The organism is Rubricoccus marinus (assembly GCF_002257665.1).
GTDB classification, from domain to species: domain Bacteria; phylum Bacteroidota; class Rhodothermia; order Rhodothermales; family Rubricoccaceae; genus Rubricoccus; species Rubricoccus marinus.
Genome location: NZ_MQWB01000001.1, coordinates 2,156,712 through 2,211,014, shown reverse-complemented (window position 1 = coordinate 2,211,014; position 54,303 = coordinate 2,156,712). Strand labels below are relative to the sequence as shown.

General features: G+C 68.2%; 60 protein-coding genes (1 of these 60 cut by a window edge). 21 read left to right on the top strand and 39 right to left on the bottom strand.

Annotation, left to right across the window (positions count from 1 at the left end; translation table 11 throughout):
- Positions 1-152 precede the first annotated feature (152 nt).
- Complete coding sequence (locus BSZ36_RS19710) at positions 153-941, bottom strand: PspC domain-containing protein (protein WP_218827625.1); 789 nt, start codon at positions 939-941, stop codon at positions 153-155.
- Between the two features lie 57 nt (positions 942-998).
- The gene (locus BSZ36_RS09385; protein WP_094548255.1) at positions 999-1,598 is read right to left on the bottom strand and encodes a 5-formyltetrahydrofolate cyclo-ligase; all 600 of its coding nucleotides are present in this window, start codon (positions 1,596-1,598) and stop codon (positions 999-1,001) included.
- Between BSZ36_RS09385 and BSZ36_RS09380 the strand changes: the two genes are divergently transcribed.
- Together BSZ36_RS09380 and BSZ36_RS09375 are read left to right on the top strand one after the other, a co-directional pair.
- Complete coding sequence (locus tag BSZ36_RS09380; protein ID WP_094548253.1) at positions 1,597-1,980, top strand: carboxymuconolactone decarboxylase family protein; 384 nt, start codon at positions 1,597-1,599, stop codon at positions 1,978-1,980. The genes BSZ36_RS09385 and BSZ36_RS09380 overlap by 2 nt on opposite strands.
- A 20-nt stretch (positions 1,981-2,000) precedes the next feature.
- Positions 2,001-2,414, top strand: a complete 414-nt coding sequence (locus BSZ36_RS09375; RefSeq protein ID WP_094548251.1) for a hypothetical protein — start codon at positions 2,001-2,003, stop codon at positions 2,412-2,414.
- A gap of 19 nt (positions 2,415-2,433) precedes the next feature.
- Here BSZ36_RS09375 and BSZ36_RS09370 read toward each other — a convergent pair whose 3' ends face one another.
- Both BSZ36_RS09370 and BSZ36_RS09365 read right to left on the bottom strand, forming a co-directional pair.
- A complete protein-coding gene (locus BSZ36_RS09370) occupies positions 2,434-3,678 on the bottom strand; it encodes a tryptophan 2,3-dioxygenase (protein ID WP_094548249.1) in 1,245 nt (414 codons plus the stop codon).
- Positions 3,679-3,721: 43 nt separating this feature from the next.
- Positions 3,722-5,392 (bottom strand): hypothetical protein, encoded by a 1,671-nt coding sequence (locus BSZ36_RS09365; RefSeq protein WP_143536832.1) that lies wholly within the window; start codon positions 5,390-5,392, stop codon positions 3,722-3,724.
- A 387-nt stretch (positions 5,393-5,779) separates the two neighbouring features.
- Between BSZ36_RS09365 and ffh the strand changes: the two genes are divergently transcribed.
- The 8 genes from ffh (at position 5,780) to BSZ36_RS09325 (ending at position 12,570) form a co-directional block, all read left to right on the top strand.
- Positions 5,780-7,141, top strand: coding sequence for a signal recognition particle protein (ffh, locus tag BSZ36_RS09360; RefSeq protein WP_094548245.1), 1,362 nt, complete (start codon positions 5,780-5,782; stop codon positions 7,139-7,141).
- 116 nt (positions 7,142-7,257) lie between these two features.
- Positions 7,258-8,079: a 30S ribosomal protein S16 gene (gene rpsP, locus BSZ36_RS20090; RefSeq protein WP_179271112.1), complete on the top strand. Its 822-nt coding sequence runs from the start codon at positions 7,258-7,260 to the stop codon at positions 8,077-8,079.
- 68 nt (positions 8,080-8,147) lie between these two features.
- Positions 8,148-8,717, top strand: coding sequence for a ribosome maturation factor RimM (rimM, locus tag BSZ36_RS09350; protein ID WP_094548243.1), 570 nt, complete (start codon positions 8,148-8,150; stop codon positions 8,715-8,717).
- A gap of 34 nt (positions 8,718-8,751) precedes the next feature.
- Positions 8,752-9,438, top strand: coding sequence for a tRNA (guanosine(37)-N1)-methyltransferase TrmD (trmD, locus tag BSZ36_RS09345; RefSeq protein WP_094548241.1), 687 nt, complete (start codon positions 8,752-8,754; stop codon positions 9,436-9,438).
- 121 nt (positions 9,439-9,559) lie between these two features.
- Positions 9,560-9,922 carry a 50S ribosomal protein L19 gene (gene rplS, locus BSZ36_RS09340; RefSeq protein WP_094548239.1) on the top strand — a complete coding sequence of 121 codons (363 nt, stop codon included), beginning with the start codon at positions 9,560-9,562 and terminating at the stop codon, positions 9,920-9,922.
- A gap of 60 nt (positions 9,923-9,982) precedes the next feature.
- Positions 9,983-10,762, top strand: a complete 780-nt coding sequence (locus BSZ36_RS09335) for an MqnA/MqnD/SBP family protein (protein ID WP_179271111.1) — start codon at positions 9,983-9,985, stop codon at positions 10,760-10,762.
- A 26-nt stretch (positions 10,763-10,788) separates the two neighbouring features.
- Complete coding sequence (smpB, locus tag BSZ36_RS09330) at positions 10,789-11,244, top strand: SsrA-binding protein SmpB (RefSeq protein ID WP_094548235.1); 456 nt, start codon at positions 10,789-10,791, stop codon at positions 11,242-11,244.
- An 81-nt stretch (positions 11,245-11,325) separates the two neighbouring features.
- A complete protein-coding gene (locus BSZ36_RS09325) occupies positions 11,326-12,570 on the top strand; it encodes a patatin-like phospholipase family protein (RefSeq protein ID WP_094548233.1) in 1,245 nt (414 codons plus the stop codon).
- An 83-nt stretch (positions 12,571-12,653) separates the two neighbouring features.
- On the opposite strand, the gene BSZ36_RS18925 is transcribed toward BSZ36_RS09325, so the two are convergent.
- The 5 genes from BSZ36_RS18925 to BSZ36_RS09300 form a co-directional block, all read right to left on the bottom strand.
- Entirely contained in the window at positions 12,654-12,971 is a 318-nt protein-coding gene (locus tag BSZ36_RS18925) for a hypothetical protein (protein WP_143536831.1), read from the bottom strand.
- A 330-nt stretch (positions 12,972-13,301) separates the two neighbouring features.
- The gene (locus BSZ36_RS09315; RefSeq protein ID WP_094548229.1) at positions 13,302-14,324 is read right to left on the bottom strand and encodes a threonine aldolase family protein; all 1,023 of its coding nucleotides are present in this window, start codon (positions 14,322-14,324) and stop codon (positions 13,302-13,304) included.
- Positions 14,325-14,402: 78 nt separating this feature from the next.
- Complete coding sequence (gene mtgA / locus BSZ36_RS09310) at positions 14,403-15,110, bottom strand: monofunctional biosynthetic peptidoglycan transglycosylase (RefSeq protein ID WP_218827624.1); 708 nt, start codon at positions 15,108-15,110, stop codon at positions 14,403-14,405.
- Positions 15,111-15,114: 4 nt separating this feature from the next.
- Positions 15,115-15,588: a transcription elongation factor GreA gene (greA, locus tag BSZ36_RS09305; protein ID WP_094548227.1), complete on the bottom strand. Its 474-nt coding sequence runs from the start codon at positions 15,586-15,588 to the stop codon at positions 15,115-15,117.
- A gap of 133 nt (positions 15,589-15,721) precedes the next feature.
- Complete coding sequence (locus BSZ36_RS09300) at positions 15,722-16,384, bottom strand: C40 family peptidase (protein ID WP_218827623.1); 663 nt, start codon at positions 16,382-16,384, stop codon at positions 15,722-15,724.
- 248 nt (positions 16,385-16,632) lie between these two features.
- Here BSZ36_RS09300 and BSZ36_RS09295 point away from each other — a divergent pair, with 248 nt between their 5' ends.
- Positions 16,633-16,941, top strand: coding sequence for a YtxH domain-containing protein (locus tag BSZ36_RS09295; RefSeq protein ID WP_094548225.1), 309 nt, complete (start codon positions 16,633-16,635; stop codon positions 16,939-16,941).
- Positions 16,942-17,033: 92 nt separating this feature from the next.
- Entirely contained in the window at positions 17,034-17,552 is a 519-nt protein-coding gene (locus BSZ36_RS09290) for a BrxA/BrxB family bacilliredoxin (RefSeq protein WP_094548223.1), read from the top strand.
- A 10-nt stretch (positions 17,553-17,562) separates the two neighbouring features.
- Here the strand turns inward: BSZ36_RS09290 and BSZ36_RS09285 are convergent, their stop codons facing one another.
- From BSZ36_RS09285 to hslV, 7 genes are all read right to left on the bottom strand, one after another.
- Positions 17,563-19,005, bottom strand: coding sequence for a lipopolysaccharide biosynthesis protein (locus BSZ36_RS09285; protein ID WP_094548221.1), 1,443 nt, complete (start codon positions 19,003-19,005; stop codon positions 17,563-17,565).
- Positions 19,006-19,010: 5 nt separating this feature from the next.
- Entirely contained in the window at positions 19,011-20,654 is a 1,644-nt protein-coding gene (locus BSZ36_RS09280; RefSeq protein ID WP_094548219.1) for a DUF6798 domain-containing protein, read from the bottom strand.
- Positions 20,655-20,679: 25 nt separating this feature from the next.
- Positions 20,680-21,450, bottom strand: coding sequence for a carbohydrate deacetylase (locus BSZ36_RS09275; RefSeq protein WP_179271110.1), 771 nt, complete (start codon positions 21,448-21,450; stop codon positions 20,680-20,682).
- Positions 21,447-22,379 (bottom strand): GNAT family N-acetyltransferase, encoded by a 933-nt coding sequence (locus BSZ36_RS09270; RefSeq protein ID WP_094548215.1) that lies wholly within the window; start codon positions 22,377-22,379, stop codon positions 21,447-21,449. The genes BSZ36_RS09275 and BSZ36_RS09270 overlap by 4 nt, the downstream gene beginning before the upstream one ends.
- Before the next feature lie 96 nt (positions 22,380-22,475).
- On the bottom strand, positions 22,476-23,900 hold the full coding sequence (gene hslU / locus BSZ36_RS09265) for an ATP-dependent protease ATPase subunit HslU (protein ID WP_094548213.1): 1,425 nt from the start codon (positions 23,898-23,900) through the stop codon (positions 22,476-22,478).
- A gap of 94 nt (positions 23,901-23,994) precedes the next feature.
- A complete protein-coding gene (locus tag BSZ36_RS09260) occupies positions 23,995-24,921 on the bottom strand; it encodes an NYN domain-containing protein (protein ID WP_094548211.1) in 927 nt (308 codons plus the stop codon).
- Between the two features lie 78 nt (positions 24,922-24,999).
- Positions 25,000-25,545: an ATP-dependent protease subunit HslV gene (gene hslV, locus BSZ36_RS09255; protein ID WP_094548209.1), complete on the bottom strand. Its 546-nt coding sequence runs from the start codon at positions 25,543-25,545 to the stop codon at positions 25,000-25,002.
- 437 nt (positions 25,546-25,982) lie between these two features.
- Between hslV and BSZ36_RS09250 the strand changes: the two genes are divergently transcribed.
- The gene (locus tag BSZ36_RS09250) at positions 25,983-26,390 is read left to right on the top strand and encodes a RidA family protein (protein ID WP_094548207.1); all 408 of its coding nucleotides are present in this window, start codon (positions 25,983-25,985) and stop codon (positions 26,388-26,390) included.
- A 67-nt stretch (positions 26,391-26,457) separates the two neighbouring features.
- Positions 26,458-26,823 carry a hypothetical protein gene (locus BSZ36_RS09245; protein WP_143536829.1) on the top strand — a complete coding sequence of 122 codons (366 nt, stop codon included), beginning with the start codon at positions 26,458-26,460 and terminating at the stop codon, positions 26,821-26,823.
- A gap of 16 nt (positions 26,824-26,839) precedes the next feature.
- Here BSZ36_RS09245 and dacB read toward each other — a convergent pair whose 3' ends face one another.
- From dacB to BSZ36_RS09165, 16 genes are all read right to left on the bottom strand, one after another.
- Positions 26,840-28,363, bottom strand: a complete 1,524-nt coding sequence (gene dacB / locus BSZ36_RS09240) for a D-alanyl-D-alanine carboxypeptidase/D-alanyl-D-alanine endopeptidase (RefSeq protein ID WP_094548203.1) — start codon at positions 28,361-28,363, stop codon at positions 26,840-26,842.
- 147 nt (positions 28,364-28,510) lie between these two features.
- On the bottom strand, positions 28,511-29,371 hold the full coding sequence (mreC, locus tag BSZ36_RS09235) for a rod shape-determining protein MreC (RefSeq protein WP_094548201.1): 861 nt from the start codon (positions 29,369-29,371) through the stop codon (positions 28,511-28,513).
- Between the two features lie 161 nt (positions 29,372-29,532).
- Complete coding sequence (locus BSZ36_RS09230) at positions 29,533-30,543, bottom strand: rod shape-determining protein (RefSeq protein ID WP_094548199.1); 1,011 nt, start codon at positions 30,541-30,543, stop codon at positions 29,533-29,535.
- A 300-nt stretch (positions 30,544-30,843) separates the two neighbouring features.
- On the bottom strand, positions 30,844-32,460 hold the full coding sequence (purH, locus tag BSZ36_RS09225) for a bifunctional phosphoribosylaminoimidazolecarboxamide formyltransferase/IMP cyclohydrolase (RefSeq protein WP_094548197.1): 1,617 nt from the start codon (positions 32,458-32,460) through the stop codon (positions 30,844-30,846).
- A gap of 161 nt (positions 32,461-32,621) precedes the next feature.
- Positions 32,622-33,302, bottom strand: coding sequence for a phosphoribosylglycinamide formyltransferase (gene purN, locus BSZ36_RS09220; RefSeq protein WP_218827622.1), 681 nt, complete (start codon positions 33,300-33,302; stop codon positions 32,622-32,624).
- Positions 33,299-34,237 carry a S66 peptidase family protein gene (locus BSZ36_RS09215; RefSeq protein ID WP_094548193.1) on the bottom strand — a complete coding sequence of 313 codons (939 nt, stop codon included), beginning with the start codon at positions 34,235-34,237 and terminating at the stop codon, positions 33,299-33,301. Before BSZ36_RS09215 ends, purN begins: the two co-directional genes overlap by 4 nt.
- 188 nt (positions 34,238-34,425) lie before the next feature.
- Positions 34,426-35,112 carry a 1-acyl-sn-glycerol-3-phosphate acyltransferase gene (locus BSZ36_RS09210; protein WP_094548191.1) on the bottom strand — a complete coding sequence of 229 codons (687 nt, stop codon included), beginning with the start codon at positions 35,110-35,112 and terminating at the stop codon, positions 34,426-34,428.
- A 1-nt stretch (position 35,113) separates the two neighbouring features.
- Positions 35,114-36,604, bottom strand: coding sequence for an alpha/beta hydrolase (locus tag BSZ36_RS09205; RefSeq protein ID WP_094548189.1), 1,491 nt, complete (start codon positions 36,602-36,604; stop codon positions 35,114-35,116).
- A 313-nt stretch (positions 36,605-36,917) separates the two neighbouring features.
- A complete protein-coding gene (locus tag BSZ36_RS09200; protein ID WP_094548187.1) occupies positions 36,918-37,670 on the bottom strand; it encodes a sigma-70 family RNA polymerase sigma factor in 753 nt (250 codons plus the stop codon).
- 9 nt (positions 37,671-37,679) lie between these two features.
- Complete coding sequence (locus BSZ36_RS09195; protein ID WP_094548185.1) at positions 37,680-37,865, bottom strand: hypothetical protein; 186 nt, start codon at positions 37,863-37,865, stop codon at positions 37,680-37,682.
- A gap of 366 nt (positions 37,866-38,231) precedes the next feature.
- A complete protein-coding gene (locus BSZ36_RS09190) occupies positions 38,232-39,587 on the bottom strand; it encodes an aminotransferase class V-fold PLP-dependent enzyme (protein ID WP_094548183.1) in 1,356 nt (451 codons plus the stop codon).
- A 150-nt stretch (positions 39,588-39,737) separates the two neighbouring features.
- Positions 39,738-40,016: a 50S ribosomal protein L27 gene (gene rpmA, locus BSZ36_RS09185; protein WP_094548181.1), complete on the bottom strand. Its 279-nt coding sequence runs from the start codon at positions 40,014-40,016 to the stop codon at positions 39,738-39,740.
- Between the two features lie 73 nt (positions 40,017-40,089).
- Entirely contained in the window at positions 40,090-40,404 is a 315-nt protein-coding gene (gene rplU / locus BSZ36_RS09180; protein ID WP_094548179.1) for a 50S ribosomal protein L21, read from the bottom strand.
- A gap of 226 nt (positions 40,405-40,630) precedes the next feature.
- Positions 40,631-41,536: an acetyl-CoA carboxylase, carboxyltransferase subunit beta gene (accD, locus tag BSZ36_RS09175; RefSeq protein ID WP_094548177.1), complete on the bottom strand. Its 906-nt coding sequence runs from the start codon at positions 41,534-41,536 to the stop codon at positions 40,631-40,633.
- 51 nt (positions 41,537-41,587) lie between these two features.
- Positions 41,588-42,283: a tRNA (adenosine(37)-N6)-threonylcarbamoyltransferase complex dimerization subunit type 1 TsaB gene (gene tsaB / locus BSZ36_RS09170; RefSeq protein WP_094548175.1), complete on the bottom strand. Its 696-nt coding sequence runs from the start codon at positions 42,281-42,283 to the stop codon at positions 41,588-41,590.
- A gap of 6 nt (positions 42,284-42,289) precedes the next feature.
- The gene (locus tag BSZ36_RS09165) at positions 42,290-43,060 is read right to left on the bottom strand and encodes a glycogen/starch synthase (RefSeq protein WP_179271109.1); all 771 of its coding nucleotides are present in this window, start codon (positions 43,058-43,060) and stop codon (positions 42,290-42,292) included.
- Positions 43,061-43,187: 127 nt separating this feature from the next.
- On the opposite strand from BSZ36_RS09165, the gene BSZ36_RS09160 reads away from it, so the two are divergent.
- The 6 genes from BSZ36_RS09160 to BSZ36_RS09135 are packed head-to-tail and all read left to right on the top strand — an operon-like array spanning position 43,188 to position 47,510.
- Complete coding sequence (locus BSZ36_RS09160) at positions 43,188-43,472, top strand: HU family DNA-binding protein (RefSeq protein ID WP_094548171.1); 285 nt, start codon at positions 43,188-43,190, stop codon at positions 43,470-43,472.
- 4 nt (positions 43,473-43,476) lie between these two features.
- Positions 43,477-44,469, top strand: coding sequence for a zinc ribbon domain-containing protein (locus BSZ36_RS09155; protein ID WP_143536827.1), 993 nt, complete (start codon positions 43,477-43,479; stop codon positions 44,467-44,469).
- Entirely contained in the window at positions 44,447-45,208 is a 762-nt protein-coding gene (gene modA / locus BSZ36_RS09150) for a molybdate ABC transporter substrate-binding protein (protein ID WP_179271108.1), read from the top strand. The genes BSZ36_RS09155 and modA overlap by 23 nt, the downstream gene beginning before the upstream one ends.
- Positions 45,205-45,837: a molybdate ABC transporter permease subunit gene (locus tag BSZ36_RS09145; protein ID WP_094548166.1), complete on the top strand. Its 633-nt coding sequence runs from the start codon at positions 45,205-45,207 to the stop codon at positions 45,835-45,837. The genes modA and BSZ36_RS09145 overlap by 4 nt, the downstream gene beginning before the upstream one ends.
- Before the next feature lie 45 nt (positions 45,838-45,882).
- Positions 45,883-46,542 carry a TPM domain-containing protein gene (locus tag BSZ36_RS09140; protein WP_094548164.1) on the top strand — a complete coding sequence of 220 codons (660 nt, stop codon included), beginning with the start codon at positions 45,883-45,885 and terminating at the stop codon, positions 46,540-46,542.
- Positions 46,539-47,510: a TPM domain-containing protein gene (locus BSZ36_RS09135; RefSeq protein ID WP_094548162.1), complete on the top strand. Its 972-nt coding sequence runs from the start codon at positions 46,539-46,541 to the stop codon at positions 47,508-47,510. The genes BSZ36_RS09140 and BSZ36_RS09135 overlap by 4 nt, the downstream gene beginning before the upstream one ends.
- Before the next feature lie 160 nt (positions 47,511-47,670).
- Here the strand turns inward: BSZ36_RS09135 and BSZ36_RS09130 are convergent, their stop codons facing one another.
- From BSZ36_RS09130 to sufB, 5 genes are all read right to left on the bottom strand, one after another.
- Entirely contained in the window at positions 47,671-48,108 is a 438-nt protein-coding gene (locus BSZ36_RS09130; protein WP_094548160.1) for a VOC family protein, read from the bottom strand.
- Between the two features lie 270 nt (positions 48,109-48,378).
- Positions 48,379-48,816 carry an iron-sulfur cluster assembly protein gene (locus tag BSZ36_RS09125; protein ID WP_094548158.1) on the bottom strand — a complete coding sequence of 146 codons (438 nt, stop codon included), beginning with the start codon at positions 48,814-48,816 and terminating at the stop codon, positions 48,379-48,381.
- 28 nt (positions 48,817-48,844) lie between these two features.
- On the bottom strand, positions 48,845-50,164 hold the full coding sequence (gene sufD, locus BSZ36_RS09120) for a Fe-S cluster assembly protein SufD (RefSeq protein ID WP_094548156.1): 1,320 nt from the start codon (positions 50,162-50,164) through the stop codon (positions 48,845-48,847).
- A gap of 85 nt (positions 50,165-50,249) precedes the next feature.
- Positions 50,250-51,017 carry a Fe-S cluster assembly ATPase SufC gene (gene sufC / locus BSZ36_RS09115; RefSeq protein WP_094548154.1) on the bottom strand — a complete coding sequence of 256 codons (768 nt, stop codon included), beginning with the start codon at positions 51,015-51,017 and terminating at the stop codon, positions 50,250-50,252.
- Positions 51,018-51,104: 87 nt separating this feature from the next.
- Complete coding sequence (sufB, locus tag BSZ36_RS09110) at positions 51,105-52,568, bottom strand: Fe-S cluster assembly protein SufB (protein WP_094548151.1); 1,464 nt, start codon at positions 52,566-52,568, stop codon at positions 51,105-51,107.
- Between the two features lie 170 nt (positions 52,569-52,738).
- Between sufB and BSZ36_RS09105 the strand changes: the two genes are divergently transcribed.
- The gene (locus BSZ36_RS09105; protein ID WP_094548149.1) at positions 52,739-53,092 is read left to right on the top strand and encodes a HesB/IscA family protein; all 354 of its coding nucleotides are present in this window, start codon (positions 52,739-52,741) and stop codon (positions 53,090-53,092) included.
- A gap of 242 nt (positions 53,093-53,334) precedes the next feature.
- Here the strand turns inward: BSZ36_RS09105 and BSZ36_RS09100 are convergent, their stop codons facing one another.
- A complete protein-coding gene (locus tag BSZ36_RS09100; RefSeq protein ID WP_094548147.1) occupies positions 53,335-53,853 on the bottom strand; it encodes a DUF192 domain-containing protein in 519 nt (172 codons plus the stop codon).
- 60 nt (positions 53,854-53,913) lie between these two features.
- Positions 53,914-54,303: the final stretch of a radical SAM family heme chaperone HemW gene (gene hemW, locus BSZ36_RS09095; RefSeq protein ID WP_218827620.1), read on the bottom strand. Its footprint extends 783 nt past the window's final position; only the last 390 of its 1,173 coding nucleotides appear in the window; the start codon falls outside the window, past its right edge; its stop codon occupies positions 53,914-53,916.

Below are 54,303 nucleotides of genomic sequence, written 5' to 3'. Positions count from 1 at the left end.
GCCTCTGGCGCCAGAGGCCGTCATCGCGGCAGGCAGGGTTGTGCTCTGCCTAGCAAACCCTCTGTGGCGACGGGGAGGGTAGCAGTATGGCGGTCTGGCGCCTCAATACTTAGCGAGGCGCCTACGCTCGCACCGACGCGAGTTCAGGACGCTTAGTCCCGGATGTTCAGCACGTACGGGTCATCGTCGTCGCCAGAGGCCTCCCCGTTGGGCAGCACGAACGAGAGGATGAGGTAGATGATGAGCCCGGCGCCCTGGCCGAAGATGGACGCCAGGACAAACGCGATCCGCACGACCGTCGGGTCGATGCCGAAGTAGGCCGCGATACCGCTGGCGACGCCCGAGATCTTTTTGTCCTTGCGGTTTTTCGCCAGGCGCCGACCCACGGAACGGCCTGCGGTCATGGACCGAGTGCGCTCGCGAGAGGCGTCGATGGCGCGGCGCGCGGTGCGGCCGGCGGTAGCCGAGGCCCGCGCGGCCTGCTCGAACGCGCTGCGGGCGCGGCGCCCGGCGGCGTCCGTCGGGGCGCTCCGCCTCTGGCGGCCCATGGTCTTCTGCTTGCGTCGGCGCGCGGCGCGGACGGCACGCTCCCGGGCTTTGCGGCGCCGCCGGGCCGCGGGGCTCCACGAGAGCACGCCGAAACCCGTCAGCATGATGAGGATGCCCGCGACCCACGGCATTACGGCGACAAGCGTGGCGAGCGAAGCCCCGAGCGGGAGAAAGCCCAACAGCTGCATCGTGTACAGCCCTCCAAGCCCGATCAGTCCGAGCCCGGCGCCGGTTTGGAGGTTGAGAAAGCCCGGGTCCGGTTTTTCCTCTTCCTCCTCGTCCTCTACCTCGGCGAGGTACGCCTGGATGTCCTCCTCGGAGATGCTCGCGAACTCGTCGTCGAGGGCTTCGTCGGAATCGGAGCGAGAAGAACGGCGCTGGCGCGTTGCCATCGGAGAGAAGGAGAGGGGGCCTCCCGAAACTACGCTGCCCGTCCCGAGGGGTTGCGCTCAGGTGGCCGCCCTCGCGGCCTCTGGCGTGACGGTCCAGTCCACGCGCGCGTCGTGCGGCTCCGCCGGGAGGCGCGCCGCTACGCCAGAGGCGAAGACGACCGCGACCCGCATGGCCTCGGTCTGCGCGAGGAACGCGTCGTAGAACCCGCCGCCGTAGCCCAGCCGCACGCCTCGGGCGTCGACGGCGAGCGCGGGCACGAGGGCGACCTCCACGTCTCTCGGAGCGACGAGCGGCGCCGTCGCCAGAGGCTCCATCACGCCGAACCGGCCTCTGGCGAGCGCGGCGTCTCCTTGAAAGGCGCGGTGTACCAGGCGCGGTCGGTCTCCGCGCTCACTCACGACGACGGGGAGCGCGACCGTGACGCCAGAGGCGGCGAGGCCTCGCAGAAGCGGGCGGAGGTCCACCTCTTCCGCCAGGGGCCAGAAGGCGCTGAGCGTGCGCATCCGCCTCTCGTGAAGAAAGGGGAGGAGTTGGGAGCAGATGGCGACGCTCTGCGCCTGCCGGGCCTCTGGCGCAAGCGCGGCGCGGCGGGCGCGGAACAGCTTGCGCGCCCGCGCTTTCTCCGCCGCCACATTCCCGGTTTCCATCGCGTCCATGTCAGAGCCTACCACCAACCGCCTCGATGCGTTCGACGCCTACCGCGCGAAGATGAACGCCCGCATCCTCGATGAGGGCGACCATCGCGGCATCAAGCGCTTTTTCAACTTGGATACGGCCGCGTACCGCGACGGCGCGCTGGACGGCAAGACCAAGGAACTCCTCGGCCTCGTCGCCAGCATGGTGCTCCGCTGCAACGACTGCATCGACTACCACATCGAGCAGTGCATGGCTGAGGGGTGGACGGAGGCTGAGCTTGAGGACGCTATGAACGTGGCGCTCGTTGTCGGCGGAAGCATCGTGATTCCACATTTGCGCCACGCGGTGGAAACTGTGGACTTGGTCAAGCGGCGGGAGGGGGCGGCAGACGATCTTGGCTAAGCCACAGCCTACTCCTTCCGATGGACGCCTCTTCTGCCCCTCCTCCCTTCGAAGCGCGCGTTGACCCAGAGGAAGGCCTCGGAACCGTCCGGTTCGCCGGGCGCGTGACGGGGGCGGACATGCGGGCCGGGGCCGCCACCCTTTTCGCCCTCCCCGAGTGGGAGGACTCGTTCGACGTGATCTGGGACTGCTCGCGCGTGGAAGCGCACATCATGGGCCCCGAGGAGATGCAGCCGCTCGTGGACGAGGTGACGGAGCACGGGCGGGGGCACGACGCGCTGGTAGAAAGCCAAGTGGCCGCCGAGGACATGGTAGGCGACCTCCTGGTCCGCTTTATCCGGCGCCGCGGCAAATCGGCGAGTTCGCACGCCAACATGGAGGGCGCCCTGCGGTCTCTCAACCGGGAGTCGCTTCCGCCGTCGCTGGTCTGGTGACGCCTCTGGCGCCAGAGGCCTACCAGCGCTCGCGGTCGGCGTCTTCGGACATGCCGAGGTCGGCGTAGGCGACGAGCGCCGGGAAAAGAGGGAGGAGGTAGCGCTGACTCGTGACGAGGTAAGGCATTCCGCCGCCGCCCGTCCCGCTGTCGCCTGCCACGTGGCGGCGGACGGCTTTGCGGTGAACGCTCAGGAAGGAGTCTGCATCCGGCGCGTGGAGCGCGAGGTCCGTCGCCACGAGGCGGTCTAGAATGAAGGCGAGGCAGGTGCCCCGGAGCGGTCCGTGAAGCGCGACGGCCCCCCGCCGCGCGTCGCCGAGCCTTTGGCGGCGATCGTTCTCCGCATCGGCCGCCGCAGCGAGCGCGAACCGGAACGCCTCTGTCGCCTCCTCGGCCTCTGGCGCCCCGCCGAGGGTTTGCCGGAACCGGGCGACGCTTCGCTCGACCTCGTCCGGGTACAGCGTCCGCACGCGCGGCGCCGCGTGCTCGCCAGAGGCGTGACCGGCCAGCCGCGCGAGGACGCGGTGCGCCAGAGGGTCCAGCGTGGCGACGATGGCCTCTGGCGAGTCGTCGGCCGGGAACGCGCGCGAGTGCCCGCCCCGGAGCACAAGCGGATCTCCCAGTGCGACGTGCCCCACGGGACAGCCCGCGTAGGCCTGGCCGAACGACCCGCCGGGGAAAACGGGGAGGTCTAGGAGCGGGCCCTTTGCGAGCGCGCGCTGAATAAGGCGGAGCTGCGCCGTCTGGAAGCCGCTCGATGGCGCGAGCGCATCCCGGAAGAGAGCGAACTCGATGGAAGAGAACAGCACGTCGTCATCGTCTCCCTTGCCGACGTACGGCATGATGGCGGGGAGCACGCGGCGCGCGCTGTGCCGCAGCCGCGCCGCCGCGGTCAACGCCGGGCGCCAGAACGCGCTCGGCCCGCCGCGCTCGTCTGGGCTGGGCTCGGTCGCCAGAGGCTCGAACGTGGCCTCTGGCGCATCGGCGAGGTGGGCCAGCGTGCCGGCCACGACGCCGAGGTCGACGAGCATCAGCCGGAAGGTGACCTCGCACAACTGGTGGATGGCGAGAAAAGCCCGCTCGTCCGGGACCGTCGAGGCGGGGTCTCCGGCAGAGAGCAGGGCATCCAGCCCGAGGTAAGAGCCGTAGTCCAGGCTCGGGCGCTCCGCGTCACCAGAGGCACGGCGGGCGGAAGCGGGCGTGGCGCGGGCGTCGGGGTCGAGGGCGAGGTCCCACCAGGGATCGCGAGGGGAGAGGTCGGCCATGCGGGATGGTACGGGCGGGAGGGGCCTCTGGCGCCTGAGGCTCTTACTTCACCACCGTCACCCGCACGTTCTGCACCTCACCCTGGCCTCTGGCGAGCACGGTATAGATCCCTGGCGCGAGAGAGGCAGGCAGCGCCCACGACCCCGCTCCCGCCAGAGGCCCCGCGTGGAGAGTTGCCACCTCACGGCCAAGCGCGTCCACGACCGTCACGCGCACAGCCCCGCCAGAGGCATCCGCTTCTGGCGTCAGCGTTACCCGTGCCCCCCCGCGCGAGGGGTTCGGCGTTATCGATAACACGCTTCCAGCCCCCTCCGGCGGAGCGGCTTCCGTCTCTACGGGCACGAGAGCGCCCACGTTGTAGTGGTACGCCGCCCCCACCTGCGCTACGGGCCACACGGTCTCCTCCTCACATGAGATTAGCGCGAACCCGTCTGCCGTCAATGCCGCTCCATCGCTTCCTACGTACTTGAACTGCCCCGGCCGCGAGGTCCGAAGCCGCGCCAGAGGCCGCCACGGGCCGCGCGCGTCACGGTAGAGCACTTCGGCTGCACCCGCCGCGCTGAAGCCGTCTACCGTCGCAAATGGGCTTGTCACGAGCACCATCGCGCCGCCATCCTCTTGCTCGGCCACGTCGAGCGACCACCCGAACCGGTTGTTGCCCGAGCCGTCGGCCGAGGTGAGAGTCTCGGCGAGACTCCACACTCCGGCCTCGTCTCGCTCGTAGGCGAACACGTAACCCCCGCCGTTGAGGAACGGCGCGCCGACGAGAACGACGGGGCGCCCGGCGGCGTGGACGACGGCCACGTCTTTCCCGTAGAACGTGCGGACGCCGGGGATGACGAGTCCGGGCGGGGGGAGGAGCCGGGTAGCCTCTGACCAAATCCCTGTCGCCGGATCCCGCTCGAAGACATATGCCGCGCCGATTGTCTCGAATACGGAAGTGTCCGAAGGGGCAAGAAAGTCGGAAACAACAGCGACATCGCTGGAGAGACCTGCTGCTGCGCCGAACTCGGACTGCCGCCGGGTGTCGATCGGCGGAAGGGTCTGAGGCGTGAGCGTGCCCGCGTGCACCCAAAGCTCGCCTGCTCCACGCTCGTAGATGAACCCTTTGCCCGTGAGCGGGGAGCCGCCGCTTCTGGAGATGAGCACTCGCGCGCTGCCTCTGGCGTCGGGGGCAATGGCCTTACCGAACCTCTCGTAGTCGTTTATGTAGCCCGGAGCGGTGAGCGTCTGGCGGATCGTCCATTCACCGTCCGCGTCGGCCTCGTAGGCGTGGACGAAGCCACCTTCTCGGGCGTAGGTGCCATCTGGACGTTGGGGGTCGTCGGTACTGGAGCCGACCCAGAGCGTCGTCCGAACAGGCCCTCCAGTCTCTGATGGCTCCTCCACCGCGGCGACAGCGTGGCCGTAGTCGGCGAAGAAGCGGTCGAGCGGGGGGATGAGCTTCTGCCTTTGTGCGAGCGCACCGGTCTCGGGTTCACGCTCGAAAACATAGACAGCTCCGCGCTGATTTCCAGGAAAGGAAATGTCGCCGTAAGCGCCAAAGAAGGCGTAGCGGGATGTAGCGGCGAGATCGCTGCCGAAGCGGAGTCGGTTCGTGGTGTCTGCGGGAGTGATGCGGGCGTCCTCCCGCAATTCCATGACGGTCTGCGCTACAGCCCCGTTCGCCACGAGCAGAGCAACAACTAAGCCGGCCAATCGGACAAGGGGCATCGCGTGTGAGCGCATATCCCGGAAGCTACCGACCGGGAGGTCGAGTGCCCGTGACTCCAGAGGCGGGCGTTGTCGCGGGTAGGCCAACTCGCCTTCCTCGCGCTCATTCCATTCCTGCCTCTGGCGCCAGAGGCTTAGATGGGTTTGATTCCCAGAACCCAGAACCCAGAACCCAGAACCCAGAACAGGATTCTCCCTCCCTTCGCCAGAGGCCCCTGGCGGGATCCGTAGATTCGCGCTCCGCCGTTCGGACCCCCGCGTCCGGGCTACGGCCGCCCCTCGCGGATTGCCCGCACAGGTCTTTCGGCCCCGCCCGACGCCGCGCTGGCATCTCGCCCGCGTGCTCACCCCGTCCCACGAGCCGCTCGCCCAGCGAGCCCACACGATTTGTTCGAGTCGCTCTCCGACAAGCTCGACGCCGCCCTCAAAAACGTCAAGGGGGAAGGCCGCATCAACGACCTGAACATCGCCGAGACGATGCGCGAGATTCGCCGCGCGCTTCTCGACGCCGACGTCAACTACGACGTCGCCCGCGAGTTCACCAACAAGGTCAAGGAAAAGGTCACCGACGAGTCGGTCCTCAACGCCGTCTCCCCGGGCCAGCAGTTTGTCAAAGCCGTCTACGACGAGCTCGTCTTTCTGCTCGGCGATGTTCACATCGACCTGAACACGCCAAAGAAGCCCCCGATGGTGATCCTCATCGCGGGATTGCAGGGCTCCGGCAAGACGACCTTTACCGGCAAGCTCGCGAAGTACCTCAAGAGCAAGGGCCGTTCGCCCATGCTGGCCGCCGCCGACGTGTACCGTCCGGCTGCTGTGGACCAGCTGGAGACGCTCGCCTCGCAGGTGGGCGTGCCGGTCTTCTCCATCCGCGGCGAGGACGGCGTGCCGCTCAAGGACGCTGTCGAGGTCGCGCGCCGCGCCAAGGACGAAGCGCGACGGACCGGCCGCGATACGCTCATCATCGACACCGCGGGCCGCCTCCACGTGGACGAGGCGATGATGAAAGAGGTCGTCGAGATCAAGGGCGCCGTCGAGCCCGACGAGATCCTGTTCGTCGTCGACGCGATGACGGGCCAGGACGCCGTCAACACGGCCAAGGCCTTTAACGACCAGCTCAACGTGGACGGCGTCGTCCTGACCAAGCTTGACGGCGACACCCGCGGCGGCGCGGCGCTGAGCATCCGCTCGGTCGTGCAGAAGCCGATCAAGTTCGCCTCGACGGGCGAGAAGCTGGACGCCCTCACCGAGTTCTACCCGGACCGGATGGCGCAGCGCATCCTCGGCATGGGCGACGTGGTCTCCTTTGTCGAGAAGGCGCAGGAGCAGTTCGATGAGGAAGAGGCCGAAAAGCTGCAGCGGAAGTTCCGCACGCAGGACTTTGACCTTCAGGACTTCTACGACCAGCTCCAGAAGATCAAGAACATGGGGTCCATCAAGGACCTCATCGGCATGATCCCCGGCGTCGGGAAGGTCATGAAGGACATCGACGTGGAGGACGATGCGTTCAAGCACATCGAAGCCCTCGTGCAGTCCATGACGCCCTACGAGCGCGCCAACCCGGACCAGATCAACGGCTCCCGCCGCCGCCGCATCGCCGCTGGCGCCGGCATGGAGGTCCAAGACGTCAACGGGCTGCTCAAGCAGTTCCGCGAGATGAAGAAGATGATGAAGACGATGTCTCGCCTCTCTGGAAAGGGACGGCAAGCCTCGCTCTCCGACCTGCAACGCGCCAGAGGCCGTCGCTAGAACCGTTCCGAGTTCCGGTTCCGAGTTCCGAGTTGTGGAGCGCAGGAGGCCGGGCTCGATCCCTTACGTTTTTTCCAACCAGGAACCCGGAACTCAAAACCCGGAACTCAAACAAAATGGCAGTCAAGCTCCGCCTCCGCCGGATGGGCCGCAAAAAGCTCCCCATCTACTCCATCGTCGCCACCGACGCCCGCTCGCCCCGCGACGGCAAGTTCATCGAGGACCTCGGTCGCTACGAGCCGCTCTCCGAGCAGCAGGTCCTCGCGCTCAACGCCGACCGCATCATCTACTGGCTCGGTGAGGGCGCGCAGCCGTCCGGCACGGTCCGCTCCATCCTCTCCAAGGAGGGCATCTTGCTCCGCCGCCACCTCGGCCTGAAGGGCAAGGGCGCTGAGGAGATCGACCAGGCGGTTGCCGCTCACCGCGAGGCAGCGGGCGCCAAGGGCACCGAGAGCACCTCCGCCGCTGACCGCCGCAAGGCTGCCCTCGCCGAGGAGCGCAAAAAGGCTGACGCCGAGGCCAAGCGGATCGCTGAGGAGAAGGCCGCCAAGGAAGCCGAGCTCCAGGCGCAGAAAGAGGCCGAGGAGGCTGAGGCCCGCGCCGCTGCCGAGGCCGAACTCGCTGCCAAGACGGCCGCCGAGGCGCCCGCCGACGCTGCGCCAGAGGCCTCTGGCGACGCAGAGACCGTGCAGGGCGAGACCGCTGAGGTCCCCGCCAAGCAGGCCGAGGTTGAGGCCGCTGGCGACGCCGGTGCCGACGCCGCGACCGAGGAGACGACCTCCGAGGACGTAGCCGAGCCCGCCGCCGACTCCGCCGAGGAGCAGCCCGCCGTTGAGGAGACCACCTCCGACGCCGTGGAGGCCGAGACTGGCGAGGAAGTCGCCGACCAGGCCGACGCCGGTGCCGCCGACGGCAACGACGAGACCAAGGAGGCGTAGCCCTACCCCGGTCGACCTTTACGGCCCCCTCGCGCCTGTGTGAGGGGGCCGCTTCGCATCCCGACGCCATGCCAGAGACCGACTCCGACGCGCTGTTCCTCGTGGGCCGCATCACGCAGCCCCACGGCGTGCGCGGCGAAATGAAGGTCCGTCCCGAAACCGACGACCCCGAGCGGTTCGGCCTGTTCGACCGGCTGTTCATCGGCCCCGACGCCCGGACGGCCGCGCGACGCGAGCAGGACGTGCAGAGCATCCGCTTCCAGCAGATGAAGAACGGCACGACCGCCGTGCTGCTCACGCTCAAAACGGTCACCAGCCGCGAGGACGCGGGCGACCTGCGCAACCAGAACGTCTATGCCCACGAGGACGACCTGCCGCCTCTGGCGGACGGCGAGGTCTTCGTACACGACCTGATTGGCATGACGGTCGTGATCGTGGACGAGGACGACGAACCGACGGGAGAGACCATCGGGACCGTTCGCGACGTGTTCGAAAGCGGGGCCTCGTTCCTCTACAGCGTGACCCGCGACGGCCAGCCGGACCTGCTTATTCCCGACGTGGAGCCCATCGTGCGCAGCGTAGACGGCGAGGCGCGCGAGATCCGCGTGTTCCCGCCCGACGGCCTGCTGGACCTCTAGCCCGACCTGCGGAGCCTCTAGCGCCGCACCCGACATGAGAATCGACCTCATCACCGCCCTCCCCGAGCTCGTCGAGAGCCCGCTGGCGCACTCCATTATTGGACGTGCGCGGGAGAGCGGCGTGGTCGAGATCCACGTCCACGACCTGCGCGAGTGGGGCAAGGGCAAGTACCGCCACATCGACGCGCCGCCCTACGGCGGCGGCGGCGGCATGGTGCTCACGCCTGAGCCTCTGGCGGACTGCCTGGACGCCGTGATCGCTCTCGGCGACGCGCCAGAGGCCGTCGTCTTTCTCACGCCCGATGGCGAGACGCTGGACCAGCCGCTGGCGAACGGGCTCTCCCTCGCGAAGCGGCTCGTGCTCATCGCCGGCCACTACAAGAACATCGATCAGCGCATCCGAGACCTCTACGTCACCCGTGAGGTGAGCATCGGGGACTACGTGCTGAGCGGCGGCGAACTCCCGGCGCTCGTCCTGATCGACGCGCTTGTGCGCATCCTGCCCGGCGCGATCTCCGACGCGCAGAGCGCGCTTTCCGACTCCTTCCAGGACGGGTTGCTCGACGCCCCGGCCTACACGCGCCCGGCCTCGTTCAGAGGCTTGGACGTTCCCGACGTGCTCCGCTCCGGCGACCACGCCGCCATTTCGGACTGGCGCGAAGATCAGCGCGTCGCCAAGACGCGCCAGAGGCGCCCAGACCTGCTTTCAGGCGCCGACTGAGGCGCTCCGGTCGGCCTCTGGCGGACCGGCGAAGAATCATCACAGATGGCCCCCGCGGCCCGCTCTGCCTTTCCCACCCCGTACTTTAGCGGTCTGCACCCCAGCGCGACCGAACCCTGACATGAAGACTGATTTCATGAGCCTCGTGGAGGCCACCCAACTCCGCGACGACCACCCCACCTTCAACCCGGGCGACACCATTCGCGTTCACGTTCGCGTGATCGAGGGTGAGAAGGAGCGTATCCAGATCTTCGAGGGTGTGGTCATCGCGATCCAGAACTCGGGGACCTCCCGCAGCTTCACGGTCCGCAAGCTCTCCAACGGTGTCGGCGTCGAGCGCGTCTTCCCGTTCGCGAGCCCCCGCATCTCCAAGATCGAGCGCATCCGCGAAGGCCGCGTGCGCCGCGCGAAGCTGTACTACCTCCGTGGTCTCCGCGGCAAGGCAGCCCGCATCAAGGAGAAGCGCCGCGACTTCACGCGCTAGATGACAGAGGCGACCCCGCGCACCGACGCACAGCGCCCGCCTCGCATCGCTGTATGGCCCGTGGCCCCAGCCGCCGTGCTGGGCCGCGTGCTTGCCGACGTTCTCGGCGGCGAGGTCGTCGCCGTCGAATCCCATCAAGCCGCTGGCGCGCTCGTCAGCGGCGAGGCGGACCTGGCGTTGATCCCAACGCTGTCCGTACTCCGCACGCCAGAGGCCTTTTCGCTCGTTCCGGGCGTGGGCCTCGTCGGCGAACGCTCCCCCTCGCGCACGCTCGTGCTCGCGGGAGGCTTGGGCGACATCGAAACGGTCGCCTTCGATCCCCGGTGGGGGCAGGAGGCGCTCCTCACGCAGCTGCTCCTCCGCGAGCACTACGACCTCAAGCCGACGTTTAGCCCCGTCCCGGACGGCACGCCTCTGGCGGAGCAACTCGCCGCCCACGGCGCCGCGTTGGTCTCGCCGGATACGCAGATTCCCGACGGGGCCGTCGTGCTGGACCTGGGACAGGAGTGGACCGACCTCACCACCCGCCCGATGGTGTGGGGTCTCGTCGCGTCCGGCCCCGGCGTTCTCACGCCAGAGGCCGCGCTCGCGCTCGCGGAAGCCGTCGCCGATGCCGGCGACCCGACGGGGGAGGGAACCTATCAGCTTTCGCTGACGGGGTTGGGGTACGACGGTCTCGAAGCGCTCTCGGACCACCTGTTTTACACCGGCACGCTTGGCGCCATCCCCGAACTGCCGTTCGTGCCCGTCACCGACGAGGAGCCGGAAGCCGACGCGCTGGACGTGCTGCTGGAGGTCCCCGCGGACCCCGACGCGTCGCCAGAGGCCCGCACGAACTAGCCTCTGGCGCCCCGCCGCCGATCCCTATGCCTGAAGGAGCCAAGACTGTCGTCTCGAATCGCCGCGCGCGCTACGAGTACGCGCTCGAAGCGCCGATCGAGGCGGGGATGGTGCTGGAAGGGAGCGAGGTCAAATCGCTGCGCGCAGGGCAGGCCACGCTGGCGGAATCGTTCGTGGACGTGCGGCCCGAAGGCGTGGATCTCGTCGGCTGCCACATCACGCCGTACGATATGGCGCGCAACGAAGGGTACGTGCCCACGCGCCGCCGCCGCCTGCTGCTCAACAAGAACGAGATCGCGAAGCTCCGTAAAGGCGTCGAGCAAAAGGGCTACACCGTGGTGCCGTTGCAGATCTATTTCAAGAACGGCCGCGCCAAGCTTCAGATCGCGCTCGGCAAGGGCAAAAAGCTCCACGACAAGCGCAATTCCATCGCGGAGCGCGAGTCGCAGCGGCGCATCGACCGCGAGATGCGGGACCGCTAGAGCTTCAGGTGACGGCGTCGGAGGCCTCTGGCGCCAGAGGCCGGTGGTTGGGCGTAGAATCCGGGTCCCCAGACCCTCGCTATGCTCCGTCTCTTCACTCGGTTTTTCGGTTCTGACGACGCTACGCCTGTCCCGAGTGGGGGCGGCGGGGGACTCGCGATCGCGCTGACGGGCGGCGGCGCGCGTGCGGCGTACCAGGCGGGGGTCTTGAAAGGACTTGCCGCGATGTTTCCAGAGCACCGGCCACGAATCCTGACCGGCGTTTCCGCAGGAGGCTTGAACGCGGCGTTTCTCGCGAACAACAGCGAGATGGCATACGGGGACGCGGTCGAGCGGCTGATTCAGATCTGGCGCGAGATCCGAGCCGACGAGGTGTTCGATCTGGGAGGACCTGGCGTCATGAGCAGCATCGCGCAGTTCATGCGCCGGCCTGACGAAATCGAGCCGCCCGCCAGAGGTGGCATCCTCAACACTGCTCCGTTGCACGCCTTCGTGGAGCGACACCTCGGGCCGATTGGGGAGCCCATTCGCGGGATCCAGAATGCCGTGGACTCGGGCGCTCTCCACGCATTCGCGCTCACGACGACCTCCTACACGACGGGACAATCCGTTACCTGGGTGCAGGGCGACGGCTTCGAGCCCTGGGACCGGCCGATGCGAAGGGCGGTCCGCACGCACATCCAACCCGAGCACGTCCTGGCCTCTGCGGCGCTGCCGTTCTTTTTCCCCGCCGTCAAGATCGACGACGCTGGGATGGGACCGGGGTGGTACGGCGATGGAGGCATCCGGCTTACCGCCCCGCTCTCACCCGCCCTCCACCTCGGCGCGGACAAGGTGCTGGTCATCACGACGCGGTACGCCCGCTCGGCGCGAGAGGCTGCGGAGCACGAGGTCGAGGCGTACCCCCCGCCTTCCCAGGTGCTGAGCGTCCTCATGAACGCCGTCTTCCTCGACGTCATCGACCGAGACGCGCAGACGCTGCACCGCATCAACGAGTTGATCCAAGCGATCCCGCCTGAGCACCGCGAGGGGTTCAGACCCGTGGACCTCCACGTGATCCGGCCATCGGAAGACATCGCCAAACTGGCTGCAGGCATCGACCCCAAGTTGCCCCGCCGCATGGAGTTGCTCACGCGGCGGCTCGGCGCTCAAGAATCGCAGAGTCCAGACTGGCTCTCCATGCTGCTGTTCGAGGACGAGTACGTCCACCGCTTGATCGAGATCGGCGAAGCGGACGCGAGGGCACAGCAGGCGGAGATCGCCGCGTTTCTGGGCGAGGAGACCGCTCCACAGCCTCTGGCGGGCGCTGTCGTTCTCGACCCGTAGGCCATCCTCTGGCGTAGCGGAACCCCCTCCGTTGCTAGGCAGCGTGGAGTTCCTGAGCTTGGTTTCGCTCTACGTTGCCCGGGTCATCCAGCGGACCCAGCAGAAAGACCTGGGTGGAGCGCCGAAAGGAGCGCGCGCAGGTCAAGTCGCGCCAGAGGCCGTCCGTCGACCCAGATAGGGCGGCCCCACCGCTCGGCCAACTCGACGAGGTGGTGCGAGACGTCGACGTATGGCCCGAACGATGCCGCAATGCAGAGCCGGACTTCTACGTCGTTCTCACGTCGTGCTACCACGACCAACCCATCGTCCGTTACCTCAACGCGTGTCACAGACCGCCACCCGACCGTCCTCTGGCGCTGCGAGACGTTGAGCAGCGTGAGGTGACGGGCGGAGACAGCCACACGCCAGAGGCGCTGCTGCAGATGCCCTAAGCGTCGGATGGAGCGGACCGCAACAACAGAGAGCAGAACGCACAGGCTGAGGGGAATCCAAGGGTTCGCGCCCAGTGCTAGAACGAGCGGCGCGCCGACTGCGATCACGACTGCGCAGACGGCCGCGTAGGCAAACGCCACGCGCCGCATCTGGTCTCGTGAGCCCACAAGGGCACACGGGTCGTCGTACGTCTTCGGTCCGGAGTACACCACCACCCTGATTGGAATCGGGTGTGTGAGATTCCTGAGAAGGAACGGTGTTCCGGAGACTGACGCTTTACAGGCCTCTGGCGCGCAAGATCATGAAAATGAGGACTCTACGATGTCGATCGCGGTGTCGAGGGCCTCATCGCTGATGTCCCGGTGGAACGTGGCTCGGACCGTGTGCGGTCCGAACGCGACGGTGCGGACGCCTCTGGCGCTGAGCGTGTCGATGACGCCAGAGGCCGCCTCTGGCGTATCCACGAGCACGATGTTGCTCTGGGGCGGAATCACCCGGAAGCCCCGGCGCGTGGCAAGGGCGTCGGCAAAGGCGCGGGCGCGGCGGTGGTCTGCGCGAAGCATGGCGCGCTCGTTGTCCTCGTAGTCGTCTAGAGCGACGAGGGCGGCTGCCGCCAATACGCCGGACTGCCGCATGCCTCCGCCGAACAGCTTCCGCACGCGCCGCGCGTCGCGCATGGCGCCCGCGCTACCGACGAGGACCGATCCGACCGGCGCGCCGAGTCCCTTGGAGAGGCACACGTTGACGGTATCGAAGGGGGCCGCGAGGTCCGCGATGTCGACGTTCAACGCCACCGCTGCATTCCAGAGCCGCGCGCCATCGAGGTGGAGGGCGAGGTTGTGTCGCCGCGCCGTCTCCGCGACCTCACGGAGCGCCTCTGGCGGAATAACGACGCCGCCCGCTTTGTTGACCGTGTTCTCCAGCCACACGAGCGCGGAGCGCGCCTCCCAGTCGTACTCGCCCTGGACGACCGCTTCGACGGCCTCTGGCGTCAGCACGCCAGAGGCGTCCCCAATGGGGCGGAGTTGAACGCCGCTCAGCGCTGCGGCGCCCCCGCCTTCGTAGTGGTACAGGTGCGCCCGCTCGGGCACGATGATCTCGTCGCCGGGTCGCGTGTGCAAACGAACGGCGATCTGGTTGCCCATCACGCCCGAGGGCACGAACACCCCGTGCTCTTTGCCCAGCATGTCCGCGACGCGCTCTTCCAACCGTCGGACCGTCGGGTCCTCTGCGAACACGTCGTCCCCCACTTCGGCTTCGGCCATAGCGCGGCGCATGGCGGCCGTCGGGCGGGTGACGGTGTCGGAGCGGAGGTCGATCATGGGTGCAGACCGGAGCGTTCTGCTCCTAGAAGAGGGGAGAGGCTGGCCGTAGGCCTCTGGCGCCAGAGGCGGTGCTTGCTACCAGCCCATCTGGCGCATGCGCGTGAGGATGCGCGTGCTTGTACGGCCCATCTCCTGCGGGCTCCGGGACAGCGGCGCGGGCAAAACCGCGACGAGCCGTGCCGACTGCTCTCGCGTAAGGGAGGAGGCCGACGTGCCGTAATGGTGGCGCGCGGCGGCGTCGAGCCCGAAGATCCCGGGTCCCCACTCCGCCACGTTGAGATAGAGCGTCAGGATTCGCTCCTTGGGCAAGATCAGCTCCGCGAGGAAGGTCAGGGGGACCTCGAAACCCTTCCGGATCCACGAGCGATGCGTAGTCAGAAACAGGTTCTTGACGAGTTGCTGCGTGAGCGTGCTCGCGCCTCGGGGCGACGTGCCTCTGGCGCGAGCCTGCTCCCGCGCGATCCGGATCTCTTCCAGGTCGAACCCATGGTGGAGGTAGAACCGCGCGTCCTCGCTCGCGACAACCGCGTGCCGGGCGTCGTCGTCTTGAGCGTCCTCCGAAACGGGGGAGTAGCTCAGGCGGTACGGCTCTCCATCGACGGCGTGCTCCGCCAAGCGCTGGAGCTGGACCGTCGTGGTCGGCGGTGGCAGCCAGCGGTAGGCGAGCAGCAGCAGCGAGCAAGCGAGCAGGTACCCGAAGCCGAGAATGGAGACCCACTTAAAGGGGAGCCACAGCCATCTCCAGGGGCTCTTCTCGCCAGAGGCACGTCGCGTCTTCGCCACCGGCCTAGCGGCTGATGTCGACGATTTCCAGCTCGACGAAGCCGGCCGGGACCTTGACGCGAACGGTGTCGCCGAGGGCCTTGCCGAGCAGCGCCTTTCCAATGGGGCTGTCGACGGAGATCTTCTGCTCCTTCAGGTCGGCCTCTTCGGCGGAGACGAGGGTGTACACCATCTCGCGCTTTGCCTTCTTGTTCCGCACCTTCACCTTGGAGAGGATGCGAGCCTTGGACGTGTCGACGGAGCTTTCGTCCACGATGCGGGCGTTCGCCATCGTCTCCTCAAGCTTCGCGATGCGGGCTTCGAGATGGCCCTGCGCTTCCTTGGCCGCGTCGTACTCGGCGTTCTCGGAGAGGTCCCCCTGAGCGCGCGCTTCCGCGATGGCTTCTGCGATGTCGTGGCGTCCCGTAGTACGCGCAGTGTGGAGCTCGTTCTTGAGACGGTCGAGCGCTTCAGCGGTGAGATAGACGGGCTTGTTCATGGCCGATCCGGGGAGAGGGGCGAGAGCCGCAAGGGCAGAAAAAAAGGCGCATCCCGGCGCGAGGCCGGGATGCGAGGATGGCGCAAGATACGACCGCTACGGCCGGATCGCGTGTGGCGCGTGGCGCCAGAGGCTAGTGCCGAACCGCGCGGACCGAGTCCAGGGCGGAGACGGCCGCGCGGGCGCCGTCGTGGTCGCGCCGCGGGGCGGGCGCTACAGGCTCGAACTCCGGGAGGATGCGGCGGGACTGCCAGTAGTACCGGCTCCAGTACCCGCTGTCCATCGTGGAGACGGTGACGCCGCGGCTGGAGGACGCGTGGATGAAGTCCCCTGCGCCGAGGTACACGCCGACATGGCGGACGCCGCGGCGGCGGAAGAAGACGAGGTCGCCCGGGATGAGCTCGTCACGGGAGACGCGCTCGCCGCGGTGGACTTGCGTGGCCGTCGTGCGGGGAAGCTCGATGTCGAACGTGGCGCGGACGAGCTGCTGCACGAACGAAGAGCAGTCAATGCCCCGGCGCGTGGTGCCGCCCCAACGGTAGGGGGTGCCGAGCCAGCCGTTGCCTTCCGCGCGGATCGCCGAGGCGATCATCATGTTGTGCGCGGCGGCGGCGCTGGAGGCGCCACGGCGAGAGCTGACGGCGATGATGGTGTCCCGGGAGACACGGAGGGGCTGCGAGAGCACGAGGGCGGTTTCGGTGGCGTCCGGGGTGGCGGGCGCTGCCGGAACAGCCGGTACGTGCGGTGGAGCGATCGAGAACCCAACGAGTGCGATGGTCGCACCGAGGAACAGCATCGCCCCCGCGGTACGGGAGCCGGAAATCATAGAGAGAACGGTGTGGTAGGCGTGGCGGGAGGCCAAAGATACTCTCAGGTTGAGCCTGCTAAAAATTGATCTGGGAAAGGATCCGTCAAGCTCCGTTCAACCCTAAACCAAGCAGAGGTTTGCGCAGAATGAAAGAGAGGCCCTCCTAGCGGGAACCCTTTGAGTTTCGACTGATCACTCTCCGTTCTTAAGCTGTGCGCCCACCGCTTGCCGTCCCAATGAGAGACTCCACCTTCCTCGACCGCTTCTTGCTCGCCGCCTCGGCCTTCGGGGCAGGACTCGCCTTGGGCCTCCTCCTGGCGCCAGAGGCCGGGCGCGATACGCGGGACCGGATCGCCTCTGGCGCGCGAGAGGCGTCGGCGGCGGCGCAGGAGAAAAGCCGCGAACTCGCCGTCCCCGTGGCCGACCGCGCGCGGGCCACGGCGCAAACGCTCGCGGAGCGTCACCTGCCTCTGGCGGAGGACTGGGAGGTCGTGGACCCGGACACGCTCCGCGACGCGCTCCGCTCCGACCTCACGAGGGGCTAAGCCCGTTGAGGACGAGGATTGGGTGAGGCGACCTGCGCTGGAAACGAAGAGCGCGGGGCGGCGTCTCCTGTGGGAACCCACCCCTGAAGATCATGCCATACCCAGAGCCGCTCGTCCGTCCCATGCGGGAAGAACTCACCCGCCTCGGCGTCACCGAACTGACCACAGCCGATGAGGTGGACCGTGCGATGCAGGCCGCCGAGGAGGGCACCATGCTCGCCATCGTGAACTCCGTCTGCGGCTGTGCCGCTGCAAACGCCCGCCCGGCCGTCGCGATGGTCCGCAATCTGGAGTCGCGCCCCGATCGCGCCGTCACCGTGTTCGCCGGACAGGATCTGGAGGCCACCGCGCGCCTTCGCGAGCACCTGGCTGGCATCCCACCTTCCAGCCCGTTTATGGCGCTGCTGAAGGACGGCGACCCCGTGTTTGTCCTGGAGCGCCGCCACATCGAAGGCCGCTCTGCCAGCGCCATCGCGGGCGATCTCGCGCAGGCGTTTGAGACCTACTGTGGCCCCGACGCGCCAGAGGCCTCTGGCGAGATCCAGACCCCAGACGTGGCGCCCAAGAGCGCGCCTGACGGCGTGCCTTCCACGTTCCGCTCGATCCTCTAGCGCGTCCGCGTTACGCGTCTGAGCGCTCGTCGCTCTCCGCCTCTGGTGATTCGTCGCCAGAGGCGTTTTCATGTTGGAGCGTCCAGGCGACGTACACGAGGCCGCCTGCGACGGCGGCGACAAACGTCCAGAGCGGCGTCGAGACCGCGAACGCGACGAGCGAAGGCGCGATGCACACCGCCGCCCTCGCCAGAGGCCCCGCCGCCGCGCGCCCGAGGCCTCTGGCGCCGACACCCGCGACGGACATCGCGAGCACGAGTTGAACGAAACGGCCGATTGCGCCGCCCAGCCCGAGCGCCAGGAGCGTGGCCTCTGGCGTCCCCAGCGCCGACCCGACCGCCAAGCCGACGACGACGCCCATCGCGACGGCGCCGCCTGCCAGCAGCTCACGGTCTTGGCGCTCGGTGGCGTCGAACGCCCGCGTAAGAGGCGGGACGACGACCGAGAGCGCGAGCCAGGGCGCGAGAAGCCGCGCGTACTCGCCGGCGAGCCGCCAGGGCTCACCGAACACGAACGCGAAAAGGTCCGGCCCGAGAATCGCGACCGCCGCGATGGGGTACAGGACGAGGCCGAGCAGCCGCCGCAGCGTGCGTTCCGCCAGAGGCGCGAGGCTCGCGCTGCGCTGCGCCTCGGCGCCGTGAACGGCGAACACCTGCCCGATGGCGTCGCCCAGAAACGCCAGCGGCACGAGGACCGACGCCGCAGCCAAGCCGAACTGGCCCACGACCGCCGGTCCGAACAGCGCGCCTAGCGCCAGAGGCGGCAGGCGCGAGCCGACCTGGCCCAGGGCAGTCGCGGGGAGCCCGAGACGGGGAAACCGGACGTAGCGCCGCGCGACCTCGGCCAGCGCCTCTGGCGCGACGCCCACGAACACGCGCTCTCGTAGCGCGCTCCCCATGAGCACGAGCGCAAACGCGATAGCGCCCGCCACGCTCCCAAACACGAGCCCCGCCGCTCCGGTCTCCGGCGCGAGCAGCTGAACAGCGACCGTCGAGAGGCTCTGGAGCCCGATCGCGACAGAGATCAGCCGGAACCGGTGCCCCCGCGCGAGCCACGCCTGGGACGCGTTGCCCCACGCGTATAGCAACGCCACCAACGGGACGAGCGGCAGCAGCGGCGCCAGAGGCGGAGACTCGAAAAAAGCCGCGATGCGCTCGCGAGGGCTCACGGCCAGAACGGCAACGCCGCAAACCACCAGCGAGACACCTACGCACAGCGCGAGCAGCGACCGCGCGCGGTCCTCGCGCTCGGGCAGCACGATGGCGTCCTCGTAACGGAGCGTCGCCAGAAGCCCGACAAGCGCGCTCAGCGCCACGAACTCTCCCAGCACGCCGAAGGCCTCTGGCGTGTACAGGCGTGAGAGGACCGGCCGGGCGGCGAACACGACGACCTGCGCCGCCACGCCGCCAGCGGCGAGCGTCAGGACAGAGCGCGCGAAGCGTCCCGCGCGCATCGGAATCACCGGAGGTCCAGAATGGACCAGGCGCCAGAGGTTTCCGCCACGGGCAACGAACTCTCCGTCCCCGCCGGCACGATGGCGTACTCCGCGTTGTACTTCTCAGCCAGCGCCCGCCACTGCTCGTCCGAGTTCGAGGCGTAGGCGACGTCCAACGCCTCCACGAGGCCGCGGCCGCGATCTGGGACGGCGCCCAGCGGCGCGATGTCGGAGATCCGCGCCCACCACCCCGCGCCGAGATCGGCCCGGAAGGGGACGGACTTCCACGTCACGACCACGTTGCGGCGCGACGGAACGCGGAACGTGTCCATCGACGGGGGGACGAGGAAGACCGCGCTCGCGGGCGTCTCGCGCTGCGCCCACCTTGCGACGCCGCGGGTGTCGTACACCTCCGGGGTCCGCACGTCGCGGAAGCCCAGGAAGCAGAGCACGGCGGCGGCGATATAAAGCGGCGCCTTTTTGCGGAGCAGGTCGTCCAGCTTGCGGCGCGCGTCGTTCTGCAGCAGCGAGAGCGCGCCCGCGGCGATCCCGATGCACAGCGCCACGTTGACCAGCACGGTCAACTTGAACACCTGAGCGCGCGCGATGGCGAGCGAGTCGAACTCGTAGATCGCGTACGTCGCCACGATTGCCAGCGCGAGGAAGGTGGCCCCGAGCAAGGTGGGGAAGAGGAGCCTGACCACGCGCCGCTCGCGAGCGGCCAGCACGTACCCGCCCACGCCGATGGCGACTAAAACGAGAAACGAGATCCACTCCACCGCGCCGAATGCGCTCGGCAGGAGGTGGTGCGGGTGCCGGAGTTCCACGTAGAGCTTGAACGCGTTCAGGCCGGCCGGGAAATCCCCGCCGCCAGAGGCCGACTGCCGCAAGATGGCCGGACCCACCACGGGAAGCGCGATCAGGAGCGTGCCCCCGATAAAGGTCGTCGGCGGCCAGCCCTTCCACGCCTTCCGCCTCTGGCGGCCTCGGCCCAGGACGTAGTCCATCTGGTAATCCGCCTCTTGCGCCGCCGTGCGCTTGGGCTTTTCCTGCTCCTCCTTGAACACCTCGTACACCGAGACCACCCCCAGGACGATCAGCGTCAGGAAGCCGACGAGCGGGTGAAACCAGCACGTCACGCCGAGGACGAGCGCGGCGATAAAGACGTGCTCCTTGAGGTAGATCGTGATCGCCGCGAGGGCGCCCACCCACGCGATCCCCTCGGGCGTGAGCATGGAGTACACGAGGTGGTTGCCGCCGAGCGTGAACCGCGGCAACACCAGGCACGCGAGGACTGAGGCCAAGAGCGAGGCCGAGCGGCGCGCGTGCATGGCGCGTGCCAGGGCAAACACCATCGCGCCGGCCCCGATCAGCGTCAACACGTGGAGCAGGGAGACCGCGGCCTCTGGCGAGATAAACCGCCCGAGCCCCGTGAGGACCGCTTGGTAAGCTGCGCGAATGGTCAGGCCGTCCAACTGCCCCTGGACGTAGGCGTCGTTGGAGAACAGGCTCGTGTTGAGCCGCGCGAGAATCGGTGGAATGAGGTCGTCCTGATCCCCACCTCCCCACGAGTATCCGTAGAGGAGAGGGTGGAGAAATGCGACCAGCGCTCCCGCCAGAAATGCGACGGGACGGTCTCGGCGGGGAAAGGGGGGAGTTTTTTGCACGAGTCAGGCGGGGCTCAGCCGGAAGCTACACGGAGGGGCTAGCCCCCGGCGTGCGAACATGTGCAAGAGATCGGAGCTCGCGCAACCGTTGGTAGCCGCCCGGCTCGTCATGCGTGCCGGGATGGGTCATCCACTCGGTGCACCCCTCGCCGCGGGCGGCTTCCATCTCGCGAAGCGACTCTGCGCCCAGCCTGCCGCTCCACCGGTAGCCGTCAAAGTGGTCCGGGGTGGCGACGCCAGAGGCGCGGGCAAGCCGAGCCAGACGGCGCCCCAGTGCGGAGAACACGGCGGTGTCCGCCCGGCCTCTGGCGGGCTCGTCGGGCGCGCGGAGGCGGGGAATCCCGCGCTCGGTGGCGAGCCGCACCGCCAGAGGCCCCAGCCACGGCGCGAGGTGGACGTGCTGGTGGCTATCGAGGTGCGTGGGTGTGCGGCCCCAGGTGCGCTCGAAGGTGTCAGCTTGGGCATTCCATTCGTCCCAGACCGCCTCGCGACGGGCGCGAGTGCGCGCCCACAGGATGGCGGAGAACTGCCGCGGTGGGAACCGCGCCTCTGGCGTGAGCAGTCCCGTCAGAGGCGCGAGCGGTCCAGACGGAAGCGTTTGGGACAGAGCGAGGTGGAGGCCGACGCCCAGCCCCGGTGCCTCTTCTTGGACCAGGGGCGCGGCCTCTTGCGCCGATGCGCCGCCCGCCAACCACGAGGCGTGCGTGACGATGCCCTCGCGGTGCGCGCTCACGATGCCCTCGTCCACGTCGGGCCGTAGGCCGAGGTCATCGGCGGTGACGATGAGAGCCCTCACCGGAGCGCGTCGATCGCGCGCAGCCATCGCGGGCCGACGCGGCGAACCGTGACGGTGGGCGTGAGCACGCCGCCAAGCTGGCGCTTGAACTGCGCCACGCCGGGCACATTGGCTCCGCCGAGGTCGAGATCGGTAACGCCAGAGGCCTTCAGCGCGTCGACGGCATGGAGGAATAGAACGGACATCGCCGGACCCCGTTTGCCCCCGCTTAGCCAGTACGTCGCGTGCGTGCCGTCGACGGTGAACAGGGCAGCAGCCTCTGGCGCCGCGTCTCCTGCTCGCGTGGCGGCGAAGGCGCGGACGAGGCCTCTGGCGTGGAGCGCATTGGCGAGGAGCACGAGCGCGCCAGAGGTGAGGCCAAACGGTACGCTTTTCCGGGCGTATGTCTCGACCTGAAGCCGCGTTGCCACTTCTAAAGCATCTGGCGTCTCGCGAACATCGAAGTCAGCTGCGGACTGGCGGGCTGGTCGCAATGTGCCCTTGCTCCACTGCGTCAACGGGTCGCCACTCAGATCCGCGACGGATGTGTACCGCACCGTGGCGTCCCAGCCCGCGAACGCGAACGTCCGCGGGTCCGTCCACGTCGGGGGAAGCGAGAACGCGGCGAGCGCGAAGCGCGATTCGACGACCCCGCGCACGGCGTCCAAAGGCGTCTCGCAGCCCAGAACCTCGGCCTCTGGCGAGGCCTGAACGCAGATCGGCGAGCAGTACGCGGCTCCTGGCGTCAGCGCGAGGGCGCGAAAGGGCCCGCGCCGCTTTTCCAGGCCGATCACACCTACATCGGCCCCCAGAATCGCCAGAGGCGAGAGCCCGAACGCCTCTCCCGCGGCCTCGACAACGTCCGGGTGGTTAAACGGCGTCCGCACCGCGCTCCGCTCCCAGAGCGCGAGCGCGTCGGCGCGGACGGAGGAGAGGGGGGCGACGGTCACGCGGCGAACCTACGCAAGCGGCGAACCGTCTTCTGGAGCCCCGCAACGCCCGGTCCCCGTCGGGCCTCTGGCGCCAGAGGCCTGACGGGAGCGGACCTAGAGGACGTACATGCTCAGGTCGCGGTCCTCCACGATGCCCTGGAGCGTGTCCCGCACCATGTCGTGCGTGATCTCGACTGTCCCGCCGTGGTCGCCATCCGGCAGGTCGAACAGGAGGTCTTCGAGCAGCGTCGTCAGGATGGTGTGGAGGCGGCGGGCGCCGATGTTCTCCACGTCGGAGTTCACCTTGGCGGCGATGCGCGCGACCTCAGCGACGGCCTCTTGCGTGAACGAGAGGTCTACGCCCTCGCTCGCGAACAGCGCGGCGTACTGCTTGGTGAGCGCGTTTTCCGGCTCGGTCAGGATGCGCACGAAGTCGGCCTCGGTCAGCGACTCCAGCTCGACGCGGATCGGGAAGCGGCCCTGGAGCTCGGGGATGAGGTCGCTCGGCTTGGACACGTGGAACGCGCCAGAGGCGATAAAGAGGATGTGGTCGGTCTTGACTGGCCCGTGCTTGGTCACCACCGTCGAGCCCTCCACGATGGGGAGCAGGTCGCGCTGGACGCCCTCGCGGCTCACGTCAGGGCCGCCACCGCCGCCGGCGCTCTGCCGCCCGGCCACCTTGTCAATCTCGTCGATGAACACGATGCCGGCTTGCTCCACGCGCGCGAGGGCTTCGGCGCGAGCGGCCTCCTGGTCTACGAGCTTTTGCGCCTCGTCCTGCGTGAGCAGGTCCATGGCCTCGGGGACTTTCACGCGGCGCTTCTGGCGCTTTTTGCCCCCGCCGAGCATCTCCTGCAGGTTGATACCCATTTCCTCCATGCCCATCGGGCCAAACATCTGGAGGTTCGTCGTCCGGTCCAGACTCACGTCGACTTCCACCTCGCGGTCGTCCAGGCTCCCGCGGTGGAGCATCTCGCGGAACCGCTCGCGCGTTTTGCCTCCGGGGTCGGCCAGCTCCTCCGCCGCTGGCGAGGGCGTGGTCACGGGAAAGCCGAGGCCGGGCAGGCCTGCCGGCGCTTTGGGCTTAGAAGAGGGGAGGAGAAGGTCCAGCAGGCGGTTCTCCGCGTGGACGCGAGCCTGATCGGTCACGCGTTCCGCCTGTATCTCTTTGGCCTGCGCAAGCGCTAGGTCCACGAGATCGCGGATCATGCTCTCCACGTCGCGGCCAACGTAGCCGACCTCGGTGAATTTGGTGGCTTCGACTTTGACGAATGGCGCGCCGGTCAGCTTGGCCAGGCGCCGCGCGATCTCGGTCTTGCCGACGCCCGTCGGCCCGATCAGGATGATGTTGGCGGGGGTGATCTCGTCGCGCATGTCCTCTGGCGCGCGGAGGCGGCGCCAGCGGTTGCGGAGCGCCACGGCCACGGCCCGCTTGGCCGCGTTCTGTCCAACGACGTACTTGTCGAGCTCGGCGACGATGCGCCGCGGAGTCAGGCCCGCGTCGTCGGCTTGGGTGGGGGAGTCTGTCTTGAGTTCCATGAGTGGGGGCCGCGCAGGCGGCTCTCGCCTCTGGCGCCGCCAGAGGCCGATGGGGAAACGGGGTCAGCCCTCGCCGGAAGGGCGCGCCAGAGGCCTAGTTGGTGACCTCCTCGTCGTCGTAGGAGAAGTCGAGGTCATCCTCGGAGTCGTCGGCCGCGTCGAACGGGAGGCCGTCGTCGGAGTCGCCGTCCACGTCGGGCGCGACGAGCTCTTCGCGGGCCTCGTTGACTTCGGGGTGCTCGGCGTTGATGAGCAGCACGGTGTAGTCGTACGGCATCCCGCGGCGGCGCTCCAGCTTGACGGCGCCGGCCTCCTCCAACTCGGCCACGAGGGCTTTGGGGTCGGAGTCCTGGGGAAGCTCCTCGGAGAGCCTGCGGAGCAACGGGGTGAGGTACACCTCGTCGTACTGCCCGAAGTGGAGAAGCGTGAGTTCGAGGGCTTTGAACGCCTCATCGGTCTCGATCTCGGCGGGCTCGCTAAACTGCGTGGTAACCACGGGCTCGCCGACGGGCGCCTGCGGGGCGAGGGTGGCCTCGGGCAGGAGCGTCGCCGCGTCGATGTACTCACCGTTTCCGGTGTGGCGGACGACGAACGGGGAGAGGTGCTCGCGGAAGCCGACGCAGATCACGCGCTTGCCGGCCCCTATGAGCGCCTGCACAACGGGCACGTAGTCCCGGTCTCCGGTGAGCAGCACGAAGGTGTCGATCTCCGGGCGCTTCTCGCGGATCGTGATCGCATCCACGGCCAGTTGCAGGTCCGAGGTGTTGCGGTGCATCGTGGCCGGCACGTACACCGGCTCGATGCCGTAGAGGTAGAGGCTTCGCTTGACGTGCCGGGTGTGGTCATCGAGACCGCTGAAGTCTGCGTAGGCGCGGCCAATGGTGATGCGCGCGCCCGAGAGGTGGTCCCGAAGAGCGGAGAGGAGATCGGTGCAGATGTCGGCGGGGCTCCCGTCGTCGATCTGGTGCTTGAGGTAGTGGTGGAGGTTCTGGTAGTCGATCAGAACGCAGGCCTGTGTCATGAATACTGGGTCGTAGAGAAAACAGGAAACGGAATAGACGGCGCTTCTGGCGCCAGAGGCCGGAGCCGACTCAGCAGCCTAGCCTTCGGCGTCGAGCTCTAGGATGTTGAAGTTGTGGTTGGTGTACACGCAGATGTCAGCCGCGACCGTGAGGCCTTCCTCGACGATCTCGCGGGCGGAGAGGTTGGGCGCGTGCTTGACGAGCGAGCGGGCGGCCGCGAGGGCGTAGTTCCCACCCGAGCCGATGGCGACGATGTCGTCGTCGGGCTCGATCACGTCGCCGGTCCCGCTGATGAGCAGCAGCCGGTCTGGCGCTGCGATGGCGAGAAGCGCTTCGAGGCGGCGGAGGTACCGATCCGTGCGCCACTCTTTGGCGAGCTCGACGGCGGCGCGGAGCGTGTTGCCGCCGTACTGTTCCAGCTTGGCCTCGTACCGCTCGAAGAGGGTGAAGGCGTCGGCGGTTGAGCCGGCGAACCCGGAAAGCACCTTGCCGCCTCCGAGCGGGCGCACCTTGCGCACCTTGTGCTTCATGACGGTGTCGCCCATGGAGGCCTGCCCATCGGAGCCGAGGGCGACGCGGCCGTTGTGCCGGACGCCGAGAACAGTTGTCGCGTGGATCTTCATAAATAGAGGGAATCGAAATCTGAGCCGAACCAGGGCGCTTCTGGCGCCAGAGGCGAGGGTACCCGACACGGTGTACCGTGTTGCAGGGGCCTCCTCAGTTCACACGGCCTCTGGCGTTCTGCACGCGGATTTGGCGCGCCGCGTTGACCCGCGCTCGCCTGGGCCTCTGGCGCCAGAGGCGGGCGCTGTGGCGCCGTTTGCATCAGACCAGGGGACCGTGTGCAGAGTCGGTCGGCTTTGTGCCGTGCGATCTGCTTGGCTGAGCTCTTACGCAGAGAAGAGCGCAGCGGAGCCGTCCCGCCCACTTCTCGTTGTGCCGCTCCATACAATTGTATTTTGTACACATATGAAGCGGGGGCGTCACGGGTCGCCCCGTTCTTGAACCCACACCCTCACCCTGGCCGCCTCTTGCGGGTGTCCACAACCCTACCAGAACGATGGCAAACGAACGCCAAGTCGCCCGCTTCGGACCATTCAAGGACTTCATCGCCAACGCCGTCAGAGATGGAGACACGATCTACGTCTCCGGCCAGGTCGGTACGGACAGCGAGGGCAACCTTGCAGGTGAAGGAGACCTCGCCGCGCAAACCCGTCAAGCCTACGCGAACGTCGCCGAAGTGCTGGGCCACTTCGGCGCGACCATGGACAACGTCGTAGACGAGACATGGTATGTGACAGACATCGGCGCGACGATGGGCAACGTGGGAGAGTTGTTCGGAATCCGCGCTGAGGCATACGGTAAGAACCCCGAGGTTGCGCAGACGATGATCCAAGTTTCGGGTCTGGTGATGCCAGAACTCCTAATTGAAATCAAGTGCGTGGCACGCATATCTGAGGCTGCCTAACCTGGCGTTGCAGCCAGCGAGGCCGTCGGTGTTTTGGGATCGTCCGGGAGTTGGCGCCGCCATAGTGTTGTGGACACATTCCGCCGTTTACCCCGTGTGGCTTCGCGTCCAACCGCACACGCGCTGTCACCTCTGTGCCAGTGCGGGCGTCGTCAACGCTAGCCCTCCCGCCTTCACTTATGGGGACCGCGCGCTCCCATTCCTCATCCTCCTTGCTGCGCTGGAGTCTCATCCGGCTGCTGCTCAGTACCTCCCTGAAGAGACTGAGCAGTGGTACCCCTGGACTGACGACGGCTGCTTCAGCCACTACGTCGTCGGAGTAGGGACCGCCGGTGCCGTCGGCGATACGGTCGTCGTCCTTCACGGCGGGTGGGAGGCTGACCACAGCTACCTCTTCGGCGCTGTGCTCCCGCTCGCGAGCCACCATCTGTAGCCTCTGGCGCAAGAGGCTAGCCGTCGAAGTCCGCCAGTAGCTCCACGATCGCGTCCTGCGCCTGGTTCACGCGGCTCGTGCGCGTGGAGTAGTGGTTGCACATCAGCGAGAACGCGATAAGGTGCCCGTTGTCGGCCGTCACGTAGCCGGAGAGCGTGCGGGCGCCCGAGATGTAGCCGGTCTTGGCGTGGACGTTGCCTCTGGCGTCGCCCGAGCGGTAGCGGCGCTCCAGCGTGCCGCTCCGGCCGCCGACGGCGAGGGACTCGTAGAACGCCTCGCGGACGCCAGGCTCCGGGTGCTCGTTCATCGCGCGGAGAAGCTGCACCGTCGCCAGAGGCGTGAGGCGGTTGAGCGCCGAGAGGCCCGATCCGTCCGCGATGCGGAGGCTCGCCGGGTCCACGCCGATCCGGTTGAGGAACGGTTCCATCGCGGCCGCGCCCGCCCGCGAAGAGCCGGGGTCGAGCTCGTCGCCGCTGTAGCCGTACACGCCGAGCGTGCGAAGCAAGTGCTCCGCGTACAGGTTGTTGCTCTCCGTGTTGGTCTCAGCAACGATGTGCTTGAGCCGGGGGGACTCGTGGGTCGCGATGCGTTGCATGCCTTCGTAGCGGATGCGTGGGCCGTCCCACTCGTCCACGTCAATGGCGTCGCCGTCGACCTCGATGCCCTCGCGCTGAAGCGTGGCGACGAGCACGCGGATGAAGTACGTCGTGGGGTTGGACACGGCCACGTCCTCGCGCTCCACCTGCCCCGCAGGGACCGACGCGGTCACAAGAAAGCGGTTGGAGGAGAGATCGCGCGAGTAGCCCTCGCGGATGCTCCCGCCGTCGGTCGTCGTTGTGCGGTTGACCACGTCGATGTAGCCCACGTCGGGCGTGACGGCAATGCGAGCACGGTCGCCGGGCGTCGTCCCGCTCACGGCGAGGTTGATCGTCCCCTCGCCGAACTGCAGGCCGGAGATCTCGGCGCCGTAGTACCACACGAGGTCGTCCCAGCTCCAGCCCTCGCCGAGCGCGCGGTCGTCGAACACGTTGTCGTCGCCGATCACGGAGCCGCTGATGCGGCGGACGCCAGAGGCCTTCAAGCTGTCCGCCCACTGACGGAACGTGCGCGTGAGGTCGCCAGAGGTGTAGCGGGCGCCCATCGTGGGATCGCCGGAGCCGCGCACGACGAGCGAGCCGACCAGCGTGCTGCCTCGGATCTGGCCGTCAGCATAGAGCCGCGTCGTGTAGCGGAAGTCCGCGCCCAGCTTATCCAGCACGCCCGCGGTGGAGAACAGCTTCATGTTGCTCGCCGGGATAAAGCGCTTCGCCGCGTTCCGGTCGTACAGAATCCGGTTATCCGTCAGGTCCACGATGTACGCGCCCCAGTAGGCGTCGTTGAACGCGCTCGCGTCCAACTGCGCGTCAATCAGGTCCGCGAGCGCGTTTGTCGCGGCAAAGCCCGATGTGGGCTGAGCGGCGGCCTCTGGCGACAGCGCCAGAGGCGTGGCGAACAAGAGACAAAGGGCGGCGAGACGGGGAAGAAGCTGGCCGCGAGGCATCGGCGTAGAAGGGGTGCGGGGAGTCAACGGAGACGCCTAGAAGGTAGTGCGATCACGCGTGCGAAAAGCAGAATCCGGGCCTCTGGCGGCGGATTCGGGCCCGCCGGAGGCGGACGCGGTGTCGGGCTAGGCGGGAGCGCCAGAGGCTCAGCCGCCGGCGCCCGTGGCGAGGGAGTCGCGCGCGGCGCCCAGAAGCGTCTCGATCTCCACGTCCGGGACCGAGAGCAGCACGTACACATAGCCGACCTGCGAGATCGGGGCGGCGGGCGTGACCTCAATGATGAAGTCGTTTCGGCCCGCGGCGGCGTAGGCCGTGTCCACGCGCCCAACAGGGACGCCGGCAGGGAAAACGCCGCTGTAGGGGCTCGTCGTGACGAGCATCCCGCGTTCGACGGGCTCGGTCTTAGGGACGAACTCCATCGTGAGCGTCCCAGGCTTGCGCCCATCCCAGCTGATGAGGCCGTCCAGCGCGAGGGCGTCCAGCGTGGCCGGGACGGTGAACTGCGTGTTCTGGTGCGGCATCACAACGGAGTAGTTGTCGCCCACGAGGAACACCTTGCCCACGATGCCGCGCTCGTCGATAACGGGCATGCCCACCTGGATGGAGTCGGCTTCGCCTACGTCGATGGTGAGGAAGTTGGCCTGCTCCGTCTGGTCCTTGGTGACGATGCGCGCGACTCGGTAGCTGACGTCAAGGGAGTCCGCGAAGCCCAGCAAGCCACGGAGACGGGCGTTCTCGGCTCGCGCCTCGCGGAGCCGGGCCACCTCGGTGGAGAGGTCCAGGGCCTCGGCCCGCAGCCGCTCGTTCTCGCCGAGCGAGCGGCGGAAGCGGCCCACGCGGGAGAACGTGCCTTCCACGGGGCCCGTCACGGCCAGCGCGACCGAGCGCGCGGCGCGGAGTGCCGGCCGGTTCCGCCCCACGAAGATGGCCGTCGCGATCAGCACCAGGACAGCCAGAAGCACGTAATCGCGGGTGCGGAGCCAGACTTGCGCGGCCGGGTTGCTCATCGAGACGGGAGGGGGAGAGGGGCGGGCTCCTCACGACCGAGGCGCCTTCGCGTTCCCGAACCTACGCCGAGCCGCGAGGGGCGGGCTTGCGGGCCGGGTCTGAAAACGACTCGACCTCTGGCGCCAACGCCAGAGGCCGAGTGCAGGACGCCAGAGGCGCCTTAGCTGGTGAGGACGGCGGCGTAGGCCTCGGGGTCCTCCAGGACGCGGCCCGTCCCGCGCACGACGGCCGTGAGCGGGTCGTCGGCGACGAAGACGGGGAGCTCGGTGCGCTCGCGGAGGTACTCGTCGAGCCCCTTGAGCAGCGCGCCGCCGCCGGTGAGCATGATGCCGCGGTCCAGCACGTCGCCGCCCAACTCGGGCGGGGTGCCTTCAAGGGCGCGGACAACGGCGGCAGCGATCTGGTTGACGCCCTGGCGCAGCGCCTCGCGCACGTCCTCGCTCGTGACGACGCGCGTCTTGGGCACGCCGGTCACGAGGTCGCGGCCCTTGACGCTCAGCTCCAGCTCGGGGTCGAGCTTCTGGGCGCTGCCGATCTCGCACTTGATCCGCTCCGCCGTGCGTGAGCCGATCAGGAGGTTATGGTGCTTCTTGAAGTACTGCACGACCGCCTCGTCCAACTCGTTGCCGCCCACGCGGATGGACTCGTCGATCACGATGCCGTTGAGCGCGATCACGGCGATCTCCGTGGTGCCGCCGCCGATGTCGACGATCATGTTGCCCACGGGCTCGTCCACGCGCAGGCCGATGCCGATGGCCGCCGCCATGGGCTCGTCGATCAGCTTCACGTCCTTGGCGCCCGCGCTCCGCGCGGCGTCGATCACAGCGCGGCGCTCCACCTCGGTGATGCCGCTCGGCACGCAGATCACCATCCGGCCGATGCCGGTAAACCAGTTCGGACGCGCGCCGCGCACGAGGCCCTTGATAAGCTCATCAGCGACGGAGAAGTCCGCGATCACGCCGTCGTTGAGCGGGCGGATGGTCTCGATGTCCTTGTGCGTGCGCTCGTGCATCATCAGCGCTTTCTGCCCGATGGCGACGGACTTGCCCGTGCGCCGGTCGCGAGCCACGATGGACGGCTCGTTCATGATGATGCCCTGGTCGCGGACGTGGACGAGGGTATTGGCGGTGCCGAGGTCGATGGCGACGTCGACGGAGAACGGGTTGCGCACGGGAAGGTGGAGGGATCAGAGGACGCTCGGACAGGGCCCCAGGCCAGAAGCGGTGCCTCTGGCGAGGGCCCGGTCGGAGCGGGAAAAGGCAAGGGAGCCACGAAAGCGGCCGCCTTAGTCACCCCTGTTGGAGCACTAAAACGGCCGAGCGACAAGGTACGCAGCGGGTTAGGCGGTATGTCTTAAGCTCTGCCTTGATTTTTCGAAGAGGTATGCGTTGGGACAGGGTGCCGTTGCCCTCCGCCGCGGCCTCTGGCGCCAGAGGCCACGGCGGGACTGTTGGCCGCGCCCGCCAGAGGCTCAGTGCCGGAAGTGACGGGCGCCGGTAAACACCATTGCCATGCCTCTGGCGTCGGCGGCCTCGATGACCTCGTCGTCCCGGACGCTGCCGCCGGGCTGGATGGCCGCGACGGCCCCCGCGTCCGCAGCCGCCAGAAGCCCATCCGCGAAGGGGAAGAAGGCGTCACTCGCCACGACCGAGCCGGCAAGGTCCAGGCTTTCCTTGCCCGCCTTGCGGACCGCGACCTCGCTGGCGTCGATCCGGCTCATCTGACCCGCGCCAATACCGAGCGTGGCGCCACCTTTCGCGTAGACGATGGCGTTGCTCTTGACGTGCTTGCAGACGCGCCACGCGAAGTCGAGGTCGGCCCACTCACCATCCGAGGGGGCGCGCTGGGTGGCGACTGAGCAGCGCTCGCGGAGCGCGGCGGCCGTCCCGAGCGGCGCGTCCGGCTCCTGCGCCAGGACGCCGCCCGCAACCGACCGCAGCAGGTAGTCCGGGGCCGAGGCCTCTGGCGTGTAGGTCAGCAGCCGCCGGTTCTGCTTCTGCTGGAGGAAGTCCAGCACGCCGTCCTCGTACTCAGGCGCGATAATGAGCTCGGTGAACACCGCGTCGATGGCTTCCGCACTCGCGCGGTCCAATGCCCGGTTAACCACCACGATGCCGCCAAACGGCGAGAGCGTGTCGGTCGTGAACGCCTTGCGGTACGCGTCGGCCAAGCTCTCCGCCTGACCCACGCCGCACGGGTTGGTGTGCTTCAGAATGGCGACCGTCGGCGGCGCGTCGGCGAACTCGCCGATGAGGTCCAGCGCGGCGGTGAGGTCCAGCAGGTTATTGGTGGAAAGCGCCTTGCCGTGGAGCGTCTGGTACGGCGCGCTATCGGAGTAGAAGCCCGCGCGCTGGTGCGGGTTCTCGCCGTAGCGCAGCGGCAGCGCCAGCGGCAGGCTCACCTCCAGCGGATCGGGCAGGGCCTCTGGCGCCACGTCCGTTTCATCGTCAGAGGTGGAGTCGTCGCCAGAGGCCTCGAAAAAGCGCGCGATGGCGTCGTCGTAGTCGGCGGTGTGACGGAAGCCGGTCGTCGCGAGGCGGTGGCGCGTGGCGAGCCCGAGCGTGCCGTCATTCGCGTCGAGTTCGGCCGCGAGCGCGTCGTAGTCGGTGGGGTCCACCACGACGGCGACGGAGCCGAAGTTCTTGGCCGCCGCCCGTAGCATCGTGGGCCCGCCGATGTCGACGTTGTCGGCCGCGAGCGCGTCATCGGCGCCAGAGGCGACCGCCTCGCGGAACGGGTACAGGTTGACGGCCACGAGTTGGATCGCGCCGATGCCGTGCGCCTCCAGCGTTGCCTGGTCCTCCGGGTCCTGGCTCCGCGCGAGGATGCCGCCATGCACGTTGGGGTGCAGGCTCTTGACCCGCCCGTCCAGAATCTCCGGGAAGCCCGTCACGTCGGCCACGTCGATGACCTCCAGGCCTGCCTCGCGAAGCGCCCGCGCCGTCCCCCCAGTGGAGAGCAACTCGACGCCGTGCGCGGCGAGGCGTTGCGCAAACGGCACGAGGCCTGTCTTGTCGCTGACCGAGAGAAGCGCGCGGCGGAGCCTCTGGCGGTCGGCGGGAGGGGGGAGAGTCTTAGCGGAGATCATGGCGGAGGGATGGGGGCAGTGGGGAGTGGCAGAGCGTCACGCTGGCCTCGCGGCGCCAGGGGCCTCTAGCGCGTGGGTACGCGGGATATCGCGCCAGAAGCTTGACGCGGCGCCAGAGGCTGCGCTGATTTGGCTACTGGCTACTGGCTACTGGCTACTGGCTACTGGCTACTGGCTACTGGCAGGATGCGAACGAGGCGGCCGTCCAGGCTCAGACGCCCGTCGGCGAGAAGGGCGAGGGCGCGGGGGAAGACCTGGTGCTCCACGGCCAGCACGCGCGCAGCGAGGGCCTCTGGCGTGTCGTCGGCGTGGACCGGGACGGTGTCCTGGAGCACCACCGGGCCGGTGTCGAATTCGGTGTCGACGAAGTGGACCGTCGCGCCGGAGAACCGGGCGCCGTAGTCCAGGACGGCGCGGTGCACGTGCTTGCCGTACATCCCCGCTCCGCCAAAGGCCGGAAGGAGGCTGGGGTGCACGTTCAGGATCCGGTGCCGGAACGCCGCGACCACCTCGGGCGGAATTCGCTTCAGATACCCCGCGAGCGCGATGGCGTGCGTGTCGTACCGCGCGAGCACGTCCAGCAGCGCATCCGCGAAGCGAGCGCCAGAGGCGTAGTCCTGGGCCTCTGGCGTTACGACCTCGCGCGGGATGCCGCGCGCGGCGGCCCGCTCCAGTGCGCCGATGCCCTCGCGGTCGGTGACCACCACGGCGACCGAAGCCGCGAGCGTTCCGGCGTCGATGGCGTCCAGGATCGCGCCGAGGTTCGAGCCGCCGCCAGAGGCGAAGACCGAGAGCCGCATCGGGCGCGGTACAGAAATGGGCGTCCCGAGGGGTGGCGTCACTGCGGCGGCGCGGTGAGGGGGGAAAGCGTGGTCAGCACCGCGTCGGCGCCGACCGTCAGGCGCGCGTGGACGCCGACCGGCATGGGCGTCTTGCGCGAGAAGTGGCCGTAGACCAGGCCTCTGGCGACGGGGCCGGGTACGAACGCGGCGTAATGCGCGAGGACCTCGTCGAGTTCAAGGCTGGGGCGGTTCTTGGGCGGCTCGGCGCCTGTGAAGGCGCCAAAGACGAGCCCACCGAGCCGCTTGAGCACGCCCGCGAGGTGCAGCCGCGCCAGGAGTCCGTCGATCCGGTACGGCGACTCGCCAACGTCCTCGATAAACAGGATCGCGCCGGTGAGGTCGGGCAAGTACGGCGTGCCGAGTAGCGCTGCGATAAGTGAGAGGTTGCCGCCGATCAGCGTCCCCTCCGACTCGCCAGGGCTCATCGGCGCCAGAGGCTCGCCGCCGGGGCCGACGACTTCCCACGGGTGCGCGCCAGAGGCCACGTCCCACAGCTGCTGCTCGCTGGCGGGGTCCAGGTCTGGCCAGTCCGGTGCCGCCATCGCGGCGGACAGTCCGGGGACGCCGGCCAGTGCCCAGGCGGCGAAGTGGAGCGCGGTGATGTCGGAGTAGCCGACGATCAGCTTGGGGTGGGCCGCCAACGCGTCCCAATCCAGGCGGTCCAGGATGCGGAGCGCGCCGTAGCCGCCACGGAGGCACACAATCGCGTCCAGGTCGTCGCGGCGGAACAGCGCGTTGAGCTCGGCCGTGCGGTCGTCGTCGGTTCCGGCGAGGTAGCCCAGGCGCGGCGCCAGTGCCCGGCCGGATTCCACGGTCAGGCCTCTGGCGCGGAGAGCGTCCAGGCCCGCCTCGGCGTCCTTCCGGTGGAGCGCAGCCGAGGACGGGGCCGCAACGGCGACCCGCGAGAGCGGCGTAAAAGGGGGCGGCAGAGGCACGCCCGAAGGTACCGGAGCCGCGGCCTCTCGCGCTGTGGATTCCACCCCTCTACCAGCGGGTTTTGTCCCGCTGCCTCGCGCCTCGCGCCCGAGTGTCAGAGGCGTGTACTGCTACTCGCGGCGGCACGCCTCCAGCACGGTTGAACGGCGCAAACGCGGTCCTGGCCTCTGGCGTTCTGCGCGCCGGGCTAGAGGCGCGGGGCACGCGTTTCGGTGGGAGGGAGCGCCACGCCAGAGGCCGCAGGCGTCGCTTTTTCGGGGTGGCGCCCGCGCACGTCTACCAGCAGGGCCGAAATGGCCGCGAGGTCTTGGTCGAGATCGCCAGAGGGGACCACGGTGCCCACCACGCCGATCTCTTTGCGGCGGTAGTCGAAGCACAGCACGGCGATGGGCACCCCGGCGCGGACGGCGATCCGGTGGAAGCCGGTTTTCCAGCCCTCGCCGCGTCCGCGCGTGCCCTCGGGCGCCATCGCGAGCACGAGCGTCCCGCCAGAGGCTTCGGCGGCTTCAAACCGCTCGATGGCCTCTTCCACGAGTCCGCCGGGCCGCGTACGCTCCACGGGGATCCCACCGAACGAGCGCAGGATCCAGCCCACCGGTGGGCGGAACAGCGCGCGCTTTGCGAGAACGTTGACGTCGATGCCGCACAGCGCCGCGGCGCCGAGGCCGATGATGCCGTCCCAATTGGAGGTGTGCGGCCACCCGATCAGCACCTGCCGCGGGGCGTTTGTGAACCCTCCCACGTACCGCCATCCGAGCGCCTTGAGGAGCAACCAGCCCAGGACCTTCGCGATGGGATAGCGCCGCCTCGGCACCGCCGGCGGGAGAGCGGGCAGGCGCGCGTCGGTCGGCAGTAGAGTAGGCGAGGCGTCCATCCTAGCGCGCGATGGTGAGCATGCGAGCGGCCCGGACCTCGCCAGATGTCGCCGTGCAGGCGTACACGCCAGAGGCCAGCGCGCGGGTCGGCACGCGGACGGCGTGGCCTCTGGCGGCGGTCCAGACGGCGAGCACCTCGCGGCCGAGCGAATCCGCGCACGCGATGCGTACGGGCGCCGTGGCGCCGGGCACCTCGAACGTCACGAATGCCTGTGCCGGGTTGGGGAACGCTCGGAACGGCAACGCGGCCGCTGGCGCGGATTCGGGAGTTGCCTCGCCCGAGGTGGAGCCGCTCGCGGGCAGGAGCGCGCGCAGCATGTCGTCTAGGAGCGCACGCCAGTTGCCCCACGAGTGGCCTTCGGGGACCTCGCGGTAGGTGAGCGGTACGCCGCGAGCCTCCATCGCGCTCCGCATCCGGCGCGCGCCGCTCTCGGTGTCGTTGATCGTGCCGGTGGTCATGTGCACGTCCCAAGTCTCGCCAGAGGCGGCCATGAGGCTGTAGAGGCTCGGGCCGGTCCACCACTGCGCGCTTTCGCTGACCCAGAACGCGGGCGACTGGATCGCGAGCTTGCCGAACACGCCGGGGTACTGGAGGCCGAGATAGGTGGAGAAGACGCCGCCGAGAGACGTTCCGAGGATCACGCGGCTCTCGCGGTCGGTCCGCGTCGGGTACGCGGCGTCGACGGCCGGCACCAGCTCGGTCGCCACGAAGTCCGCGAAGCCCGCATTCTGCACGTACTGGTCCTGCCGACGGTTCTGTCCGTTCAGCCGCGGGTCGATAAACACGACGATCGCCGGCTCCACGTCGCCTCTGGCGACGAGGTTGTCGAGCACGATGCGGAGCGCGCCCAGGCGGTCGTCGGCGTACTCGTGGCCATCGGTGACGTAGATCACGGGCAAGTCGGAGAGCACGTCCACGTTGGCGGGCGTGTACACGCGGTACACGACGGGCGCGCCGTACGCCACGCTCTGCATCGTGACTGCCGTGGAAAGCGAGCCTCTGGCGACGCCCGGCTCGGGCACGGTTTCCTGCGGGAACTCCCAAGCGGGCATTCGGAGCTCGGAGTTAGGGCCAAACCCGCTCCATTGTTGGTTCGGGTTGTTGGGGTCCAGGATCCAGTTGCTCCCCACGACGAGCTTGTAGTCCAGCCGCGCGTTCGCGGGGAAGCGCTCCAGGCGCGCCCACACGTCGCCGCGTCCGATCCGCGCCAGAGGCGCCGCCGTCGCGTTCCAGCCTGTGTGGTCTCCGGCCACGCTCACGCCCGAGGCGTTCCCGCGCCAGAGGAAGAGGGCGGAATCACCGGAAGCTGCCGGAATCTGGCCCGCCGTCCGGAGACCGCTCCAGATCGCGTCGAGCGCGACGCGACGCTCGGCGTCATCCTCAATCGCCGAGGCGGTCTCGATCTGCTGCAGCGTCTCGCCGACGGTCTGCGGTTGGGCGCTCACGCCAGAGGCGAGGACGAGGGCGAAAAAGACGGAGCGCCAGAGCATGCGAGAGCGGGAGGGTGCGTGCGTAACCTAGCGCGAACGCAACCGCCGATCCGCGAAGGCGCGCCCAGAACGCCGCTAGGGCTCAGGCCTCTTGCGCGGTGTCCTCTCCATTCTGCGCGATGGACTCCAGCCGAGGACCGGTTGCCTCACCCGTCGCATTCCCCCACAGGCGGCCTCTGGCGCCGGGGGCAAAAAAAGCGGCCGAGACCGAGCGTACCCGCTCCGGCCCCGGCCGTCTCCCTCTCTCCCTCAGGAGACTCGTTGCTCAGTATCGGCCTCTCGCCAGAGGCCTAAAGCGTTGTAGCCGTTTTCTTTAGGCGGCGACGCTGTTACGCTGCATGTGCGTGCGCAGGGTGCCGAGCGTCTTGGACAGGATCTGCGAGATCCGGGCCTCGGTGAGCTGGAGGTCGCCCGCGATCTCGCGCAGCGTCCAGCCCTCGTGGAAGTACAGGTTGACGATCTTCTGCTCGCGCTCCGGGAGGCAGTCCACAAGCGTGTCCACGTAGTCGTAGAGCGAGCGGCGCTCGACCGCCTCGTTCTTGCAATCCTCGATGGGGGAAGGGAGCGTGTCGATCGGCACGGGGCGGGACTCGCTCTCGGCGTAGAGGGAGAGCATGAACCGCTGCTGGGCATCCGTGCGGAGGCGGTCGTAGTCCTTGACGCTCACGCCAAGGCGGGTGGCGACCTGGGCGGCGCGGGGCTCGGCGCCGAGCTCCTGCTGAAGCTCCTCGGCGCAGCGCGAAGCCTCAGCCACACGGCGGCGGCGGTCCCGGCTCAGCGTGTCGATGGTGCGCAGGAAGTCGATCAGGGCACCACGGATGCGGCCGTAGGCGAAGCTCGCGAAGCTGGTCCCGCGCTCGGGGTCGTAAGAGTGCAGCGCCTGCACCATGCCCAACATTCCGGCGTTCTCTAGGTCGGCGTAGGTCGCCAGAGGATGGTCGGGGAGGGTTACGCGGCGAACCATGGAGCGGACCAGCGGGAGCGCGGCGACGGCAACGTCTCGGCCGTTCAACTCCGAGGGGTCGTGCGAGAAGCGGACGGCGGCGGCTTGTAGGGGCGTCTTCATAGGAGGCGTCTAGGCGTGGTGGGCGCGACGTGTGCGTCGCAACCGGGGCAGCGTGTCGGCGATGAGCAGGCCACCGAACGCGAGCAGGCACACGCCCAGACTCAAGACGAACGCTTCGCTGGGCGTCTCGGGCAACCGCCCCAAGAGGGCGATGACACCAGCGCTAGCGACGAGTCGGAGAGTCCAGAAAGGCATGAGCACGAGGGAAGGTTGTCGGGCTCTTCTGCAAGGCCCATGCCCACAGCCGCCCGGCCTCCCGCGGCGTCCCCCCGTCTCTTCAACAATGCCCCCATCTCGGAGCCTCTGCGTGCCGTATGCCCCGATTAATGCTTCAGGGGCCTCATCAGGGGCGGTGCGCCCCGCCTTAATCATCCCCCCCGGAGCGGTACAGAACCGTAACGCTCCGGGGTAGAAGGGTGCGTTCGGTACCACATCGGCTCACCGTTTAAGGTCTTCGCCCGGCCGCCGATGTTGAACGATCCCCCTTTCGTCTGCCGGCGCAAGAGGCCGGCGAGGCTAAGGCCTCTGGCGGAAAAGGTCCGTCGGAAAAGCGCTCGGTGTTCAGGTTACGGGGCCGGCCTCGGTCGGCGCCTCGTAGCGGAGGTGGGCGCCCGTCTCCAACGCCTCAGCGATGGCGTCGACGCAGCGGTCGATGTCCTCCTGCGTGTTCCAGACGAACGGCGCGAAGCGCAGGACTTCCCCGCGGCGGCTGTCGGTGTACACGCCGCGTGTCTTCAACCACGCGCACATCTTATCCGCGTCCGGCATCGCGAGAACGATCATGGCGCCCCGCCGCTCGGCCTCTCGCGGGGACCGGAGGTGAACGCCAGAGGCCCCGGCAGCCTCTGGCGCGAGAAGCGCATCGATCCGCTCGATGGCGTAGCCGGTTTTGTCGAGGGAGTCCTGCCGGACGGCGTCTAGGCCGGGACCGAGGAGCACGCGGAGGCCTTCGACGGCGTGGTACATGGACGCGACAGCTGTTGTCCCTGCGAGAAAGCGGCGGCGCACGCGGGGGTGCGGCTCGGGCGCGGCGTTGAAGCCGAACGGGTCGGCGTCTGCAAACCAGCCAGAGAGACGGGGGCGGAGGTCCAGGCCAGGGCGCACGTAGAGATAGGAGTTGCCCGAGGAGCCGCTCGCTTCCTTGAGGAGCCCGCCCACGTACACGTCGGCGCCGAGCGCATTCACGTCCACGTCCACCGAGCCCGTTGCGTGGTAGCCGTCGACGCAGAGAAGCGCGCCTCTGGCGTGGGCGCGGTCGGCGAGCGCGCGGATGGCCGCGTCGGGGAGCTTGGCGCCAGAGGCGAAGCCGACGTGGGAGACGAAGACCCACGCGGTGTCATCCGTTATTGCATCCAGCATGGCCTCCACGTCCACGTCTGCGCCAGAGGCCGCCACCTCGTGCATGTTGATCTCGCGCAGTCCCGCCCACTGGCGAACGTTGTGGCGCACGCTGGGGAACTCGGCCTCGCTCAGCACGACCCCCGTGCGCCCGTCGAACGGCTCGTCGCACGAGAGCAGGGCGGCAACAGTCCAGTGCACGTTGGGTTGCAAAACGCACGTGCCCGGAGCGGCGCTGAGGAGGGGCGAGATCCACCGGTCGCCGAGGTCTTCCGGTAGGGTCCACCAACTCGTTTGGTGCCCGATGTCCCAGCGGTCCGGGACGCCGTTCCAAGCGTCGACGCCGCGCTCGGCCCAGTCCTCGCAGAACGCCTGCATGATGGCGGGCGTGGTCTGAGGCATCAAGCCGTGCGTGAACGCGCGGAGTTCGGCCACGCGGCCGCCATCTGGGCCGGTGGGAAGGACGAAGGCGTCGGAAAGGTCGAGCACAGGAGAAAGCGGCGGTGTGTACCGGGTAAGGTCGCACGGCCAGCGCTTTGTTCCGCCAGAGGCCTCTGGCGCGTTTGCCTCTCTACGCATGAACGCAGTGCGGCAGTCGCAGGAGGGAACGCCGACTCCGCCTCTGGCGCCAGAGGCGCTGTTCGCTCCCAGTCCCCAGCAGTCCCCAAACGCAAACCGCCCCCGCTGGAATGACCAGCGGGGGCGGAGGAAGCAGAGCTTCGGATGGCGCTAGGCCATCTCAGCCAGGTTCGTCTCGACGGCGTCGATGTGCACCGTCTTGCGGCCACCGCGTCCGGTCTGGAAGCGGACGCGTCCGGTGGACTTCGCGAACAGCGTGTCATCGTTGCCACGGCCGACGTTGACGCCGGGGTGGAACTTGGTGCCGCGCTGGCGGACGAGGATGGAGCCGGCGTGGACGACGGAGCCGCCTGCGGACTTCACGCCCAGCATTTTCGGGTTGGAGTCGCGGCCGTTCTTCGACGAGCCGACGCCTTTCTTGTGAGCCATATCTCTTGGGGGCGCACGCCGGAGGCCTCTGGCGCCAGGCGATGCCTGGCAGGGCCGCGGCTAGCGCGTCGGTCTAGTTGGTGGAGAGGGAGCCGATCTGGATCTGCGTGTAAGGCTGACGGTGGCCGTTCTTGACCTTGTAGCCCTTGCGGCGCTTCTTCTTGAAGACGATGATCTTGTCGCCCTTGACGTGGGCCAGGATCTTCGCGGTCACCGACGCGCCATCCACGGTGGGGGCGCCTACGGTAACACCAGCGTCGCCAGAGGTGAGGAGAACGCGGTCGAAGGTGACCTCGCTGTCTACGTCGCCCTTGAGGCGAGGAACGTAGAGCTTGGCGTCCTCTTCGACGCGGAACTGCTTGCCGGCGATTTCAACGATCGCGTACATACGGGTGCGGGCTTGGGACCCTCGGCGACAGCGCCCGGCCTCGTGCCGGGGCCCTCCGAGGGGCGCGGAATAGACTCGGAAACTACAGCCCGCCGCCAGAGGCCCGCCATCGCGGGGGCTTCAAAAAGGAAGGAGGCTCAGCCCGGCGAGATCTGGCGCTTTGCTCCGGTCCGTGTAGAGACGGACGTACGCGGTGGCCTCTGGCGCCAGAGGCTGACCGTTCGCTTTACGCCTGCCCGTTCGCGAGCGCGGTGTCCGCCAGAGGCTCGCCCTCGCGCGGCGCGTCGCCTTCCATGAGGAGGCCGAACAGGTTGACGAGCGTGGCGCGCATCTCGCCGCGGGGGCGTATGAGGTCGACGAAGCCCTTGTCGAGGAGGAATTCGGCGCGCTGGAAACCGCGCGGGAGGTCCCGCCCGATGGTCTCGCGGATCACGCGTGGTCCAGCAAAACCGATCAAGGCGCCGGGCTCGGCGATCTGCACGTCGCCCAGCATCGCGAACGAAGCCGTGACGCCGCCGGTCGTCGGGTTGGTGAGGATGGAGATGTACGGCAAGCCGTGCTCGCCCAAGACGGCGAGGTTGGCGCTGGTCTTCGCCATCTGCATCAGCGAAAGCGCGCCCTCCATCATGCGCGCACCCCCGGACTGGCTGATGATGACGCACGCCCGCTGCTCCTCGGTGGCGCGGCGGATGGCGCGCGTCAGGATCTCGCCCACGACCGAGCCCATCGAGCCGCCAATAAAGCTGAAGTCCATCGCCGCGATGGATGCCGGGTGACCGCCAACAAGGCCCGTGCCCGATACGGCGGCGTCATTCAAGCCGGTTTTGCGCTCGGCCGCGATGGTGCGCTGCGGGTACGGCTTCCGGTCTTCGAAGCTCAGCGGGTCGCCCGAGTGGAGGTTGGCGTCGTGCCGCGTGAACTGCCCGTCGTCAAAGAGGAGGCGGAGGTATTCCAAGCCCGGCATCGTGTAGTGATGCTGGCACGAGGGGCACACGCGGGCGTTCTGCTCCAGATCGCGCTGGCTCGTGATGGTGCCACACTCGGGGCACTTCTGCCAGTAGCCTTCGGGGGCTTCGTTGCGCTCACGCGCTTCGGTCTTGATGCCGGCGGACTGTCGCTTGAACCAGGCCATGCTCAGGGTCGGGAGGAGAGAGGGGAAGGTAGGAAACGCCAGCGGCGCCCGTCAGCCTCTGGCGCGAGCGGCGGGATCGCCAGAGACGAACGGCTTGAGGTAGGCGGGCTCGTAGGCCGCCACGTCCTCCGTCTCGCCGGCTTGGAGCTTCTGATGCCCCAAGCGCGCGACGACAAGGCCCGACGGCGTCGCGTCCAGCGTACGGTGCTCGATCCCCTCCTCGCGTAGCGCGCCAGAGGCGGCGTCCGACGCTCCGCCGACGAGCGTCGGGGAGGCCAGCGGCTCGGCCCACGCCGCGACGTCCGAGAGCGTGATGGCCTCTGGCGCCAGGACCGCGCGCCAGCCGTCCTCGCCCCAGCTGTAGGCACCAGCGTACACCTCGCCACGCCTGGAGGGAAGGACCGCGACCCGTGTGTCGCCGGAGGTGGCAGCTCCGCCAGAGGCGTGCACCAGCGCTTCGAGCGTCGAGACCGCGAGAAGGTCTGCGCCGCTGGCGAGGCACAACCCTTTGGCGATGCTCAGGCCGATCCGCAGCCCGGTGTAGGAGCCGGGCCCTGCGGAGACCGAGATGCCGTCTAGCGCCTCTGGCGCGACGGCAGAGGTTGCGAGGGCCGATTGGATCAGGCCCGCGAGGCGCGTGCCGTGCTGGCGCGGGCGCAACAGCGAGAACGAGGCGAGGTCGCGCTCGCCGTCGACAAGTCCGACCGAGCACACGTCGGTCGCGGTCTCAATACCGAGGACGAGCACGGGCGCTTACGCCTCCTCGGGCTCGGGTGCGACTTCCAAGTACAGCGCGTAGGTCGCCATGGCGACGTCGCTGGGCTCGCCGTCCAGAACGGGTCCGGCCGGGCCGTCGCCGGGCGCGTCGCCAGAGGCGTAGGCCACGCGGTCAGCGGTGCTCAGGCCGATCTCGCGGAGGCTCTTGCCGCCCCACTCGTCCGGAAGGCCGAGCGAGCTGGCCTCCTCTGCAGAGAGCGACGCCTCGAAGCCTTCGACCACGTCGGGGGTGTAGACCGAGCCGGTGTTGGCGAAGAGCGGGTCGTCGCCGAACTCCGTTTTGAGGACGTGGGGCGTAAACGCCGCGATCCAGCCGCTGGCGTGGACCACGTCCGGGCCCCAGCCGAGCTTCTGAGCGGTCAGGAGTGCTGCCCGCGCGAAGTAGAGCGCGCGCCCGGGGTTGTCCTCGAAGATCTCCTCGGTGCGCCGGTCCTTGTAGAGCCCTTTGCGCTTGTAGTACGCGACGGAGTCCATGAAGTAGACCTGGAGCCGGATGCCCGGGATGGACGCGACCTTGACCTGGAGGGTGTCGGTGTCGTCTCCAACGGGGACCTTGGTGCCGGACAGGCGGATCACCTCGTGGAGACGGTTCCGGCGCTCGGAGACGACCCCGTAGCGGGGCATCATGATCCGAGGCTCGATGCCTTTCTCTTCCTGGAGCGTGTCGGGGAGAACACGAAGGAGACCAGCGGTTTCGGTGGTCTCGGAGAACGGGGCGACTTCGCCCGCGACATATAAGACGCGCATAGAGTCCGCTGCGGGCGGGAACCTGAAAGAAAATCCTCGGCCAAAGATACGCCGAATCCCTCCTGTCTGCCAGAAGCCGATGCCACGCCGGCGTATTCTGGGCAGCCCCTCACCGCCACCGCGCACCATGACCAAGGCCCAGATTGTGGACCGGATCGCCGAGGCGACCGGGTTGACCAAGCTCGAAACCGAGGCGGTCGTCGACGGCTTCATGCACACCGTGATCCAAGCGGTCGTGGACGGCGAAGGCGTTGAGCTCCGGGGGTTTGGATCGTTCAAATCGCAGCACCGCGCGGCGCGGACCGCACGCAACCCACGCACCAACGAGCCGGTGCCTGTGGCCGCTCGATCGCTCCCGGTTTTCAAGCCCGCCGCCGAGTTCAAACGCCTCGTCGAAGAGGCCAACGCGTAGACGAATGCCCTCCCCGACTTCCTGCCGTTCTTGCGGTGCCGCCCTCGCCCCAGGCGCCGATCGCTGCGCGCTCTGCGGCACCCCCGCCGGTGCGACCGACCCGCTCGCGCCAGAGGCCATCGTATCAGAGGCAACCGCCGACGTGCATGCCTCTGGCGTCCCTGCGGCCGACGCCTCGCGCCTCGTGTGCCCGACGTGCGGCCACGCCAACTCGCCCGAGGCCTTGTTCTGCAACCAGTGCGCGACGCCTCTCGCGGAGGCCGTGCCTGCCCAGGTGCCCAGTCCGCCCCCGGCGTCGCAAGAGGCCGCCTCTGGCGAGCGCCCGCCGTCAGACGTTGGTAAGCGGGCGGTGACCTTTGTCGGCGCCGCGATCGCTGCCGTTATCGGGTTGTACGCGCTGACGGCGTTTTTCGGAGACCGAGGGGCTACGCTGGAACCCGAGCCCAATACGGAGGCGGTCCCCGCTGGCGTTGCCGGCGCGGCTGAGGCGACGATGAACCCGCTGCCTGAGGGCCCGGTCCCGCCGCTTCCCGGCGCGACGATGCAGCAGCAGGCCGCCGCGCTGGAGGCGCAGGGCACCGCGTCGGGCTACTACGAGGCGGCGCGTTACTACCTCACGGCCGCGTTCCAGTCCCAGCAAGAGGCGCCGGACTCCAGCCGCCTCTGGGCCAGCCGCGCGGTGGCGTTGCTGGAGCAGAGCCTGGAGGCTGAGGACAACCCCAACGTGCGCGTGGCGCTCGCGGAAGCGCTCGTGTTCGAGGGCGTCAACCCGATGCGGCCCATCCAAGAAGCGCAGGCGGTCCTCGCTACAAACGCCGGGCATCCCGGCGCTAACCTCTTTATCGGTCAACGGCGGCTGATGATTGGCCGGACGGATCAGGCGCGAGAGGCGTTCGAGACCGTGATCGCGAACACGCAGCCGGGGGAAGACGCGCGCGTAAGCGCCGAGTCCGCGCTTGAACTCATCGAGGGCGGTGCCATTCCGGGCGTTCAGTAGCGTGCGGCCTCTGGCGCTGGCGTCACTCGCATTCGGCTTGTGGGTGGGGTGCGCGCGAGAGGACGCGCTGACGGTTTTCGCGTCGGCGTCGGCGGCGGACGCGGCGCAGGACCTCGCGGAGGCGTTCGAGGGTAAAACGCGGATAAGCCCTGGTGCCACCTCCGCGCTCGCGCGCCAGATCGACGCCGGGGCACCTGCCTCGGTGGCGCTGCTCGTCGGTGACGAGTGGGTGGACTGGCTGGGTTCGCGTCAGAGGCTGAGTGGAGAGCCCATCGAGGTCTCGCGAGGCGCCCTCGCCGTCGTTGTCCCGGCGCGGGATTCCGCTTGGGCGAGCCTGCGGCCTCTGGCGCGGGTTGAGCGCCTCGCCCTGGCCGACCCCGCGCACGTTCCAGCGGGACGCTTCGCCCAGGCGGCTCTGGAGCGCGCCGGCCTCTGGCGCGGCGTGTCCTCGCGCGTGATCCCCTTTGCCGACGTGCGCGCGGCGCTCGGCGCCGTCGCCAGCGGCCGGGCCGACGCGGCGGTGGTCTACCAGACCGACGCCCGTCTGTCAAACCGTGTGCGGACAGCGGCGCTGTTTCCAGATTCGCTCGTCGCACCCATCGTCTACCGGTGCGCCGTCGTTGCGGGCTCGGGGCGCGAAGCAGAGGGCGAGGCCTTCTGCGCCCACGCTCGGGCCTCTGGCGAGACGTGGCGCCGCCGCGGGTTTCGCGCAGTCCAGAAGACTCCGGCAGACCTGTGAGCGCCGCCGACTGGGCCGCGGTCGCGCTCTCGCTACGCGTCGCCGTGGCCGCTACGGCGCTCGCGCTGATTCCCGGCGTCGCGCTGGGGTGGGCGCTCGCGCGCCAGAGGCTCCGCGCGGCGTGGCTGTGGGAGTATGCCGCGATGCTGCCGCTCGTGTTGCCCCCGGTGGTGACGGGCTACGCGTTGCTTCTCGTGCTCCCGCGCAGCGTCGCGTTCACGTGGGGGGCGGGGGTGCTCGCCTCCGCCATCGTGGGCTTCCCGCTTCTTGTCCAAACAGCGCGCGTCGCGTTCGAGGGCATCAACCCGGAACTCGAGGACGCCGCCCGCGCCGATGGCGCCAGAGGCTCGCAGGTGTTCGGACGCGTCACGTTGCCTCTGGCGCTGCCGGGGGTGGCGGCAGGCGCGGCGCTGCACTTCGCGCGGGCGCTGGGGGAGTTCGGCGCGACGGTCGTCGTGGCGGGCAACATCCCGATGCAGACGCAGACGCTGCCGCTGGCGCTGTTCGCGCGGCTCAACAGCGTCGGTGGCGAGAGGCCGGCTCTTATGCTTGCGGGCGTGTCGCTGGTTCTGTCGGCCGCGTGCCTGGGCGCGTACATGGTCCTCGTTCGGCGGCTTCGGCGTACGTAAGGGCGGGACGGCTCGTGTAGCTTGGGCGATCCACCCACCGCACCCATGGCCGACTCCCTTTTCACCGCCGACGAACACCAGCGCATCGCCGACGCGGTCGCGGAGGCCGAGCGTCAAACCGCGGGCGAGATCGTGCCGTACGTCGTCGCGCGCTCCGGCCAGTACGACGTGGCAACGTGGAAGGCGGCCTCTGGCGGGGCGCTGCTCGCCGCCCTGTTCGCGCTCGCGTTCGCGTATTTCTACGACGGGTGGGGCCTGGGCTGGCTGTACACGGGATGGGCGATGGTGCTCGTGATGACGCTCGGCGGCACGCTCGGCGCGCTGCTGGCGCTGATCGAACCGGTCCGCCGCTGGCTCGCTGGGTCTGACCGGATGGCGCAGCAGGTGCATCGCCGCGCCTCGATGGCGTTTCTAGACGAGGAAGTGTTCGACACCCGAGACCGGACCGGCATCCTGCTGTTCGTCTCGCTCATGGAGCACCGCATCGAAGTGCTGGGCGATACCGGCATCAACGCCAAGGTGGAGCCCGAGGACTGGGTCGAGGTCGTGGCGTTGATGCGCGACGGCATCCGGAGCGGGGATCTCGCGGGCGGGATGGTCAGAGGCATCGGCAAGTGCGGCGAACTACTCCACCGCCGCGGCGTCGAGATCCGCGAGGACGACACCGACGAGCTGCACGATGGCGTCCGCGTGCGCGAGGAATGAGGACTCTCGCGCTCGTCCTCGTTCTCGCCAGCGGCCTGCTGGCCTCTGGCGCGCACAGCCAGCCCGGCGTTCCGCCGCTGACCGGTCGGGTGGTGGACCTCGGCGAAGTGCTCTCGCCGGCGACGGAGCAGGCGCTCGACGCGCGTCTCCGCGCGCTGGAGGACTCCACGACGGAGCAGGTCGCCGTCTTGACCGTGCCGTCTCTCAACGGTGAGAACCTGGAACAGTGGGCGACGGAGGTCTTCCGCACCTGGGGTCTGGGCCAGGCCGATCAAGACAACGGCGTACTTCTTCTCATTGCGCGAGACGACCGCAAAATCCGGATCGAGGTCGGCTACGGGCTCGAAGCGCTCCTGACCGACGCCCGCGCGGGACAGATCATCCGCGACGAGATGACGCCTCGCTTCCGCGCCGGCGACTTCGATGGGGGCACGCTCGGCGCCGTCGAAGCCATCATCGGCTCGCTTGATGGGACTTATGTGCCGCCAGAGGCCTCTGGCGGATCCAGCGGGCAGACGCCGATCGTGGTGTGGGCCGTCCTAGTGCTATGCATGTTGGCCGCGCCGGTGCTCCTCTCGTTCCGGAAGCTGTTGGATCCCCCGCCCACCCGGTACGCAACGGGCGTCATGACGGCGATCTACCTCGCCGTATTCGGCGGATCCATCGGTGAGGGGATCCTAGGCGCAAACTCTTGGAGTGCCGGTGCGCTGAGCGCTCTCGGCTTTCTCGCGGTGTACCTGGGCCTGGACCGAGCACTCTCGGGCTCCCCGGCGTGGCAGGAAAAGCGCGCCCATCGCGCAAAAAAGATCGCGGCGTTCCGGACGGCCCGGAAAAGGGGACAGACGAGCGTCGTGGTAGACGGGCGGAGCTACTCCGTCCCGACGGTTAGCAGTTCGTCCTCTAGTGGCGGCGGTTTTAGCGGCGGCGGTGGGTCCTCTGGCGGCGGCGGCGCCTCTGGCGGGTGGTGACACGGTCACCTCGCGGCGCGCCAGAAGCCGAAGGACTATTGCGTCGGAACGCGAGGCCTCAGTACTGTGCTTGCCACGTTCGATCTACGCGCACGGGCTGCGCTTGCCGCCCGGTTCGCCTATCGCGACGAGGGCCAGATCGAGCCTTCTGGGCACGCCGCTACGCGTACCCCAGCGTGCCGAGCGACTCGATGCGGAGCGACGTGCCGTCGGCGTCCGAGAGGTACAGGCAGTCGCCGGCGGTTTCGTACGGCCACTTCTGCGTGTCCAACCGCGCCCGCAGGAGGTGCCATGTCCGGCGCGGCATCCCGAACGCGAGTTCGTGGCCGCCAGAGGCCTGCTCCGCCTCGGTCTCGACGAGTTCGAGCACGTCGTTGCCCTCGGCGTCCGTCATCTGTGCGGAGAGCTCCGACGAGACCGGGTGGACACGAACGGTGCGGAGCGACAGGCCGAGAAGGGAGCCGTAGAATGCCAGGGACTCGTCGAAGCGGTTCGTCCGAACGCGAACGCTCTGCAGCCAGACGGCCGTGGAGGGTTTGCGCAGCGTGCGCTCTGCGGCGCGGAGGGGCGAGTCGGCCAGGGGGAGGGAGGCGGGCATGGGGGAGAGCTGTGGGGGAGACCGGGGCGTCCGGTAGTGCTCGTTATGTCAGAGTACGTGCCACCTTAAGGGGCGCCCTTTCACGGCACCCCACCGGAACCTCTTTGCCACACTTGTCCGCCCTAAAGCTCTCCGGGCTCGATTCCGAGACCGTAAGGGAACGCCCCGATACGGCCCCACGGCCTCTGGCGTAGACATTTGCCGGCTCCGCACAGCCGGCCGCGGCGGTCTCGTGCGCCCGCCCGAGGACGTTGCCTCTCTCGCCGGAGGCTACATAAAGCCCAGCGTCAGCCGAGCCTCGTCGCTCATCATCTCCATCGAGTACGTGGGGATAAAGACAAGATCGATGACGACGTGGCGGACGCCTTCGAGGGCGTTCACGCCTTGCTCCACTTCGACGGGGAGCGTTTCGGCCGCCGGGCAGTTGGGCGCCGTGAGCGTCATCTGCACCGTCACGTCCGATCCCTGGTCTTCCCCTGCGCCCTGGATGGTCCAGCCATAGATCAGCCCGAGGTCCCATATCGGCACCGGGATCTCGGGGTCGTAGATCGACCGCATCACGGCCTTGATCTGCTCCTCCAGAGGGGAGAGGTCGTCCACCTCTTGCCCGGTCGTCAGGAAATCGCGCTCGAACGGAGCGCTCGCGCCAGAGGCCGCGGTGGGCTGGGCCTCTGGCGTCGCGTCGGTCGGGGTCTCGGGCGTTTCCATAGGTCTGCGGGATGCGCGCCAGAGGCGCTTAGGTCAGGCGCTCGGAGATGCGCGCGTCGAGGAACTCCTGGAGCGGCTCGTTCTCCAACTCCGCGACGACGTCGTGCGCGAAGGCGTAGAGGAGCAGCGCGCGGGCGTCCGAGAGGGAGAGGCCTCTGGCGCGGAGGTAGAACAGCGCCTCCGGGTCGATGGCGCCGGTCGTGGATCCGTGGGAGCACTTCACGTCGTCGGCGTAGATCTCCAACTCGGGCTTGGAAAAGTGCCGCGCGTCGGGCGAGAGGATGACGCCCTGGCTCTGCTGGTACGCGTTGGTCTGCTGCGCGGGGCGTGCGACGAAGACCTTGCCGTTGAAGACACCGGTCGTCTTGTCGTAGCAGATGCCCTTGAACAGCTCGTTGCTCTCGCAGGCGGGCGCCTCGTGGTCGATGAGCGTGCTCGTGTCGACATGCTGCTCACCGTGCAGGATATACAGGCCGCCAACGGTGTGGTTGCCACCCGGGCCGCCCAATACGGCCGTCGTGTTGTTGCGCACGAGCCCGGTGTCGAACGTGAACGTGTGCGTGTGCACGTCCGAGTCGCGGTCCTGGTAGACGTTCGTCGTGGTGATCGCGTGCGCGTGGCTGCCCTCGTCCTGGATCCGCACGTGCCGCACGGCGGAGCCGGGGCCGGCCGCGATCTCGACCAGGTGGTTGCCGAACTGCGGCGTCTCGCCAGAGGCTACGTAGCTCTCCACGATCCGCACGCGAGCGTTGTCCTCCACGACCACCAAGTGGCGGGTCTGGACAAACGTCGGCTGGTCGCCCTCCACCAGGTGGATCACGTGGATCGGCGTTTTCACCTCGACGCCCTTGGCGACGTGGACAAAAAAGCCGTCCAGGTCGAAGGCCGAGTTGAGCGCGGCAAACGCGTTCTGGTCCGTCTCGGTGAACTTGCCGAAGTACTCGGCGATCACGGCGCCATTCTCCTGCGCCGCCTCGCGCAGGCTGCCCACCGTCACGCCCTCACCGAGAGCCGACAAGTCGGAGAGAGCGTCCACCACCGCGCCGTTGACGACGACGAGACGTGCCGCGTCGAGCCCCGGGATCGCGAAGGCGTCGATGGCCTCTGGCGCGAAGGTGCTCGTGCCGTCGCCAGCGGCGAACTGGTAGTCCTCTTTGAGAGCGGGGCGGAGGTCGGTGTACTTCCAGGCCTCCAGCTTCTTGGTCGGCAGGCCGAGCGCCTCGAAGTGCTGGCGCGATTTGGCGCGCAGGTCTGCAAAAGGGCGAGGGGCCCCGTCGCCGGAAAAGGCGCGGTCGAACTCCTCGGCAGCCTGGCCAAAAAGATCGGGGCGGGTCGTGACGTCTAGCATGATGGTTCGATTGCGTAGTGCGTACTGCGTAAACCGTCGTGCGTCCGGCGCCAGAGGCTCTCCGGACGCACGACGCAATACGTACTTATGCGGCGACAGCCGCCGTCTCCTTCTTGATCCAGTCGTAGCCCTTCTCCTCCAGCTCGAGGGCGAGCTCCTTACCGCCGGAGCGGACAATGCGGCCGTCCACGAGAACGTGCACAAAGTCGGGCTCGACGTACTCCAGCAGGCGCTGGTAGTGCGTGATGAGCACGAACGAGCGGTTGGCGTCGCGGAGCTTGTTGATGCCGTCAGAGACGACGCGGAGCGCGTCGATGTCGAGGCCGGAGTCGGTCTCGTCGAGGATGGCGAGCTGCGGGTCGAGGATCGCCATCTGGAAGATCTCGGCGCGCTTCTTCTCGCCACCGGAGAACCCTTCGTTGACGGCGCGCTGGACCAGCTTGTAGTCCAAGTTGACGTACTCGGCCTTGTCCTTCATCAGCTTGAGGAACTCGCCGACGGGCATCTCGGCCTCGCCGCGGTGCTCGCGGATGCTGTTCACCGCCGTGCGGAGAAACTGCATCGTGCTCACGCCCGGAAGCTCGACCGGGTACTGGAACGCGAGGAAGAGCCCTTCGCGGGTGCGCTCCTCTGGCGCCATCTCCAGGAGGTCTTCGCCCTTGAACGTGACCGAGCCCTCGGTCACTTCGTAGTCGTCGCGGCCTGCGAGGACGTTACCGAGCGTGGACTTGCCGGAGCCGTTCGGCCCCATGATGGCGTGGACCTCGCCGGGGTTGATCTCAAGCGAGAGACCGTGGAGGATTTCAGCGTCCTCCACCTGAGCGTGGAGGTTTTGGATCGAGAGGAGAGACATGGGTGTAATGCGTGATTCGTGATGCGTTGAGAGTCAGATCCGGCGGGACGGTGATGGGGCAACCCCTCACGCGTCCCGCATCACGGATTACCCTACAGAGCCTTCGAGCTGGACCGAGAGGAGCTTCTGGGCTTCGACGGCGAACTCCATCGGCAGCTTGGCGAGGATCTCCTTCGCGTAGCCGTTGACGATGAGGTTGAGCGCGTCCTGCTCGGAGATGCCTCTGGCGGTGCAGTAGAACATCTGGTCCTCGCCGATCTTGGAGGTCGTGGCCTCGTGCTCCACCTTGGCCGTCTCGTTGTTGATCTCGATGTACGGGAAGGTGTGCGCGCCGCACTGGTCGCCGATGAGCAGCGAGTCGCACTGCGAGAAGTTGCGCGCGTTGGCTGCCTTCTTGTTGACCTTGACGAGGCCGCGGTACGAGTTGTTGGACTCTCCGGCAGAGATGCCCTTCGAGATAATCGTCGAGCGCGTGTCGCGGCCGAGGTGGATCATCTTCGTGCCGGTGTCGGCCTGCTGGTGGTCCTTGGTGAAGGCCACGGAGTAGAACTCACCGACCGAGCGGTCGCCCTTGAGGATGCAGGACGGGTACTTCCACGTGATGGCCGAGCCCGTTTCGAGCTGCGTCCACGTCACCTTGGAGTCGTTGCCGGCGCACATCGCGCGCTTGGTCACAAAGTTGTAGACGCCGCCCTTGCCATCGGCCGAGCCGGGGTACCAGTTCTGGACGGTGCTGTACTTGACCTCGGAGCGCTCCTTGGCGACGATCTCGACGATCGCGGCGTGGAGCTGGTACTCCTCGCGCATGGGAGCCGTGCAGCCCTCCATGTAGCTCACGTAGCCGTCGTCCTCACAGATGATGAGCGTCCGCTCAAACTGGCCCGTATTGGCCTCGTTGATGCGGAAGTAGGTGCTCAGCTCCATCGGGCAGCGCACGCCCTTGGGGATGTAGCAGAACGAGCCATCGGAGAAGACCGCCGAGTTGAGCGCGGCAAACAGGTTGTCCGTGTACGGGACGACCGAGCCCATGTACTCGCGCACCAACTCCTCGTGCTCCTGCACGGCCTCGCTAAACGAGCAGAAGATGATGCCCTGCGCGGCCAGTTCCTTCTTGAACGTCGTCGCGACGCTCACGGAGTCCATCACGGCGTCCACAGCCACGCCCGCGAGGGCGGCCTGCTCGCCGAGCGGGATGCCGAGCTTGGCGAAGTCGTCCAGGATCTCCTGGGGAACGTCCTCCAGGCTGTCGTACTTGGCCTTTGACCCCGGAGCCGCGTAGTAATACGCGTCCTGGTAGTCGATGGCGGGGATGTCGAGGTGCGCCCAGTCAGGCTCGTGACCTTCGTCGAGCAGCTTGAAAAAGTGCCGGAGCGCCTTTAGGCGGATGTCCAGCAGCCATTGCGGCTCTTCCTTTTTGGCGGAGATGAACCGCACGGTGTCCTCCGAGAGCCCCTTGGGCGCTTTCTCGGACTCGACGTTGGTCGTGAAGCCGTACTTGTAGCCCTCCTGGGCTACGTCCTCGAAGAAGTCGTGCTCGGTATACGTCGGCATCGTGTTCCGGTGTGTGTTGAGGTGCGGACGAAGGGCCTCTGGCGACCGTTCCGCGCTCGATGTGAAGCCCTCGCGAGAGGGCAACCGTTCGCCGCTCTGCATGTTATCCAGACCTGATCCACGGACCCGCCCAGACCCGGTTAAGTTTCCCTCAAACGCCGCGTAAACCCATGACCGAGACCGCCCCCGACGCCCTGCTCCAGATCACAGAGTCCGCCCGCCAGAGGCTCGTTCAGGTCGCCGCCGGCGACGGCGTGGACGTGACCGAGCAGTACCTCCGCGTGGCGGTCGTGCCCGGCGGCTGCTCCGGCTTGACGTATGATCTCGGCTGGGACACCACGGTTCAGGACGCCGACGAGACTGTGGAAGTCGACGGCCTCCGGTTCGTGCTCGACCCCCGGAGCCTCGCGTACGTGGAGGGGACGACGCTGGACTTCTCGGACGGCCTGGACGGCCAGGGCTTCCACTTCCACAATCCGCAAGCGGTTCGGACGTGCGCGTGCGGCGAGTCCTTCTCGCTCTAGCGCGACACCTTCCACCGTCGGACACTCAGGCCTCTGGCGCCAGAGGCCGCGTTTCAGGCAGGGAAAGCGCCTTCGCGTAGGGGCATAAAATAACCGCGTCGACGGATCTTACAGGATCCACCGACGCGGTGTGGCGGGAGGGGCTTACGGGCCCCATCTCTGACAGCTTAACGCTAGATCGGGGGAGGTGAGTTCCTGCAGAGGATATGTTCGCTCCATCTTAGCAACTAACTGTAGGGAGTTCAGGGGGCTGTCTCTGACGCTGGTGCTTCCTCGGTGTCGAGGTCCCAGTCGATGCGGACACCCGGCGTTAGGCCGTACCGGCGGGCGAACCCGGCAGGCGTTTCGACGACGAACTGCGCCGGTCCCTCAGATGGATACGTCGGGTTGGTCTGGAACGGGACGGCGTTGGCCTGCACGTTGATCAGCGTCGAGTCCGCGCCGAAATACATGATGTCGAGCGCGCTCGGCGTGTTCTGCATCCAGAACGACTGCGGCGCGGCGGTGGGGAAGATGAACAGCATGCCCGTCGCGTCCGGGATCTCTGTGCGGTCCATCATGCCGCGCATCCGCAGCGAGTCCGTGTCCGCGACCTCGATCGCGATGGTGGTGATAGGCTGTCCATCGCGGGAGAAGGTCAGGTCCCCGGCGATGTCGAACGGGATGGACGGGGCCGAAGGCGCCTCTGGCGTGGGCTCGGGCGCGGACTCCTGGCAACCGAACAGGGACGCGAGCAGGATGAGAGAGAAGAAGCGAGTCATGTGTATCGGGAGGCGTGGGCCTCTGGCGAAACGGAACGAAGGGAGAAAGGGCGCCAGGGGCTAGCGGACGAGGCGGACGGCGAGTGCGTCGGCGACGGCGGCGCCGCTGGGGGTGAGGCGGACGCGGCCGTTGCGGACGGTGAGGAGAGATTCGCGCTCGAAAGAGGCGAGGAGGTCGGCTTTTTCGACCAAGAGATCGACGCCGTAGTCGCGCTCCAGAACGTCGAGGTCGAGGCCGAGGTCGAGGCGGCGGAGGCCGAGCAGGATGGCCTCGTCGGCGAGGGCGTCGGCGCCGAGCTGCTCGCGGTTGTCGACGGGGAGGTGGCCGGATTCCAGCAGTCCGCGCCAGCTGCCGAGGTGGGCGACGTTGGCCCACCGCCACGCTTTGCTACGGGTCTCGCGCCAGAACGCGTGCGCGCTGGGGCCGATCGCGAGGACGTTCTGGTGTGC

Coding starts and splice junctions, on each gene's coding strand:
- BSZ36_RS19710 (WP_218827625.1), bottom strand. CDS start 941: ATGGCAACGCGCCAGCGCCGTTCTTCTCGCTCCGATTCCGACGAAGCC.
- BSZ36_RS09380 (WP_094548253.1), top strand. CDS start 1,597: ATGTCAGAGCCTACCACCAACCGCCTCGATGCGTTCGACGCCTACCGC.
- BSZ36_RS09385 (WP_094548255.1), bottom strand. CDS start 1,598: ATGGACGCGATGGAAACCGGGAATGTGGCGGCGGAGAAAGCGCGGGCG.
- BSZ36_RS09375 (WP_094548251.1), top strand. CDS start 2,001: ATGGACGCCTCTTCTGCCCCTCCTCCCTTCGAAGCGCGCGTTGACCCA.
- BSZ36_RS09370 (WP_094548249.1), bottom strand. CDS start 3,678: ATGGCCGACCTCTCCCCTCGCGATCCCTGGTGGGACCTCGCCCTCGAC.
- BSZ36_RS09365 (WP_143536832.1), bottom strand. CDS start 5,392: ATGCCCCTTGTCCGATTGGCCGGCTTAGTTGTTGCTCTGCTCGTGGCG.
- rpsP (WP_179271112.1), top strand. CDS start 7,258: ATGGCAGTCAAGCTCCGCCTCCGCCGGATGGGCCGCAAAAAGCTCCCC.
- rimM (WP_094548243.1), top strand. CDS start 8,148: ATGCCAGAGACCGACTCCGACGCGCTGTTCCTCGTGGGCCGCATCACG.
- trmD (WP_094548241.1), top strand. CDS start 8,752: ATGAGAATCGACCTCATCACCGCCCTCCCCGAGCTCGTCGAGAGCCCG.
- rplS (WP_094548239.1), top strand. CDS start 9,560: ATGAAGACTGATTTCATGAGCCTCGTGGAGGCCACCCAACTCCGCGAC.
- smpB (WP_094548235.1), top strand. CDS start 10,789: ATGCCTGAAGGAGCCAAGACTGTCGTCTCGAATCGCCGCGCGCGCTAC.
- BSZ36_RS09325 (WP_094548233.1), top strand. CDS start 11,326: ATGCTCCGTCTCTTCACTCGGTTTTTCGGTTCTGACGACGCTACGCCT.
- BSZ36_RS09315 (WP_094548229.1), bottom strand. CDS start 14,324: ATGATCGACCTCCGCTCCGACACCGTCACCCGCCCGACGGCCGCCATG.
- greA (WP_094548227.1), bottom strand. CDS start 15,588: ATGAACAAGCCCGTCTATCTCACCGCTGAAGCGCTCGACCGTCTCAAG.
- BSZ36_RS09300 (WP_218827623.1), bottom strand. CDS start 16,384: ATGCTGTTCCTCGGTGCGACCATCGCACTCGTTGGGTTCTCGATCGCT.
- BSZ36_RS09295 (WP_094548225.1), top strand. CDS start 16,633: ATGAGAGACTCCACCTTCCTCGACCGCTTCTTGCTCGCCGCCTCGGCC.
- BSZ36_RS09290 (WP_094548223.1), top strand. CDS start 17,034: ATGCCATACCCAGAGCCGCTCGTCCGTCCCATGCGGGAAGAACTCACC.
- BSZ36_RS09285 (WP_094548221.1), bottom strand. CDS start 19,005: ATGCGCGCGGGACGCTTCGCGCGCTCTGTCCTGACGCTCGCCGCTGGC.
- hslU (WP_094548213.1), bottom strand. CDS start 23,900: ATGGAACTCAAGACAGACTCCCCCACCCAAGCCGACGACGCGGGCCTG.
- BSZ36_RS09260 (WP_094548211.1), bottom strand. CDS start 24,921: ATGACACAGGCCTGCGTTCTGATCGACTACCAGAACCTCCACCACTAC.
- hslV (WP_094548209.1), bottom strand. CDS start 25,545: ATGAAGATCCACGCGACAACTGTTCTCGGCGTCCGGCACAACGGCCGC.
- BSZ36_RS09250 (WP_094548207.1), top strand. CDS start 25,983: ATGGCAAACGAACGCCAAGTCGCCCGCTTCGGACCATTCAAGGACTTC.
- dacB (WP_094548203.1), bottom strand. CDS start 28,363: ATGCCTCGCGGCCAGCTTCTTCCCCGTCTCGCCGCCCTTTGTCTCTTG.
- mreC (WP_094548201.1), bottom strand. CDS start 29,371: ATGAGCAACCCGGCCGCGCAAGTCTGGCTCCGCACCCGCGATTACGTG.
- purH (WP_094548197.1), bottom strand. CDS start 32,460: ATGATCTCCGCTAAGACTCTCCCCCCTCCCGCCGACCGCCAGAGGCTC.
- BSZ36_RS09210 (WP_094548191.1), bottom strand. CDS start 35,112: ATGGACGCCTCGCCTACTCTACTGCCGACCGACGCGCGCCTGCCCGCT.
- BSZ36_RS09205 (WP_094548189.1), bottom strand. CDS start 36,604: ATGCTCTGGCGCTCCGTCTTTTTCGCCCTCGTCCTCGCCTCTGGCGTG.
- BSZ36_RS09200 (WP_094548187.1), bottom strand. CDS start 37,670: ATGAAGACGCCCCTACAAGCCGCCGCCGTCCGCTTCTCGCACGACCCC.
- BSZ36_RS09195 (WP_094548185.1), bottom strand. CDS start 37,865: ATGCCTTTCTGGACTCTCCGACTCGTCGCTAGCGCTGGTGTCATCGCC.
- BSZ36_RS09190 (WP_094548183.1), bottom strand. CDS start 39,587: ATGCGTAGAGAGGCAAACGCGCCAGAGGCCTCTGGCGGAACAAAGCGC.
- rpmA (WP_094548181.1), bottom strand. CDS start 40,016: ATGGCTCACAAGAAAGGCGTCGGCTCGTCGAAGAACGGCCGCGACTCC.
- rplU (WP_094548179.1), bottom strand. CDS start 40,404: ATGTACGCGATCGTTGAAATCGCCGGCAAGCAGTTCCGCGTCGAAGAG.
- accD (WP_094548177.1), bottom strand. CDS start 41,536: ATGGCCTGGTTCAAGCGACAGTCCGCCGGCATCAAGACCGAAGCGCGT.
- BSZ36_RS09165 (WP_179271109.1), bottom strand. CDS start 43,060: ATGCGCGTCTTATATGTCGCGGGCGAAGTCGCCCCGTTCTCCGAGACC.
- BSZ36_RS09160 (WP_094548171.1), top strand. CDS start 43,188: ATGACCAAGGCCCAGATTGTGGACCGGATCGCCGAGGCGACCGGGTTG.
- BSZ36_RS09155 (WP_143536827.1), top strand. CDS start 43,477: ATGCCCTCCCCGACTTCCTGCCGTTCTTGCGGTGCCGCCCTCGCCCCA.
- BSZ36_RS09140 (WP_094548164.1), top strand. CDS start 45,883: ATGGCCGACTCCCTTTTCACCGCCGACGAACACCAGCGCATCGCCGAC.
- BSZ36_RS09135 (WP_094548162.1), top strand. CDS start 46,539: ATGAGGACTCTCGCGCTCGTCCTCGTTCTCGCCAGCGGCCTGCTGGCC.
- BSZ36_RS09130 (WP_094548160.1), bottom strand. CDS start 48,108: ATGCCCGCCTCCCTCCCCCTGGCCGACTCGCCCCTCCGCGCCGCAGAG.
- BSZ36_RS09125 (WP_094548158.1), bottom strand. CDS start 48,816: ATGGAAACGCCCGAGACCCCGACCGACGCGACGCCAGAGGCCCAGCCC.
- sufD (WP_094548156.1), bottom strand. CDS start 50,164: ATGCTAGACGTCACGACCCGCCCCGATCTTTTTGGCCAGGCTGCCGAG.
- sufC (WP_094548154.1), bottom strand. CDS start 51,017: ATGTCTCTCCTCTCGATCCAAAACCTCCACGCTCAGGTGGAGGACGCT.
- sufB (WP_094548151.1), bottom strand. CDS start 52,568: ATGCCGACGTATACCGAGCACGACTTCTTCGAGGACGTAGCCCAGGAG.
- BSZ36_RS09105 (WP_094548149.1), top strand. CDS start 52,739: ATGACCGAGACCGCCCCCGACGCCCTGCTCCAGATCACAGAGTCCGCC.
- BSZ36_RS09100 (WP_094548147.1), bottom strand. CDS start 53,853: ATGACTCGCTTCTTCTCTCTCATCCTGCTCGCGTCCCTGTTCGGTTGC.